This is a genomic window from Bradyrhizobium sp. I1.14.4 (assembly GCF_050435825.1).
GTDB lineage: Bacteria > Pseudomonadota > Alphaproteobacteria > Rhizobiales > Xanthobacteraceae > Bradyrhizobium.
Genome location: NZ_JBNDLA010000017.1, coordinates 1 through 55,140, shown reverse-complemented (window position 1 = coordinate 55,140; position 55,140 = coordinate 1). Strand labels below are relative to the sequence as shown.

General features: G+C 64.2%; 54 protein-coding genes, 1 tRNA gene and 1 pseudogene (1 of these 56 only partly in view). 24 read left to right on the top strand and 32 right to left on the bottom strand.

Features of this window, described 5'->3' with window-relative positions; translation table 11 throughout:
- The 7 genes from rlmH to ABIB78_RS27270 form a co-directional block, all read right to left on the bottom strand.
- Positions 1–158, bottom strand: the 5' portion of a protein-coding gene (gene rlmH / locus ABIB78_RS27300) for a 23S rRNA (pseudouridine(1915)-N(3))-methyltransferase RlmH (RefSeq protein ID WP_429029895.1). Its footprint begins 325 nt before the window's first position; 158 of the gene's 483 nt are visible here — the first part of the coding sequence; its start codon is at positions 156–158; its stop codon lies beyond the left edge, outside the window.
- A gap of 127 nt (positions 159–285) precedes the next feature.
- Positions 286–654 carry a ribosome silencing factor gene (gene rsfS / locus ABIB78_RS27295; protein WP_429029893.1) on the bottom strand — a complete coding sequence of 123 codons (369 nt, stop codon included), beginning with the start codon at positions 652–654 and terminating at the stop codon, positions 286–288.
- A 186-nt stretch (positions 655–840) separates the two neighbouring features.
- Entirely contained in the window at positions 841–1,464 is a 624-nt protein-coding gene (locus ABIB78_RS27290) for a nicotinate-nucleotide adenylyltransferase (RefSeq protein WP_429030066.1), read from the bottom strand.
- 45 nt (positions 1,465–1,509) lie between these two features.
- The gene (locus ABIB78_RS27285) at positions 1,510–2,802 is read right to left on the bottom strand and encodes a glutamate-5-semialdehyde dehydrogenase (RefSeq protein WP_429029890.1); all 1,293 of its coding nucleotides are present in this window, start codon (positions 2,800–2,802) and stop codon (positions 1,510–1,512) included.
- Between the two features lie 124 nt (positions 2,803–2,926).
- Positions 2,927–4,069: a glutamate 5-kinase gene (proB, locus tag ABIB78_RS27280; RefSeq protein WP_429029888.1), complete on the bottom strand. Its 1,143-nt coding sequence runs from the start codon at positions 4,067–4,069 to the stop codon at positions 2,927–2,929.
- A 68-nt stretch (positions 4,070–4,137) separates the two neighbouring features.
- Entirely contained in the window at positions 4,138–5,187 is a 1,050-nt protein-coding gene (obgE, locus tag ABIB78_RS27275; protein ID WP_429029885.1) for a GTPase ObgE, read from the bottom strand.
- 183 nt (positions 5,188–5,370) lie between these two features.
- Entirely contained in the window at positions 5,371–5,850 is a 480-nt protein-coding gene (locus ABIB78_RS27270) for a MaoC family dehydratase (RefSeq protein ID WP_429029883.1), read from the bottom strand.
- 154 nt (positions 5,851–6,004) lie between these two features.
- Between ABIB78_RS27270 and ABIB78_RS27265 the strand changes: the two genes are divergently transcribed.
- Positions 6,005–6,919 (top strand): DMT family transporter, encoded by a 915-nt coding sequence (locus tag ABIB78_RS27265; protein ID WP_429029881.1) that lies wholly within the window; start codon positions 6,005–6,007, stop codon positions 6,917–6,919.
- Between the two features lie 221 nt (positions 6,920–7,140).
- On the opposite strand, the gene ABIB78_RS27260 is transcribed toward ABIB78_RS27265, so the two are convergent.
- From ABIB78_RS27260 to rplU, 3 genes are all read right to left on the bottom strand, one after another.
- Positions 7,141–7,737 carry a GNAT family N-acetyltransferase gene (locus ABIB78_RS27260; protein ID WP_429029878.1) on the bottom strand — a complete coding sequence of 199 codons (597 nt, stop codon included), beginning with the start codon at positions 7,735–7,737 and terminating at the stop codon, positions 7,141–7,143.
- A gap of 169 nt (positions 7,738–7,906) precedes the next feature.
- Positions 7,907–8,176, bottom strand: a complete 270-nt coding sequence (gene rpmA / locus ABIB78_RS27255; RefSeq protein WP_024583287.1) for a 50S ribosomal protein L27 — start codon at positions 8,174–8,176, stop codon at positions 7,907–7,909.
- A gap of 92 nt (positions 8,177–8,268) precedes the next feature.
- A complete protein-coding gene (rplU, locus tag ABIB78_RS27250; protein WP_429029875.1) occupies positions 8,269–8,745 on the bottom strand; it encodes a 50S ribosomal protein L21 in 477 nt (158 codons plus the stop codon).
- Positions 8,746–9,040: 295 nt separating this feature from the next.
- Here rplU and ABIB78_RS27245 point away from each other — a divergent pair, with 295 nt between their 5' ends.
- Together ABIB78_RS27245 and ABIB78_RS27240 are read left to right on the top strand one after the other, a co-directional pair.
- Positions 9,041–9,193: a hypothetical protein gene (locus tag ABIB78_RS27245; RefSeq protein WP_429029873.1), complete on the top strand. Its 153-nt coding sequence runs from the start codon at positions 9,041–9,043 to the stop codon at positions 9,191–9,193.
- Positions 9,194–9,242: 49 nt separating this feature from the next.
- On the top strand, positions 9,243–10,400 hold the full coding sequence (locus ABIB78_RS27240; RefSeq protein WP_429029870.1) for an ROK family protein: 1,158 nt from the start codon (positions 9,243–9,245) through the stop codon (positions 10,398–10,400).
- Between the two features lie 215 nt (positions 10,401–10,615).
- On the opposite strand, the gene ABIB78_RS27235 is transcribed toward ABIB78_RS27240, so the two are convergent.
- Positions 10,616–11,479, bottom strand: a complete 864-nt coding sequence (locus tag ABIB78_RS27235; RefSeq protein WP_429029868.1) for an alpha/beta fold hydrolase — start codon at positions 11,477–11,479, stop codon at positions 10,616–10,618.
- A 214-nt stretch (positions 11,480–11,693) separates the two neighbouring features.
- On the opposite strand from ABIB78_RS27235, the gene ABIB78_RS27230 reads away from it, so the two are divergent.
- Positions 11,694–11,783: transfer RNA gene (locus tag ABIB78_RS27230), tRNA-Ser, on the top strand.
- A 535-nt stretch (positions 11,784–12,318) separates the two neighbouring features.
- On the opposite strand, the gene ABIB78_RS27225 is transcribed toward ABIB78_RS27230, so the two are convergent.
- On the bottom strand, positions 12,319–13,458 hold the full coding sequence (locus ABIB78_RS27225) for an MFS transporter (protein ID WP_429029865.1): 1,140 nt from the start codon (positions 13,456–13,458) through the stop codon (positions 12,319–12,321).
- 207 nt (positions 13,459–13,665) lie between these two features.
- Between ABIB78_RS27225 and ABIB78_RS27220 the strand changes: the two genes are divergently transcribed.
- Both ABIB78_RS27220 and ABIB78_RS27215 read left to right on the top strand, forming a co-directional pair.
- On the top strand, positions 13,666–14,295 hold the full coding sequence (locus tag ABIB78_RS27220) for a TetR/AcrR family transcriptional regulator (RefSeq protein ID WP_429029862.1): 630 nt from the start codon (positions 13,666–13,668) through the stop codon (positions 14,293–14,295).
- Between the two features lie 258 nt (positions 14,296–14,553).
- Positions 14,554–15,471, top strand: coding sequence for a LysR family transcriptional regulator (locus tag ABIB78_RS27215; protein ID WP_429029860.1), 918 nt, complete (start codon positions 14,554–14,556; stop codon positions 15,469–15,471).
- Here the strand turns inward: ABIB78_RS27215 and ABIB78_RS27210 are convergent.
- The 3 genes from ABIB78_RS27210 to ABIB78_RS27200 form a co-directional block, all read right to left on the bottom strand.
- On the bottom strand, positions 15,468–15,959 hold the full coding sequence (locus ABIB78_RS27210; protein WP_429029858.1) for a hypothetical protein: 492 nt from the start codon (positions 15,957–15,959) through the stop codon (positions 15,468–15,470). The two genes, ABIB78_RS27215 and ABIB78_RS27210, sit on opposite strands and share 4 nt — an antisense overlap.
- Before the next feature lie 42 nt (positions 15,960–16,001).
- Complete coding sequence (locus ABIB78_RS27205) at positions 16,002–16,328, bottom strand: hypothetical protein (protein ID WP_429029856.1); 327 nt, start codon at positions 16,326–16,328, stop codon at positions 16,002–16,004.
- A 90-nt stretch (positions 16,329–16,418) separates the two neighbouring features.
- Positions 16,419–16,574, bottom strand: a complete 156-nt coding sequence (locus ABIB78_RS27200) for a hypothetical protein (protein WP_429029854.1) — start codon at positions 16,572–16,574, stop codon at positions 16,419–16,421.
- Between the two features lie 169 nt (positions 16,575–16,743).
- Between ABIB78_RS27200 and ABIB78_RS27195 the strand changes: the two are divergent.
- From ABIB78_RS27195 to ABIB78_RS27185, 3 genes and pseudogenes are all read left to right on the top strand, one after another.
- Positions 16,744–16,854, top strand: a pseudogene (locus ABIB78_RS27195) (sulfite exporter TauE/SafE family protein); the annotation flags it as partial.
- Between the two features lie 202 nt (positions 16,855–17,056).
- A complete protein-coding gene (locus ABIB78_RS27190) occupies positions 17,057–17,482 on the top strand; it encodes a hypothetical protein (protein ID WP_429029851.1) in 426 nt (141 codons plus the stop codon).
- Positions 17,483–17,855: 373 nt separating this feature from the next.
- The gene (locus ABIB78_RS27185; RefSeq protein WP_429029848.1) at positions 17,856–18,263 is read left to right on the top strand and encodes a hypothetical protein; all 408 of its coding nucleotides are present in this window, start codon (positions 17,856–17,858) and stop codon (positions 18,261–18,263) included.
- Positions 18,264–18,879: 616 nt separating this feature from the next.
- Here the strand turns inward: ABIB78_RS27185 and ABIB78_RS27180 are convergent.
- From ABIB78_RS27180 to ABIB78_RS27160, 5 genes are all read right to left on the bottom strand, one after another.
- Entirely contained in the window at positions 18,880–20,472 is a 1,593-nt protein-coding gene (locus ABIB78_RS27180; RefSeq protein WP_429029846.1) for an ABC-F family ATP-binding cassette domain-containing protein, read from the bottom strand.
- Between the two features lie 138 nt (positions 20,473–20,610).
- Entirely contained in the window at positions 20,611–21,930 is a 1,320-nt protein-coding gene (locus ABIB78_RS27175) for an Hsp70 family protein (RefSeq protein ID WP_429029844.1), read from the bottom strand.
- A gap of 121 nt (positions 21,931–22,051) precedes the next feature.
- Positions 22,052–23,428, bottom strand: coding sequence for a carbohydrate porin (locus ABIB78_RS27170; RefSeq protein WP_429029842.1), 1,377 nt, complete (start codon positions 23,426–23,428; stop codon positions 22,052–22,054).
- Between the two features lie 16 nt (positions 23,429–23,444).
- Positions 23,445–25,820 carry a glucose/quinate/shikimate family membrane-bound PQQ-dependent dehydrogenase gene (locus ABIB78_RS27165; protein WP_429029839.1) on the bottom strand — a complete coding sequence of 792 codons (2,376 nt, stop codon included), beginning with the start codon at positions 25,818–25,820 and terminating at the stop codon, positions 23,445–23,447.
- A gap of 288 nt (positions 25,821–26,108) precedes the next feature.
- The gene (locus tag ABIB78_RS27160; RefSeq protein ID WP_429029837.1) at positions 26,109–27,008 is read right to left on the bottom strand and encodes a LysR family transcriptional regulator; all 900 of its coding nucleotides are present in this window, start codon (positions 27,006–27,008) and stop codon (positions 26,109–26,111) included.
- Positions 27,009–27,102: 94 nt separating this feature from the next.
- On the opposite strand from ABIB78_RS27160, the gene ABIB78_RS27155 reads away from it, so the two are divergent.
- Positions 27,103–27,972: an aldo/keto reductase family oxidoreductase gene (locus ABIB78_RS27155; protein ID WP_429029834.1), complete on the top strand. Its 870-nt coding sequence runs from the start codon at positions 27,103–27,105 to the stop codon at positions 27,970–27,972.
- Here the strand turns inward: ABIB78_RS27155 and ABIB78_RS27150 are convergent, their stop codons facing one another.
- Positions 27,973–28,929: a LysR family transcriptional regulator gene (locus ABIB78_RS27150; protein ID WP_429029832.1), complete on the bottom strand. Its 957-nt coding sequence runs from the start codon at positions 28,927–28,929 to the stop codon at positions 27,973–27,975.
- A gap of 100 nt (positions 28,930–29,029) precedes the next feature.
- Between ABIB78_RS27150 and ABIB78_RS27145 the strand changes: the two genes are divergently transcribed.
- Both ABIB78_RS27145 and ABIB78_RS27140 read left to right on the top strand, forming a co-directional pair.
- Positions 29,030–30,211: an MFS transporter gene (locus tag ABIB78_RS27145; RefSeq protein ID WP_429029829.1), complete on the top strand. Its 1,182-nt coding sequence runs from the start codon at positions 29,030–29,032 to the stop codon at positions 30,209–30,211.
- Between the two features lie 23 nt (positions 30,212–30,234).
- Positions 30,235–31,269, top strand: a complete 1,035-nt coding sequence (locus tag ABIB78_RS27140) for an aldo/keto reductase (protein WP_429029826.1) — start codon at positions 30,235–30,237, stop codon at positions 31,267–31,269.
- A gap of 30 nt (positions 31,270–31,299) precedes the next feature.
- On the opposite strand, the gene ABIB78_RS27135 is transcribed toward ABIB78_RS27140, so the two are convergent.
- A complete protein-coding gene (locus ABIB78_RS27135) occupies positions 31,300–32,202 on the bottom strand; it encodes a helix-turn-helix transcriptional regulator (protein WP_429029824.1) in 903 nt (300 codons plus the stop codon).
- Between the two features lie 299 nt (positions 32,203–32,501).
- On the opposite strand from ABIB78_RS27135, the gene ABIB78_RS27130 reads away from it, so the two are divergent.
- On the top strand, positions 32,502–34,142 hold the full coding sequence (locus ABIB78_RS27130) for a flavin-containing monooxygenase (RefSeq protein WP_429029821.1): 1,641 nt from the start codon (positions 32,502–32,504) through the stop codon (positions 34,140–34,142).
- A 91-nt stretch (positions 34,143–34,233) separates the two neighbouring features.
- Complete coding sequence (locus ABIB78_RS27125) at positions 34,234–35,427, top strand: serine hydrolase domain-containing protein (RefSeq protein WP_429029818.1); 1,194 nt, start codon at positions 34,234–34,236, stop codon at positions 35,425–35,427.
- Between the two features lie 58 nt (positions 35,428–35,485).
- On the opposite strand, the gene ABIB78_RS27120 is transcribed toward ABIB78_RS27125, so the two are convergent.
- Positions 35,486–36,919, bottom strand: coding sequence for a sensor histidine kinase (locus ABIB78_RS27120; RefSeq protein ID WP_429030064.1), 1,434 nt, complete (start codon positions 36,917–36,919; stop codon positions 35,486–35,488).
- A gap of 5 nt (positions 36,920–36,924) precedes the next feature.
- A complete protein-coding gene (locus ABIB78_RS27115; protein WP_429029816.1) occupies positions 36,925–37,599 on the bottom strand; it encodes a response regulator transcription factor in 675 nt (224 codons plus the stop codon).
- A gap of 334 nt (positions 37,600–37,933) precedes the next feature.
- Here ABIB78_RS27115 and ABIB78_RS27110 point away from each other — a divergent pair, with 334 nt between their 5' ends.
- From ABIB78_RS27110 to ABIB78_RS27095, 4 genes are all read left to right on the top strand, one after another.
- A complete protein-coding gene (locus ABIB78_RS27110) occupies positions 37,934–38,512 on the top strand; it encodes a class I SAM-dependent methyltransferase (RefSeq protein WP_429029813.1) in 579 nt (192 codons plus the stop codon).
- On the top strand, positions 38,509–39,183 hold the full coding sequence (locus ABIB78_RS27105; RefSeq protein WP_429029810.1) for a DedA family protein: 675 nt from the start codon (positions 38,509–38,511) through the stop codon (positions 39,181–39,183). Before ABIB78_RS27110 ends, ABIB78_RS27105 begins: the two co-directional genes overlap by 4 nt.
- A gap of 284 nt (positions 39,184–39,467) precedes the next feature.
- Positions 39,468–40,304 carry a UDP-2,3-diacylglucosamine diphosphatase gene (locus ABIB78_RS27100; protein WP_429030062.1) on the top strand — a complete coding sequence of 279 codons (837 nt, stop codon included), beginning with the start codon at positions 39,468–39,470 and terminating at the stop codon, positions 40,302–40,304.
- Positions 40,304–41,332 carry a glycosyltransferase family 4 protein gene (locus ABIB78_RS27095; protein WP_429029808.1) on the top strand — a complete coding sequence of 343 codons (1,029 nt, stop codon included), beginning with the start codon at positions 40,304–40,306 and terminating at the stop codon, positions 41,330–41,332. Before ABIB78_RS27100 ends, ABIB78_RS27095 begins: the two co-directional genes overlap by 1 nt.
- On the opposite strand, the gene ABIB78_RS27090 is transcribed toward ABIB78_RS27095, so the two are convergent.
- Genes ABIB78_RS27090 through ABIB78_RS27080 form a run of 3 tightly spaced genes read right to left on the bottom strand, consistent with a single transcriptional unit; the run spans position 41,333 to position 44,311 of the window.
- Positions 41,333–42,463, bottom strand: a complete 1,131-nt coding sequence (locus ABIB78_RS27090; protein WP_429029805.1) for a threonine synthase — start codon at positions 42,461–42,463, stop codon at positions 41,333–41,335.
- A gap of 13 nt (positions 42,464–42,476) precedes the next feature.
- Complete coding sequence (locus ABIB78_RS27085; protein ID WP_429029802.1) at positions 42,477–43,109, bottom strand: HAD-IA family hydrolase; 633 nt, start codon at positions 43,107–43,109, stop codon at positions 42,477–42,479.
- A 41-nt stretch (positions 43,110–43,150) separates the two neighbouring features.
- Positions 43,151–44,311, bottom strand: coding sequence for a DSD1 family PLP-dependent enzyme (locus tag ABIB78_RS27080; RefSeq protein WP_429029799.1), 1,161 nt, complete (start codon positions 44,309–44,311; stop codon positions 43,151–43,153).
- A 71-nt stretch (positions 44,312–44,382) separates the two neighbouring features.
- On the opposite strand from ABIB78_RS27080, the gene ABIB78_RS27075 reads away from it, so the two are divergent.
- On the top strand, positions 44,383–45,306 hold the full coding sequence (locus ABIB78_RS27075) for a LysR substrate-binding domain-containing protein (RefSeq protein ID WP_429029797.1): 924 nt from the start codon (positions 44,383–44,385) through the stop codon (positions 45,304–45,306).
- A 16-nt stretch (positions 45,307–45,322) separates the two neighbouring features.
- On the opposite strand, the gene ABIB78_RS27070 is transcribed toward ABIB78_RS27075, so the two are convergent.
- Positions 45,323–47,401: an acetoacetate--CoA ligase gene (locus ABIB78_RS27070; protein WP_429029795.1), complete on the bottom strand. Its 2,079-nt coding sequence runs from the start codon at positions 47,399–47,401 to the stop codon at positions 45,323–45,325.
- Positions 47,402–47,554: 153 nt separating this feature from the next.
- On the opposite strand from ABIB78_RS27070, the gene ABIB78_RS27065 reads away from it, so the two are divergent.
- Positions 47,555–48,556, top strand: a complete 1,002-nt coding sequence (locus ABIB78_RS27065; RefSeq protein WP_429029793.1) for a glycoside hydrolase family 3 N-terminal domain-containing protein — start codon at positions 47,555–47,557, stop codon at positions 48,554–48,556.
- A gap of 96 nt (positions 48,557–48,652) precedes the next feature.
- Positions 48,653–48,835 (top strand): hypothetical protein, encoded by a 183-nt coding sequence (locus ABIB78_RS27060; RefSeq protein WP_429029791.1) that lies wholly within the window; start codon positions 48,653–48,655, stop codon positions 48,833–48,835.
- A 95-nt stretch (positions 48,836–48,930) separates the two neighbouring features.
- Here ABIB78_RS27060 and ABIB78_RS27055 read toward each other — a convergent pair whose 3' ends face one another.
- Positions 48,931–49,353 (bottom strand): hypothetical protein, encoded by a 423-nt coding sequence (locus ABIB78_RS27055; RefSeq protein ID WP_429029788.1) that lies wholly within the window; start codon positions 49,351–49,353, stop codon positions 48,931–48,933.
- Positions 49,354–49,528: 175 nt separating this feature from the next.
- On the opposite strand from ABIB78_RS27055, the gene ABIB78_RS27050 reads away from it, so the two are divergent.
- Positions 49,529–49,666, top strand: a complete 138-nt coding sequence (locus ABIB78_RS27050; protein ID WP_429029785.1) for a hypothetical protein — start codon at positions 49,529–49,531, stop codon at positions 49,664–49,666.
- Positions 49,667–49,967: 301 nt separating this feature from the next.
- A complete protein-coding gene (locus ABIB78_RS27045; protein WP_429029783.1) occupies positions 49,968–50,531 on the top strand; it encodes a helix-turn-helix domain-containing protein in 564 nt (187 codons plus the stop codon).
- Positions 50,532–50,562: 31 nt separating this feature from the next.
- Here ABIB78_RS27045 and ABIB78_RS27040 read toward each other — a convergent pair whose 3' ends face one another.
- The 3 genes from ABIB78_RS27040 to ABIB78_RS27030 all read right to left on the bottom strand — a co-directional run bounded on the left by ABIB78_RS27040 (position 50,563) and on the right by ABIB78_RS27030 (position 52,589).
- Entirely contained in the window at positions 50,563–50,811 is a 249-nt protein-coding gene (locus ABIB78_RS27040) for a hypothetical protein (protein ID WP_429029780.1), read from the bottom strand.
- Between the two features lie 152 nt (positions 50,812–50,963).
- Complete coding sequence (locus ABIB78_RS27035) at positions 50,964–51,683, bottom strand: Crp/Fnr family transcriptional regulator (protein ID WP_429029778.1); 720 nt, start codon at positions 51,681–51,683, stop codon at positions 50,964–50,966.
- Between the two features lie 195 nt (positions 51,684–51,878).
- The gene (locus ABIB78_RS27030) at positions 51,879–52,589 is read right to left on the bottom strand and encodes a Crp/Fnr family transcriptional regulator (protein WP_429029775.1); all 711 of its coding nucleotides are present in this window, start codon (positions 52,587–52,589) and stop codon (positions 51,879–51,881) included.
- Positions 52,590–53,145: 556 nt separating this feature from the next.
- On the opposite strand from ABIB78_RS27030, the gene ABIB78_RS27025 reads away from it, so the two are divergent.
- Positions 53,146–54,666 (top strand): flagellin, encoded by a 1,521-nt coding sequence (locus ABIB78_RS27025; protein ID WP_429029772.1) that lies wholly within the window; start codon positions 53,146–53,148, stop codon positions 54,664–54,666.
- Positions 54,667–55,140: the final 474 nt, after the last annotated feature.

Sequence of the window (55,140 nt, the reverse complement as noted above, 5' to 3'; positions counted from 1 at the left end):
GGCGTGTCGCGCGCACGGCTTTCCGCGATCTCATGAACGTCGAGGCCGCGAAACCCGAGCTTGCGGCCGATATTCTCGAAGCGCTCGCGATAACGCTCGGCGAGCTCCCGTTCAGGGCCCTGTTTCAGTCGGCCGATGCAGATCACGGCGAGGCGCATGAAAGCGTTTTCCGGCAAAGTGGAGCCGGTTTGCCGCAGAAAGCGCGTCAAATCCACGGCTCGCGCGCTAGGAGCGCGCGTGCAAGCTACATGCGCTGCAGCCGATTCGCATCGGCTTCGATCCGCCTTAGACCGCCGCGACCGCCGGGTTCTGAGTCCACAAGCGCTCGAGATTGTAGAACTCGCGCACTTCGGGTCTGAACACGTGCACGATCACCTCGCCGGAATCGATCAGCACCCAGTCGCAATTGGGCAAGCCCTCGACGTGGATGTTCTTGACCCCGTTTTCCTTGAGGCTCTTCGTCACATTTTCCGCGATCGCGCCAACGTGCCGGTTGGCCCGGCCGGTGGTGACGATCATGTAGTCGGAATATGCGGATTTGCCGCGAAGGTCGATGGTGACCGTCTCTTCCGCCTTCATATCCTCGAGGCGGGAGAGGATCAGGCTCAGCGTCTTGTTGGCATCCGGTTTGTCGGCGTCCGGTTGCGCCTGCAAGGCCGCGGTTTTCGTCGATGTTTTACGCGCAGTCTTTGGAACCTTGGGTAAAACAGACTTGGACAATACAGATGTGGCCAGGGACCATTCCTTTCACTGTATCGCGGGTGCCGAATCCTCGGCCCCACGCACCATATTACGCATGTGGGGTTAATGGTTTCAATATTCCAGTAACCCTTTTGCGCTTCACACCGTCCTCCAGCTCCCGTCCGGGTTCCGCAGTCCGGTCGAAGACAGATTGGATTTCATTCCTGTCAGGAACACCCAGGCCGGGGCCTGCTGATCGGCCAGCCGTGTCGCCTGATTTTCGGGCAAGCGATAGCGCATGAGCGCCTGTGCCGCCGGTGCGGCAAGGGCGCGGAAACTCTGGGGCGGTCGGTCGATCACGGCAATCGGCACATCGGAGGCGATGCGCCGCCAATCTTTCCAGCGATGAAATTGCGCGAGATTGTCGGCGCCCATGATCCAGACGAAGTGCACGCCGGAGACACGGCGGCGCAAGTGAATGATCGTGTCAACAGTGTAGCGGACACCGATGACAGCTTCGAGACAGCTGATGTCGATGCGCGGATCGTCGGCAACGCGACGAGCGGCCGCCGCGCGCTCGGCGAGCGCATGCAGGCCGTCATGGTTCTTCAGCGGATTGCCCGGCGTCAGCAGCCACCACACGCGGTCGAGCTGCAGGCGCTTAAGCGCGAACTGGCTGATGGCGCGATGCGCGGCGTGCGGCGGATTGAACGAACCGCCAAGCAGCCCGATGCGCATGCCGTTGGTATAGAACGGAAGCACCTGGGCTGCGGATAACGGCACGGTGGAAGCTTGCTGCAAGGGTCTACCGTGCGCGTGCGAAAATGATCACGGCCGTGTCTGCCCGGTGCCGTGGACGCGGTACTTGAAGCTGGTCAGCTGCTCGGCGCCGACCGGTCCGCGGGCGTGGAATTTGCCGGTGGCAATTCCGATCTCCGCGCCGAAGCCGAACTCGCCGCCGTCGGCGAACTGGGTCGAGGCGTTGTGCAGCACGATCGCCGAATCGACTTCGCTCATGAATTTCTCGGCAGCCTTCGCGTCCCTGGCCACGATCGAATCGGTGTGATGCGAGCCGTGGTTCTGGATGTAGGCGATCGCTCCGTCGACGCCGTCGACGACGCGCGCCGCGATGACCGCATCGAGATATTCTGTGCCCCAGTCGTCATCGGTTGCAGGCTTCACGCGCGCATCGACCTTCTGCACGGTATCGTCGCCGCGTACCTCGCAGCCGGCATCGAGCAGCATCTCGACCAGCGGCTTCAGGCTGGTCGCTGCACCCGCCCGGTCGACCAGCAGTGCTTCCGCAGCGCCGCAGACGCCGGTGCGGCGCATCTTGGCGTTCAGCACGATCGATTTTGCCATGTCGAGATCGGCGCTGCCGTCGACATAGACGTGGTTGACGCCTTCGAGATGCGCAAATACAGGCACGCGCGCTTCCGCCTCGACGCGCGCAACCAGGCTCTTGCCGCCGCGCGGCACGATCACGTCGATGCCGCCATTGAGACCCGACAGCATCAGGCCGACGGCTGCGCGATCGCGCGTCGGCACCAGCGTGATGGCGGCTTCCGGCAGGCCGGCTTCGCGCAGGCCCTGCACGAGGCAGTCATGGATCGCGCGGCAGGAGCGGAAGCTGTCCGAGCCGCCGCGCAGCAGCACCGCGTTGCCGGCCTTCAGGCACAGCACGCCGGCATCGGCCGCGACGTTGGGGCGGCTCTCGAAGATCACGCCGATCACGCCGAGCGGCACGCGCACGCGTTCGATCGTCATGCCGTTCGGCCGCTGCCAGCTTTCGGTAACGGTGCCGACCGGATCGGCGATCTCGCGCACCGTCGCAACGCCGTCGGCCATGCCGTCGACGCGGACCTGGGTCAGCGTCAGACGATCGAGGAAGGCTGAGGTGGTGCCGCCCGCGCGGGCCTCGGCGACGTCCTCGGCATTGGCGGCGAGAATGGCCGGCGCGTTGGCGCGGATCGCGCGTTCGATCGCGGCGAGCGCCCGGTCCTTCTGCTCCGGCGGCGCCAGCGCCAGCACGCGCGCGGCAGCGCGCGCCTTTGCGGCGAGGTCGGTCATCAGGGCGGTGAGATCGGCGTTGCCGTCGATCGCCTTCAGGGGCGCGCTCATGGAAGTCCCAGCTTTGGATTAAGACCATGTTCTAGCATGGCAATTGAGGGGTGGCGAGGCGCGGAACCGGCATGGCAGGTGGGCGGCCGCACCCAGGGCCGTCGGCCCGGTAGGCTATTTGGGCCTACTTGGCCGGGATCGTCCCGGCCGGGCCGATCACGAGGTCGTCGCGATGGATCATCTCGGACCGGCCGCTGATGCCCAGAATCGTCATCACGTCCGGAGAGGAACGGCCCATGATCTTCTCGGCATTCTCGGCGTCGTAGGCGACCAGACCGCGGCCGATCTCATGGGTGTCCGGGCCGCGCACCACCACAGCGTCGCCGCGGGCGAATTGGCCGTCGACCCGGATCACGCCCGCCGGCAGCAGGCTTTTGCCGGCCCGCAGCGCTGCCACGGCGCCAGCATCGATGGTCAGCGTGCCCTTCGGCTCGAGCGAGCCCGCAATCCAGCGCTTTCGCGCGGTGACGGGATTGGCCGGGGTCAGGAACCAGGTGCAACGGCCGCCATCGGCGATTGCCTGCAACGGATGCTCGATCTTGCCGGAGGCGATCAGCATATGGGTGCCTGATGTGGTCGCGATCTTCGCGGCCTCGATCTTGGTGGTCATGCCGCCGCGCGACAGCTCGGACCCAGCTGAGCCGGCCATCCCCTCGATCTCCGAGGTGATGCTCTCGACCACCGGGATCAGCTTGGCGTTGGGATCGACCGCGGGCGGCGCGGTGTAGAGGCCGTCGATGTCGGACAGCAGGATCAACAGATCCGCGCTCGTCATGGTAGCGACGCGGGCGGCGAGACGATCATTGTCGCCGTAGCGGATTTCGGTGGTCGCGACCGTGTCGTTCTCGTTGATCACGGGCACCGCGCGCCATTCGAGCAGCTTTGCGATGGTCGAGCGCGCATTGAGGTAGCGGCGGCGCTCTTCGGTGTCCTGCAGCGTCACGAGGATCTGCCCGGCGCCGATGCCATGATGGCCGAGCACCTCCGACCAGGTCCGCGCCAGCGCGATCTGGCCGACCGCGGCCGCAGCCTGGCTCTCTTCGAGCTTCAGCGGGCCGCGCGGCAGCTTCAGGCGGCTGCGGCCGAGCGCGATCGAGCCCGACGACACCACCATGACCTCGCAGCCTCGCTTGTGGAGCTTCGCGATATCGTCGACCAGCGCGGCGAGCCAGGACGCGCGGACTTCGCCGGCCTGCGAGTCGACCAGCAGCGACGAGCCGACCTTGACGACGATGCGGCGAAAGTTCTTGAGCGCGGGGCGTTTCATGGGTTCGGTCTGGCAGGAAGGTGGAAGCAATACGCGCCACGATGTGGCTTGGGAGATCGATGTGCCGTTCAACCCTGCGGCAGCGGCGTCGCCCACGGCTCCGCCTGAGCCTTGGCCTTGTTGGACACCGGTGCTTCGCCGATCACCTCGACCAGCGCGCGCAATGCATCCGGCACGCCTTCGCCGGTCGCGCCTGAGAGCAGCAGCGGCGTCTTTTTCGCCGCCCGCCTGAGGCGGTCCTTCTGCTTCTTCAGCTCGTCGGATGTGACCGCGTCGATCTTGTTGAGCGCGACGATCTCGATCTTGTCGGCGAGTTGGCCTTCATAGGCTTCGAGCTCGGTGCGCACCGTTTTGTAGGCCTTGCCGGCATGTTCGCAGGTCGCATCGACCAGATGCAACAGCACGCGGCAGCGCTCGACATGGCCGAGGAAGCGGTCGCCGAGGCCGGCGCCTTCATGTGCGCCTTCGATCAGACCGGGGATGTCGGCGAGCACGAACTCACGGCCGCCGAAATTCACCACGCCGAGCTGCGGGTGCAGCGTGGTGAAAGGATAGTCGGCGATCTTCGGCCGTGCCGCGCTGACCACCGACAGGAAGGTCGACTTGCCGGCGTTGGGCAACCCGACCAGGCCGGCATCGGCGATCAGCTTCAGCCGCAGCCAGATCCAGCGCTCCTCACCCGGCGCGCCGGGATTGGCGTTGCGCGGCGCGCGGTTGGTGGAGGATTTGAAATGCGCGTTGCCGAAGCCGCCATTGCCGCCCTTGGCCAGCACGAAGGTCTCGCCGAGTTGGGTGAAATCGTGCAGCAGCGTCTCGCGGTCCTCGTCGAACACCTGGGTGCCGACGGGCACCTTCAGCACGATCGGCTTGCCGTTGGCGCCATGGCGGTCCTTGCCCATGCCATTGGTGCCCTTCTGCGCCTTGAAGTGCTGTTGGTAGCGGTAGTCGATCAGCGTGTTCAGTCCGTCGACGGACTCGATGATGACGTCGCCGCCGCGGCCGCCATTGCCGCCGGACGGACCGCCGAACTCGATGAACTTCTCGCGCCGGAACGCGACGCAGCCGTTGCCGCCGTCGCCCGAGCGAATATAAACCTTGGCTTCATCGAGGAATTTCATGATCCGTACTAGTTAGGGCAGGGTGGCCGCGGCGGCAACCCGGAAAGGCCCTGACTTCGGCGAAAAGCCTTAATTTTCGGGCCTTTTTGCGGCCCTGGCGGTCAAAGCGCGGTTATCGCGCTTTGACCTGTTGTTTGAGCATGACCGTTCGGAAAACCGCGTCACAGTTTTCCGGACCATGCTTCAGGCCGGCCGGCGCCGCACCAGGAATTTCTGCATCCCCTCCAGCACCAGCTCGCGGCGCTGGTTGTGCACGGTCGAGCGCAGCGTCACGACGCCAGTGGTCCGGCCGGGTGACAGCTCGATCACTTCCAGCGCGGGGTAGACCGTGTCGCCGGCATAAACCGGCTTCAGGAACTTGCTCGACTGTTCCAGGAAGCCGATCAGCGACTCCTCGACAACATAAGGAAACAGCCCTGCCCCGGGCGCGGTGTGCACCAGGGTCTGGAAGCCGTGGGCGAGCAGGTCCGGCATGCCGCGCGTGCGGCAATACTCGACATCGTAATGGATCGGATGGGTGTCGCCGCTCGCGGTCTGGAATGCGGCGAACACGGCCGAGGTCTGGGTCCGGCTCGGAATCACGAAGCGCTCGCCGAGTACGAAATCCTCGAACCAGCGCTGCGCGGGGACCATGCGATGCTGGGTGGGGTCGAATTCGCTCATGCGGCGTTTCCTGCTCTTTTTGTTGCCGGGATGAGCTACCGGTATCGCAGCGACGCAGGTGCGGCAATCCGTTCAATTCGTCATGCCCGGGCTTGTCCCGGGCATCCACGTCTTTAAAACCGGACGACTCGGGAACAAAAGCGCAAGTCGATTCATGAGCCTGTTCGCAAAACTGTCCTCCTACGACGATCGATCGGCGCGGCTCGCCGGCATCGGCTTGATGCTGCTGTCGATCTTCATGTTCTCGTTCGGCGATGCGATGGGCAAATTCATCGTCGCCACCTATTCGGTCGGGCAATTGCTGTGGCTGCGCGCCTGCGCGGCGCTGCTCGTGCTGCTGCCGATCGTGTGGAAGCAGCGCGCGGATTTCCTGCATCTGGAGCGCCCGTGGCTGCAATTGCTGCGCGTCACGCTGTCGACGCTGGAGGTCGCGGCGTTCTTCCTGGCGACCGTCTATCTGCCGCTCGCCGACGTCATCACCTACTATCTGGCCGGACCGATCTTCGTCACCGCGATGTCGGGTCTCGTGCTCGGCGAGCACATCGGCTGGCGGCGCTGGACCGCGATCCTGATCGGCTTCTGCGGGGTGTTGATTGCGCTTCGGCCGTCGGCGCAGACCATTAGCTGGCCGGCGATGATCGCGCTTGGCGGCAGCCTGTCGTTTGCGGTGCTGATGCTGATCACGCGATCGCTGCGCGCAACGCCCGATATCGTGCTGGCGACATCGCAATTCGGCGGCACCTTCATTCTGGGCCTCGTGCTCTCGCCGATCGGCTGGGTGACGCCATCAGCCGGCAGCCTTGTGCTGTTCTTCACCGCCGGCATCATCTCGGTTGCGGCGCTGCTCTGCGTGAATCGGTCGCTGAAGCTCGCGCCGGCGAGCGTGGTGGTGCCGTACCAGTATTCGATGATCGTCTGGGCGGTGATCTTCGGCTTCGTGGTGTTCGGCGACGTGCCGTCCTGGGCCACGATCGTCGGCGCCGCGATCATCATCGCGGCCGGCCTCTATATCTTCGTGCGCGAGCAGCAGCTCGGACGCGCGGACTCGTCGGTCAATCCGCCGGCGTAGGGCTCACCCTCCCCTGGTGGGGTAGGGCAATCGCATATGGCAGTTTGAGGCGATCGGAGTTCCCACAAACTCGTCATGCCCGGGCTTGTCCCGGGCATCCACGTCTTAGTTTCCACGCGAAGAAAAGACGTGGATGACCGGGACAAGCCCGGCCATGACGGCGCGGAAGAATCGGTTCATTCCAAATGCCATTGCCCTGCCAGGTGGGAGAGGGTGAGGACTCAGCTCTCCCGCCGGGTCGAGTTGTTCCAGCTCTTCAGCGACGCCCAGACGCCGCGCGACAGGCGGAAGCAGTCGACCGGGCTCGATGAGCCCAGCGCTTCGAAGCGGTGCAGCTCGACGCCGCCCCACTGGAAGCCGCACTTCTCGAGGATGTTGCGCGACGACGGGTTGACGACGCGGGCGCCCGCAATCAGCTGGTCGAGACTGAATTCCTCGAAGAAGTAATCGATCACCGCGCGCGCGGCCTCGGTGCCGAAGCCCTGGCCCCAATGGTCGACGCCGAGCCAGTAGCCGAGTTCGGCTGATGTCTCCTCGCGCCAGTCAATGCCGACCATGCCGATCGGCGTGTGATTGTTCTCGATCAGGAAAACCGTTTCGCGGCCGCCTGCGCCGAGTGCGCGCACGAAGTCGATGGCGTCGTCCTGGGTATAGGGATGCGGCAGGCGGCGGGTGTTCTCCGCGATGCGGCGGTCATTGGCGAGGCGTGCGATTGCTTTTACGTCCGCGAGCGTCGGCTTGCGCAATGTCAGCCGTTCGGTCTCGAGGACGCAAGCTCTTGCCTCGCGCAAGGTCGGCGTCGGGATGTCCTGCAACATGTCGAGCTCCTGTGATGCGAAAATCGGTACGCAACGCTTGGAACGTCACGCGCGGTCGAACCGGATCGCGCGCAACAAAAAGGGGAGGCCGGTCATCCCGCCTCCCCTTGGAGCCCTTTGCGACTCCGCCGGTTCAACAGGACCCAGCGGACTCATGTGTGTCCACCGTCTACTCGGCCGCCTCTGCCATCGGAATAACCGATATGAATGTGCGGCCATTGGCTTTGGCACGGAACTCGACATGACCCTCGACCTTGGCGAAGAGAGTATGATCAGTGCCCATGCCGACATTAAGGCCAGGATGCCAGGTGGTGCCGCGCTGGCGCGCGATGATGTTTCCGGGGATTACGCGCTCGCCACCGAACGCCTTGATGCCAAGGCGCTTGCCCTTGGAATCACGTCCGTTGCGCGATGAACCGCCTGCTTTTTTGTGAGCCATAGCTCGTCTCCGACTTCGCTTTGATCTCTAGATCAATTCCTTGACGGAATCATTTCACGTTTTGTCACGCTTCACATCTCGAAGCGCGACGATCACTTCTTCTCGCTCTTCGCTGCGGCCTTCTTGGCCGGAGCCTTTTTCGCGGCCGGCGCCTTTGCGGGCGCCTTCTTCTTGGCCGCCTTCGGCGCTGCGTCCTCGCCATCGGCGGGCGCTGCGACCTTTTCCCGCTTCGGCCGCGGGCCGACGGTCGGCTTGGCGTTATCGGCGAGGATCTCGGTGATGCGAAGCACCGTGAGCTCGTCGCGATAGCCGCGCTTGCGGCGTGAATTCTTGCGGCGACGCTTCTTGAACGCGATCACCTTGGCGCCGCGCTTGTGCTGCAGCACTTCGGCCGCAACGGTGGCGCCTGCCACGGTGGGCGTTCCCAGCACCGGCGTGTCACCGCCGAGCACCAGAACTTCGCCTAGCTGCACGATCGTGCCGACATCGCCGGCGATCTTGCCTATCTCGAGTACATCATTCGGAACGACACGGTATTGCCGGCCGCCGGTTTTGATGACTGCGAACATCGTTTGATTCCTTCGTGTTCGATCCCGGCCTCGGACGGATCGCCCGGGTCGGCTTTTTGTTCAGTCGCTATGGGTTATGTGTTTCGCGCGAAGGGAATGAATTCCCAAATGGTCCGCGCGAAAACAATCGGCGCGAGAAATCCCCGCGCCGGATGGAGCGGACTTATAGCCGCTACCCGCGGAGAGTCAAGGTAAAGCAGGGTAAAAACCGGCCAAAAATGAACGGTTTGGCGGCGTTTTGGCCCGGATCGGCAGCTCAAGCCTGCGCTTGGGCCGCGGTCTGGCGCCCCGGCCGATGGCCAAGGGGCGGCTGGCCCGGCACCCGCAAGAACGCCCGCCGCGTGCGATCGCGGTCGCCAAAGCCGGCTTCACCGGCAATTTCGTCCGTCGCAATTTCGTCCATCGAATGACGGCCCAAGCGCCGCCGGTGCGGGACGCAACCATTTGAGTTTCCCGCCGTTGGTGGTGGGAACCTCGAGCGGGCAGGGTAACAGCGAATGGCTGACGACGCTGGATTGACCACGGGCATCGCGCACCATGGTGCCGCGCGGCTGCCATCCGTCGACATCGACAGCTTCAACATCGAGCTGAAGGACGACGAGGGCTTTGTCGGCGATCGCGCCTCCAAGGGCGCCTTCCGCAAGATCCTTGACCGCTGGCGCAAGCCGCTGCGCAAGTCGGACGAGGATCCGTTCGGCGACGGGCCGTCGGACAAGATCAGCAAGAAGAAGCTTGATGAGTTGCTGGTCGGCGACGACACCGAGGCCTCCGCGGTCGTGCATAGCGCGATCGAGGAGTATGCCCAGGAGCTCGCCTATGTGACGCGGCGCTTCCTCAAGACCAAGGCCTGGGCCAAGACCGAGCGCATCGTGGTCGGCGGCGGCTTTCGCGAAAGCCGGCTCGGCGAACTCGCGATCGCGCGCACCGAGATCATCCTGAAATCAGAGGACTTCAAGGTCGATCTGGTGCCGATACGCTTTCATCCCGATGATGCCGGCCTGATCGGCACCCTGCATCTGGCGCCGTCGTGGATCTTCGAGGCCCATGACGGCGTCCTCGCAGTCGATATCGGCGGCACCAATATCCGCTGCGGCATCGTCGAGACGCGCTGGAAGAAGGCGCCTGACCTTTCCAAGGCGACCGTCTGGAAATCGGAGCTGTGGCGCCACGCCGATGACGAGCCGACGCGCGAAGGCGCGGTGAAGCGGTTGGTGAAGATGCTGAAGGATCTGATTGGCGAGGCCGAGAAGGAGAATCTCAAGCTCGCGCCGTTCATCGGCATCGCTTGCCCGGGCGTCGTGAAGGAGGACGGCTCGATCGAAAAGGGTGCGCAGAACCTGCCCGGCAATTGGGAGAGCAGCAAGTTCAACCTGCCGGCGAGCCTGGTCGAGGCGATCCCGCAGATTGGCGACCATGACACCGCGATCGTGATGCACAATGACGGCGTGGTGCAGGGGCTGGCCGAGGTCCCGTTCATGCAGGATGTCGCGCGCTGGGGCGTGCTGACGATCGGAACCGGGCTTGGCAACGCCCGCTACACCAATCGGAAGAAGGACAACGGCAAGGACGAGAAGAAGGCCGAGAAAAACGACAAGGACGACGAAGGCGACAAGGACGAGAAAAAGGCCAAAAAAGCCAGGAAGGCCGACGCCTGAACCTCGCCCGCTTCGACGATCGCGCGGTAAGGACGATCGCGCGGTAAGGTTGATCGGTTAGGTTAAAATCTGGTTCGCGTTGCCGTTTCGGCGCCGCTCGCTACCGTGAAGGCGTCGCTCCCGCCGACCGGCGAAGCCGCACTTCCCGGCCTGCAATATTGAGAAGCGGCACGGGACCGCCAGTTTTTGTCGCGTCCTGGCGGTCCCACCACTTTCTACCTCCAATTGATCCGCGCGAAGAAGCCGGCGATCTCGGCGGCCGCGCGGTCGGGGTCCTCGCGGTGCGGGAAATGCCCGACATCGGGAAACATCTTGAGGTCCAGATTGGAGAAGGTCTCGCCCAACCGGTCGGTCCAGGCATAGGGGAACAGCGGGTCGTGCTCGGCCCAGCGGATGCAGGTCGGCACGACGATCGGCGGCAGTGCCGGCGCCTCGCCTTGCATCATCTTCACCCGCGCCGCATGCGCGGCGCGATAATGCGCAAAGCCGCCGGCGAGGTTGCCGGGCTTGAAGAAGGCGTCCGCGAAGTCCTCGATCACGTCGTCGAACGCAGCCTTGCGATGGGTCCAGTTGTGCAGGAAATGGCCGATGTAAGTGCGGCAGGTCTCGCGGCTGGCGCCGACCAGCGCGGGCGCCATCTCCATCTGGTGGAACGACTGGTACCAGATGTGGTTCAGCCGGTCGGGCGCGGCCATCCGCGCCCCGATGCCGGGATAGACGAAATCGAAGAAGAACAGCCCGGCGATGCGCTCGGGCGCATTGCGGGCGAGCGGCTGCATCACGGCGCCGCCGACGTCATGGCCGACCACGCCGGCCTTGTCGATGCCGAGCGCGTCCAGCAGCGCCAGCATGTCGTCGGTATGCTGATCGGGGCCAAATGAGCCTTGCGGCTTGTCGCTGTCGCCGAAGCCGCGCAGGTCAGGGGCGATCAGGGTGTAGCGGTCGGCCAGCCGTGTCATCACCGGCTGCCAGGTCAGCCAGAACTCCGGCCAGCCGTGCAACAGCAGCAGCGGCCTGCCGGTCCCGGTCCGCGCGACGTGGAACGCCGCGCCGTTGGCCCGAATCGTCACATGCTCCATGGTCCGCTCCTGCTTTGGCTGGTTCGCTCGCGCGCCGATCGAACCAGCACCGCCCCGCTAGCGCTTTGTTTCCGCGCACTTTCTTGCGTCACGCCGGTGCTTCGATGGGACCGAGGCGCCGGTGGCGGAAATATTATTGCAGCGCCTTGTCTGGCCCGCCATCCTCGCCTAGAACACGCCCCGACCGCGGGTGGCGCAAACCACCCGGACCACTGGAGAGGTGGCAGAGTGGTTGAATGCACCGCACTCGAAATGCGGCATAGGTGCAAGCCTATCGGGGGTTCGAATCCCTCCCTCTCCGCCATTTAATTCGTCCATCCGCCACTTTTTGGACCTGCCAAAAACCTCGGAAAACTGCCCGAGTGGTGCAAGTGTCGAAGCGTGTAGCGGCGCAGTTTCTCGCGGCGTCGCGTTGGTACTAGAAGAGTCGCTGATGTGCGCCCGCGAAATCCGCAGGCGGAAGTGTCGAGCGCCTTGTTCCTGCCCGCGCTGGCACTGCGTCTGCCGGTAAAGGACGCGGGGGGCCGCGAAGACACGCGATCGGTCGCCGCGCAGATCCTGACGGCGTCGGCACAGGTTCCGTCCTGGAGGAGGATCTCTGCGCAGTGGGAACGCGCGCCATTGCCGCGCTCCTCACCATCAGGGTTTAGGAAGACCTGATCCTGAGAATCTGACTGAGAATGCAGCCTTTAAAATAGCGCATTCTGGCGAAGCTCGTCATGCCCGGCGTTGTGCCGGGCATCCACGTCTTTGCTGCACTTAAGCAAGAAAGACGTGGATGGCCGGGACGAGCCCGGCCATGACGACTGAGCATTCGATCTAAGTGAGGCGCCGCCGCCTCAGCGATCGGTAAAGAGCGAAGCCACCATTGATATGATTGCAAGCACGATGACGACGGCGCCGTAAAGATAAGCGGCGGTGGAAAGCCCGATCAGCGGAACCGACAATCCAGCCGCGACCGCCGGCAGGCTGAAGGCCAAATAGGACTGCACGTAGAATGCAGAAAGCAGCCCGGCCCGCTGGTGTGGCTCCGCCGTCGGCAGCAACGTACGCAGCGTTCCCGAGAAGGTTGATCCAAACCCCACTCCGGCGATCACGGTCCCCGCCAGCAATGCAAAGATTTGCTGCTCGTGGATTCCGAACATCGAGACGGCCACCCCCAGCGACAGCGTACTGGTGCCTGTCAAAATCAGACGCCGGGCCGGCCAGTCCCTGAAAGTCGTCACCGCGACGGCCGCCGTCAACATCAGTGCCGACACCACGACGCCACCGACCCAGGGCGAGTGGACAGCCATCGCAGTCGCCACCACGGTCGGCATCAGCGAGAGGTAGAGGCCGCCGAGCGCCCAAGCCGCCACGTTCGCTGGTGTGAGCCTGGCAAGAACAGACCTCGACTGAGTGGGCACGCTGACATGCGGCCGCAGCGAGGCCAGGGCCCCGGTCTTTCGCGAAATGCTTTCGGGCATCACCCAGAGCAGCGCGATCATCACCGCCGTGAGCCCAAGCAGAACGTCGTAGACCCTGTGCAGGGGGTCAGGCGCGAAGGTAATCAACGTTGCCGCCCCTAGCGAACCAGCCGTCATGCCCAAAAATGGGGTGACGCTGTTGAGCAGAGGACCGCGCGCGCGGTTGGTATCAAGGATCGCGGCGCCCAACGCTGTTGTGCCGACACCGACGCAAAGTCCCTGGACTACCCGCGCCAGAATCAATTGCGCGACGTCCCCCGCCTCCGCGAAAAGGATCATCGCCGCGGCGTTCAGAAGCAGCGCCGCCAGGATCACCGGCCGGCGTCCCACGTAATCGGACAGTCCGCCAACCATGAGCAAGGCGGCAAGCAGGCTCGCGACGTAACTCGCAAATACGATCGTGATCCAGAACGGCGTAAGATGCAGCGACTCCTGATAGAGCCGATAAAGCGGCGTGACCGCGGCGCTGCTTCCGGCGATCAGCATTGCCGCTGCAAAACTGAACAACGTCATGGCGCCAGGAGCCAGGGAGCGGGTCCAGCCCTGGGATTGGCTGGGGAGCGCTTTGGCGGATGCGTCACACTGGGAAGTTGCGGGGCAGGCTTGCATGGAGGCTCCTAAAGCTAATATATAGCCTTAGCTATATAAGACAGACCTGAGCCTTAAAGCAGATTATTTGCGTTAACGTTTTGGCATGGCAAGGTTGCATGGAGCAGGAGTGTGGCCGTTAAAGAACGCATTCGTGTCGGAGGACGAAGCGCTCGGATCCAAAGCGCGGTGCATGAGGCGGTGAGGCGTCTCAGCGCCGCCACCAATCGCGATGAACTCACGGTGCCACAAATAGCCGCGGAAGCCGGCGTGACACCGTCGACGATCTACCGGCGGTGGGGTGATCTCTCAGCGCTGCTGGCGGACGTCGCCGTTCAGCGGTTGCGGCCGATCGCCGATCCTGAAGACACCGGCGCGGTGGCGTCGGACCTGAGAGTATTCATCGAACAATTCATGGAGGAGATGTCGTCCCCGGTGGGCCGGGCGCTGGTCAGGGATGTGTTTTCTTCCTCGGGGGAATCTTACCCGGTCCAGTGCGGAGGCTTTACCCGCGAACATCTGACGACCATCGTTTCGCGCGCGAAAGTGCGCGGCGAAGCGGCTTTCGATATCGATGAGGTGATCGACCACGTCGTAGCGCCGATCATTTATCATATCTTGTATGGCGATCGGGAATTGACCCTGGACTACTGCCATTCTCTGTTGGACCGGGTTCGATCGTTGCCTGCCGAGACAGCGCGCCCGGTACGGGCACCGTCGTTGCGAGCCCAACGGGTCGCGCGAACGCGCGCCCGACGATAAACTCCGCGAAGCAATCCATAGAGCCGCGAAGCAAGAGGGCTAGATAGCCGCCGCTTCTAGCGGGTTTCGGACGCGAATCAAATCCGCCGGGTCTCGTTGCTGGCCCACCAAAGGCGGCTTGCTCACTCCCGTCAACCACGGCGCCCTCGCGGCCTTGGCGATCAATTCAACGAGGTGTCTTGCAACCTATATCTTCCGAAATTTGCAGCTGCGTGGCAAAGTCGAGAGCTGTCCTTCCGGATTTTGGAAGAGGATTCGATGGATCGGTTGGAAGCGATGTCAACCTTCCTCGCTGTGGTCGAGGCCGGCAGCCTGTCGGCTGCGGCGCGTCGATTGAAGGCGCCGCTCGCAACGGTCAGCCGTAAGGTCTCCGAGCTTGAGTCACATTTGCGGACCAAGCTGTTCAGTCGGTCGAGCCGCCAACTGGTGCTCACCGATGCGGGCAGCTCCTATCTGGCCGCATGCAAGCGCATTCTTGCGGACGTGATCGAAGCCGAGCGTTCAGCGTCGGGTGAATATATCGCGCCGACAGGCGAGCTATCTGTGACAACGCCGCTCGGTCTTGGGCGAACCATCCTCATTCCGATCATGGCCGATTTCCTCAAGGAGTATCCGGATATCAAGGTCAGAATGATCCCCACGGATCGCGTGCTGAGTTTGGTCCAGGAGCAAATCGATGTTGGGGTGCGCATTGGCGCGTTGCCGGATAGCAGCCTGATGGCGATACGGGTCGGCGAAACACGTCGCCTGGCCTGCGCCGGTCCCGCCTATCTTGCGGTTCGCGGAACACCGCGTACGCCGGAAGAATTGGCAGGGCATGATTGCATAATTTATGCCGGCTTTGCGTCGGGCAATGTCTGGACCTTCGTCAGAGACAAGGCGATCGTTGCAGTCCCGGTACAGACGCGGCTCGTTGTCGGAAACGCTGAGGCTGCCTGTGCCGCAGCCCGTGCCGGCATCGGAATTACGGCCGCTTTTTCCTACCAGCTTCAGGAAGCCCTAACGGATGGCGGAGCTTTGACGACCGTGCTCGATGAATTCCAGCCGACACCGATGCCGGTGTCTCTTGTATATGCCGCCAACCGATTCCTGCCGATCAAAATACGCGCCTTCCTGGATTTCGCGGCGCCGCGGTTGAAAAGAGCGCTCGCCCAGTTAGAACCGCCGGGCCGCTAGGCGGCTTTGGTCGGCCGCAGTCCGACAACGACGTCGCTCTTCAAAGAGAGGCTTCGGACCTCGATAGCATCGACTGAATTTTCAAAGGCTCTTTTTAAAACGCGCTTGCCGATGGTCTTGAGCACCAGACCGAGGACCCACCCCTTGAAATTCTTGCCATCGCGCACGACAGCGACGTCAATGTCGGTAGTACCGTCAGGACGGCGCGTGAAAGAGTACGTGTGACCTGATGCGCCTCCCCACACGTTGGAGTCGGTGGTCGTGAGCACCACGCGGTGGGGATCGGACCAGTCGTAGGTCAGGCGTTCCCAGATGCCGGATGAGCCCTCTGTGACGTCGGCGTGCGAATGACCTTTGTGATGCACTTTGAGGTACTCGTCGGCGCTATTGCCGAAGAGGTTGGCGCGGCCGAGCCCGAAGTCGGTGAGCCCGGCGATATACTGTTCGGGGGTCAACGTGGTCGTTCGATGGAGATGGATCGTCGACATGCTTGGCATCCTTATTCCATAGCTAAATTGGTTGACCAAGATTCAGTCCACGGCTGTGTTCGCCTTGCGGACGAGGACGCTGTCGCCTTGCCGGCTGATTTCCAGCCTGCTTGGCTGATTTGCTGTCGAGAGAACCACACGCTGGCCCGGCGCAAGAACAGACACGACGCGGATCGGCGTTCCTGCCTCGCCTTGCGCGAGGGTTGTGACGACATGAAACCCATCACGCTCGACCGTGTAGTAAGCGACGCCCGAAACCTCTCCGAGGTCGATGCTCTTGGCCTCGACCGGACGCAGACCATCGGCACGGGCGGCCCCTAAGGAGGCCAAGGCGAATGCAGTAGCGAAAAGAATGTTGCGGATTGACATGGCGATCTCCTTTGACATGCAACGGAAAGCCTAGATGTTGGAACGTGCGGCGATGCTCTTGATTACGGAAGGACCTCGCCACGCCGAGCGTCAGCTTAAGTTACCCGTGGGTTGCTCGTCTCTCGTCGAGTTCCTCGCGATCGCTTCAGACGACGGGAAAATGCCGTCGTAGATCGCACGAGCCTCTCGAATCAGGCGCAGCCGCTCGCGTTCGGCCTTTGAAATGAACTGGATAACTTCACCCATCTTCGCCTCCAATTGCCAGCTGCCGCGCTCTGCGGCGTCTCGGTGGAGATAGCGCAAATGGCGTGCATCAACAGGCGCAAAGATCGGGAGGAACCCTTCCAAAATGTGGAAAGCTCGAACCGGGTTTCGGTGCCGGTCAGGCTGAAGTGTCGACGTAAAGAACCGGCTGAGAGGACACGGTTTGCTCGACCAAGGCCAGATTTATCGCGTCTGTTACGGATTGCTTGTCGTGACGGCACTGAAGTTACATTGGGACGGCGTGTCCGGCTATCTCGCCTGAGTGAGCAGGACCTCAGATGCCAGAACGCATCGATCTGAGATCCGAGGCGGTCCGGCCCTTCCAGACTTCGGAAGGGATACTTCCAAAATTCATGGGTGTCGAAGAGGAGTCTCTTCTCCATCTCATTCGATAAAGCTGACTTGCAAAGTCAGTAGAGGCGGCTCGCCCGTGAATGACCAAATTAAGCCAAAGGAGAAAGACCATGAGTGCAATATCTGCCGCTATTGGGAACGGCACGTCCACCGAACGCCATGAATTACCGAGGACGCGGCTCAGTTTGTATTACCTCGTCGGCTACACGCTTCCCGTTGGCGTGGCGCTGATGTTCGTTCCGCAGATGACGATGAATCTGTTACTCACCAACCATGTCTACGATGACCTCGGCCTTCGCATGTTCGGGGTACTTCTTTTTTCGCTGGGAATAATCGCCTCTGGGATGATCGTCAATAAAGCGTCTCGTGTTTATACGGTGACTCTGCTTGTGCGCGGCTTCATCATCGCGGCGTTGTTCGTGCTTTACTCCCAGTACGGCGATCCTGCGTTGCTTGCGATTAATCTGGTTGTAACAGTGGGCTGGGCACTGACCTTCCTGAGCTGGCGCAAAGATAAGGCTGAGGAGCGTGGCTAGAGTGACGCCCTTGATTAGGCGGGTGGTGCGCCTATCGCGCGCGTCATCCGCCATCATTGGCGCCGCGAATTGGTTGGCAGCACTCTAGCCTTATCGGGTGCAACGCGCCCTTTCAGGTGAATTTTTACAAGGCGAACGGAATTTGGCGTACGGGTCGTTCGCTAACAGGCATTGTTGCGTTGAGCCGTCTTGTTGCTCGGAGCGCGGCTGTGCAGGATCGCATTACCGGTGTCAAGAACGGTCGCGCAGACCGTCATAATCCTCTGCATCGACGTCATAGCCTTTTTTTGTCATCGCGTACGTCTACCGTGTTAACCGCACGTCGGGGCGTCGACGCCGCCCTTCTCGCCTTCACACAACGGAAGGAATCACGATGCATCCCTTACGCAAACTACGGGAATCTGGAAAGGCTACACCCGCCCAGGTGAGCGCGCTCCTTGCCGAAAACATCGTATTCAATAGCCCCTTCCTGGTACGGCCGATTGAGGGGCGCGAAGTCATCGCAGAAATATTCGCCCAGTCGACCTCAACGCGAGGTTCCGGTGCCTATACAGCCGAGTTCAAGCTTGATGGGCGTACCACCTTCTTGCGATGGGAGGGAACCATAGACGGCCGCAAGATCGAGAGCTTGGAGATCATCGTAGATAACGAGCAGGGGCTGATACTGGAGCGCACGATTGCGCTTCGACCTTATCCAGCGGTGAAACTATTCCGCGACGCCATGTATGCATCGCTCAAGGATAAGCTGCCGCCTGATGTTTGGGACTACGCAACGCCGTAGTATGAACACCACGGACATTGCGCGGAAGCGTGCAAAGCGTCGCGGCGAGGAGATCGCAGCGCCGGCGCGCCCCACATGGGGAGGCGAGCGGCCCTCGGCTTGCGCAACTGCTCGCACTTACTGAATGGAGAAGGAACCCATGAACGAGTCGCTGGCTAAAATTCTCGACGCGCATGGTGGCTTGAGCGGTGGAGCACCTACACCAGGGTTGAGGCTACTTTGGCCGCGGTTTGTTCCGGCGGTAGCTCAAACGGTGGGTTTTGGTCTAGGAGGGCCGAAAATGCTTTGGCTTTCAATGGGGATTGACTGACTCCCTCTCCGCCATCCAATCAGATGTCCAGCCCGGAGACATGGGTGACAGATCGTACCTAGGACATGGGTGACAGCCTCGTGCCGAACGGGTTGTCCAGGGGTTGCAAGGTTTCAATCTCGGTACTGACCACGCTGATCGAGGAGCTCGCGCGCTGGGACAGCGAAGCGCGCCGGCCCAAGACCGTCGGTCGCGGCAGCCGCTGGCTACTTTGCATGGGGTTGTTTTCGATATTTTGGTGGGAGCCGCGGCCACCGGGCGCGATCGACCCTTGCCAAAAGATGACCCCGACAATCCCATCTATCGTCATCGGGTATCGGCACCGAGCTCGAACCTGCGCGTGATCGCGATCGCCTCGAGGAAGGCTTCATCGTGGCTCACGACCAGCAGGGCACCGTCATAGGCGCGTAGTCCGGCTTCGACCGCTTCCATCGAGTCGATGTCGAGATGGTTGGTCGGTTCGTCGAGGATCAGGAGCGGCGGTGGCGTTGGGCCACCCAGAACACAGGCCAGACCGGCGCGGAGCAGTTGGCCGCCGCTCAGGCTCGCGACGATCTGCAGGGCGGCATCGGCGCGAAACATGAATCGCGCCAGCGCCGCCCGACAGGCGTTCTCGTCGGCATCCGGATTGATGCGCCGGAAATTGTCCAGGATGGAGGCTGACGCATCGAGCAAGCTGACCGCCTGATCGAACATCGCAAAGCGGGTCATCACCTCGACGGTGCCGCGCGCCGCGGGCAGGTCGCCGCTGACGAGCTTGAGCAGCGTCGTCTTGCCGGCGCCGTTGGGGCCAGTGATCGCGACGCGTTCCGGGCCAGACATGAAGAAGGTGAGATCACGCAGGATCGGCGCTTCCGCTGCGTAGCCGGCGTCAACAGCCTCGATCCGCAGCACTATCCTGCTCGGCGGCAGAAGCGTCGACGGCAGCTGTACCGAGAACGGCTGCATCACCTCGATGCGCTGGCGCGCCGCGGTGGCCAGTTCGAGTGCCTGCGTTCGCCGACGCTCGGCGAGGCGGGCATTCTCGCCGCCGGTATCTTCGCTGCGATCCTTGCGCAGTCCGGCGGCGATGCGCGGCAGATCGCCCTTGGCGCGCTTCTTTGCACCGGCACCGTCCTTGCGCGCCTTCCGTTCAGTCGTTTCCCTTGCCTTGTGGTCGAGCTCGGCGACACGCTTCTCGGCATCCGCCAGATCGTGGCGTGCTGCGGAAAGCTCGATGGTCTTGCGCGCACGGTACTGGCTCCAATTGCCGCCATAGCGTCTGGCTTCGAGCGAGGTCAGTTCGACGATCGCATCCATGGTCTCCAGCAGCTCACGGTCGTGGCTGACGATGATGGCGCCATGCCGCCAGTCGGCGAGCAGGTCGATCACTGCCATGCGTCCGGCGCGGTCGAGATTGTTGGTGGGTTCATCGAGCAGCAGAAAGTCGGGCTCTGCAAAAGTCAGCGCGGCGAGGCGCGCCCTGGTGGCCTGTCCGCCGGACAGCATCGCCAGCGGGGCGTCGAGCACATCGTTCAGCCCGACGCGCGCGAGCGCCGACGCGATGCGGGTATCCAGCGTCCAGTCGAGATCCGCAAGCTCCTCAGTGGTCGCAAGGCCCTGCTCGGCGCGGCGCAACGCGGCCAGTGTGCGGCGCGCGCCGAACAGATCGACGACGCATTCGTCCGGCTTCACCTGAACCGTCTGATGCAGCATCCCGACACGTCCCTGAACCGAGACCGTGCCGGACTGCGCGGCGCGCCGGCCTGCGATCAGGCCGAGCAGCGTGGTCTTGCCGACGCCGTTGCGGCCGACAAGGCCGGTCCGTTCGGGTCCGAAACTGAGATCGATACTGGAAAGGAGAACCCGGCCGTCAGGCGCGGACAGGGTCAGATGGGAAAGCGTGATCGATGCAAGCATGGCGATGGATATCCCCGTGGGCAAGGCTGATGGGCTTTGCTGTCCGGATCAAATCCATGGCTGTCGGCATCCTCTCGAATTGACGATTGCAGTGGTGTAGTCGCGTATTGGGCCGGGATCAAGGCGCGAAACCGTTGGTCACGCCGCTTCGGCGAAGGTCCAGCGGTCGGGATCCGGGGTGTGGCCGATCAAGGCGAGACCATAGGCGATCGATTCGAACTGGTCCGCCGAGGTCAGCCGCGCTTCGCCAAAGCGCTCCGCGAACAGGCGCTGCACGGCCGGCACGAACGAAGTGCCGCCGGTCAGGAACACCTTCTCGACGTCGCGCGCGGTGATGCCGGCTTTCGCCAGCGCCTCGTCGACCGTCGCGCCCAGCCGTTCGATGTCGTCGGCGATCCAGGATTCGAAATCGTCGCGCGTCACGGTCGCGCCGATATCGATGCCTTCGCGGGCAAAGCGGAACTCGACGCGGTCGCGGCTCGACAGTGCGACCTTGGTGTCGGACACCGCGCGGTATAGCGCAAAGCCGAGATCGTGGTCGACGATGGTGATGAAATCGTGCAGCGGCGCCGGATCGAGCGCGGTACGCGCGAGCTGCTGCAATTCGCGCAGGTCACCATTGCCCCTCATCATCGCGAGCTGATGCCAACGGGCGAGGCTCGAATAATAGTGATTGGGGATCGGCAGCACCTTGTCGAACGAGCGGTAGTTGCTGCCCTTGCCGAGCCGCGGCGACACGATATGGTCGACGATGCGGTAGTCGAAGGTGTCGCCGGCGATGCCGATGCCGGCATGTCCGAGCGGCTCGGCGCGCAGAATGCCGCCCTTGCGCGAGAACCGCATCACGGAGAAGTCGCTGGTGCCGCCGCCGAAATCGGCGACCAGCACCGTTGCGTCATGGTCGAGGCTGCGAGCAAAGGAGAACGCCGCGCCGACCGGCTCGTAGACATAGCGTGCATGGCCGGCGCCGAGCCGCTCGAACGCGGCCCGGTAGCGCTGCATCGCGAGCTCATCATTGGGATTGCCGCCGGCAAACTTCACCGGGCGGCCGACCATGATGGTCGGCGCGCCGAGATCGAAGCCGTCGCCGGCATGGCGCGTCAGCGTGCGCAGGAACGCCGCGAGCAGGTCCTCGAACTTGTAGCGCTGCCGGAAAATCTGGGTGGTGTTGAATGCCGAGCTTGCCGCAAACGTCTTGAACGACTGGATGAAGCGATGGATCGTCCGCCCCTCGAGGAACTGCTCGATTGCCCATGGGCCGCCCTCGGCGTGCGGATGCAGGCCGGCACCGGGCCGCTCCTCCCAGAAGCACAGCGCGGATACATAGACGTTATGCGTGCGGCCGCCATGGTCGAAGCGGATCGCCTCGACGCGGCCGTCGCCGTCGGACAGTGCGACCACGGTGTTGCTGGTGCCAAAATCGACGCCAATCGAGACGGCGGGCGGGGCGCTCGACATGTCATGCTCGGATTGTCTGTGAAAGGGGGCGGACCTTTAGCGGCTTTGGCCGGATTTGCCAACCCGTCTGGACGTCGCCGAGTTCACGATCCAGGGAATGACAACGGGGGCATGCGCGGTGTCAGAAATTCGCAACCGTCTTCAGACCGAACACCAATGCGTTTGCGTTCCTGCTGGTCCCGCCGGGGTCGACGACATACTGGATGTTCGGCCGCACCTGCAGGCCGGCGAGCGGCCGGTAGGTGTAGTAGAGTTCCATGACGTATTCGTTGCCCTGGACGGCGATCGGACCGAGGCCGGCCAGATTCTGCAGCTCCTCCGACCAGGCGATGCGGTCGTTGACGTGGGTGGTGCCGACGGCAAATCCGATGTCGTCCTCCGGCCGCGACGAGAGTGGGCCGGTATAGGTGAGACCGCCAGCGATTTGATAATCGGTGGTCGCCGTGCGGCGATCGGCCATCGTCGCGTTGAAAAACAGGCTGAGCGCGCCCGCGGAATTGACTTGCGATGCGCGGATCACCTGCTGAACGAAGCTGACATAGGCGCCGTAGCGCCCGCGGCTCTGCAGCAGCGGCTGCCCGGTCAGGACGGCCGGATTGCCGTTGACGTCGGTGATCACATCGGGGGCGGTCGATGTGTCGTACCAGCCGCCGAACTTGTAGCTGCCCTGCAGACTGCCGAACTTCGGCAGCCAGGCGAGCTCAGCCGGGATGAGCAGGCCCGTGGATCCCGAGTAGAACACCGGAAGCGCCGACTGCGAGACCTTCAGGTAATTGGGGTTGGCGTCATACACGCCGAACTGAAAATAGCCGAAGCCCGGCAGATTGAACTTAAGCCGGGTGGCCCATTGGCTGACCGGCCAATTGTAGATGTAGTTGCCGACGAGGTTGCCGGGCTGCGCGCCGCAGAAGGTCAGGTTCTGGAAATCGCAGGCGAACGATGCGAAGTCCTCGCCGAAGGTGATCCGGCCGATCTTCCAGTCGACCAAGCCGTCGATGAACTTCTGGTCGTACCAGAACTGCGTGAGCCGCAATGTCTGGCCGCGTCCAAACAGCTCCTGCACCTGCTGCAGCGTGCCGAGGCGTGCGTCATCGCTCAAATTGCTGCCGTTGCGATCGGTCCACGTGACCTGGATCGTGCCGCCGGGCACGACGCCCAGTTTGGCAAGATCGAACGTGGTGCCGAAGGTCCATTGATCGGTGTAGGCAACCTGCTGCCGCTGACCGCCCGTTGCATTGCCGGCGAGTTCGCTGGTGTAGCCGAACTGGAAATCGATGCCGGCATTCAACAGCCAGGTTCGCGCGCCGTCCCAATCGCCGAGCAGCCAGGGAATCGGTGCTGGCACTGGCGCGGGCGTCGGATTGGTCGCGGCGCCGGGAACTGTCAGATCGGCAGCATCGGCGGCGTGGCCGCCGGCACAGACCGACATCGCCGAGAGACCCAGCCATAGATAGAACGCCGTCGGATGCCTCGCTCGATCACCGGATGACGCAAGCATGACGACGCCCCCGGGTTCAGTCCTTCAATGCGTAGGCGATGACGTAGTCGCCGCGTTTGGTGCCGAACGAGCCGTGGCCGCCGGCCGCGGTGACGACGTATTGCTTGCCGTCGACCTCGTAGCTCATCGGCGTCGATTGGGCGCCGGCGGGCAGGCGATCTTCCCAGAGCACCTTGCCGTCACGTACGTCGTAGGCCCGGATCGTGTACTCATAGGTGCCTGTGTAGAACGCGACGCCGCCGGCAGTCGTGATCGGCCCGCCTAGCATCGGCACACCCATCTTGAACGGAAGCGGCAGCGGCGTGGTGTCCCTGATCGTGCCGTTGGGATGCTGCCAGACGATCTTCATCGTCCTGAGGTCGATGGCGGCCATCGAGCCCCATGGCGGCCGGTAGCACGGCACGGAGAGTGGCGAGAGGAAGCTCGAGATATCCACCCCGAACGGCGTGCCATACATCGGCTGCACCCCGACCTCGCTGCCGACCGGCTTCTCGGCCGTCGGCGCCGGAGGATTCTGCGGACCGCGTGGAATGAGCTTTGAGGCGAAGGGCAACGACATCGGATTGGCGATGGCGATCTGACGCACCGGATCGATCGCGATGCCGCCCCATTCGAACATGCCGAGATTGCCGGGGAAGACGAGCGTGCCCTGCAAGGACGGCGGCGTGAACGTGCCTTCGTAGCGCAAGCGGTGGAACATGATCCGGCACAGCAGCTGGTCGAAGATCGTGCCGCCCCACATGTCGGCACCGGTCAGCTTCGCTTCCGGGCGGAAGGTCAGTTCGGAAAACGGCTGTGTCGGCGCGGTGCGGTCGCCGGGCGCGGCGCCCTGCGGCACCGGGCGTTCCGGTGCCGGCACGATCAACTCGCCGGTCCTGCGGTCGAGCACGAAGATGTTGCCCACCTTGGTCGGCTGGATGATCGCGGGAACGACGCCCTTGGCCGTCGTCACATCGACCAGGCTCGGCTGCGAAGGAATGTCCATGTCCCAGAGATCGTGATGCACGGTCTGGTACGACCAGGCGCGCTTGCCGGTATTCACATCCAGCGCGACGATCGAGCTCGAATAGCGCTCGACCAGCGCGTCGCGATTGCCGCCCCAGATGTCGGGCCCGTTGTTGCCGGTCGGGATGTAAACCAGATTCAATTTCGGATCGAACGAGGCCGTGATCCAGGAATTCGGTGAGCCGTTGGTGTAATGGCGTGTCGGCGACGGCAGCGCGTTCTCGTCGGCTGCTGCGGAGTCCCAGGCCCAGACCAGTTTGCCGGTGTAGACATCGAAGCCGCGGATCACGCCCGACGGCACCTCGACCGCGTAATTGTCGATCACCGCGGCGGCAACGACCAGGATCCTGTCACTGACGACCGGTGGCGACGTCGGCTCGAAGAAGCCGGCGGTCTTGATCCCCATCCCTTGCTGCAGGTCGAGGATGCCGTGATCGGCAAAACCATCGCAGAGCTTGCCGCTGTCGGCATCGAGCGCGATCATCCGGCCGTCATTGACGGGCAGGAAGATCCGCCGGGGGCATTCGGCCGGCGCCGGACTGTTGCTGCTATCGACGGCACCTGCCGCAGTCTCGTGATAGGAGACCCCGCGGCAGGTCATGTGCTGGAGCGTCTTGTTGTGCACTAGCTTGGGGTCGTATCGCCAGCGCTCCGTCCCGGTCTTGGCGTCGAGCGCAAACAGCACCTGGTGCTGCGAGCAGAGATAGAGCGTGTCGCGCACCTTGATCGGGGTGACCTCGAAGGTCGTTTCGCCGGAATCCTCTGGCGTCGCCACGTCGCCGGTGCGGAAGGTCCAGGCGACCGTTAGCTTGCCGACATTGTCCGGCGTGATCTGCTTCAGCGGCGAATAGCGTTGTCCGAATTGCGTGCGTCCATAAGCGCGCCAATCGCCATCCGGTTGCGGGTCGGCTTCGCTTTGCTGCACGGCAGGCCCGGAGGAGGCAATCGTGCCATTGATGTCGTGATAGCTCGACAGCAGCCCGGCTACGAGTACGGCCGCAGCCGCCATCACGCCGACCCAGAGCGGCGCCGTCGCGCGCGTGTAAGATATCGGCTCGCTTCGCGCCAGCCCGCGAACGATTATCGGCGTGAGCAGCCAGAGCGCCATCGGGAAGACGACGTCGCCGCGCGCTGCGAGCGGCCACCAGTCGAATCGCACCTCGTAGACGGCCCACGCCAGCGTGCCGACCAGCACGATCGCAAACAGCCATAGCGCCTGATGGCGCTGCGTCAGCAACAACGCAGCCGTGGCGAGAATGCCGATGCCGAGGAGGATGTAGAAGATGGATCCGCCCAATGCCGCGAGCCAAATCCCGCCGCCGGCGAGGACCAGGCCGATCAAGGCGTAGACAATGCCGGTGATGAAGACTGCCCTGGATCGCTGCATGGTCGCTCCGGTGCTGAAGAGGGGCCGGGCTTGTCCCGCGCAAGCGCAACAGACCGCGTCCGCCTTTACGAACTCTCGTTCAGTCAACCATAACTTGCAACCTGGAACTGCGACGTTGATGCTACACAAGCGCGCAAAGTTGCTATGCGAAACCCGCTGAAGCAAAACCGTTCAAAATGCGCGTGCGATGTTCGCGACAAGCAACGCAGACCTGGTGCGCCAAAGTCGTTCGGCGTCAAGAAGGCGTGCGGCGTTGCGCATGTCATGATCGGGCAGTCGCGCGGACATTCATCCAGCCTTGATAAAATCGATGAATGCCCGCAGTGGTGCGGGGACGAGACGGCGGCCCGGATAGTAGAGGAACGGCCCCGGGAAGCTTTGCCACCACGGCTCGAGCACGGGTTCGAGCGCGCCGCTGTCGAGATGCGGGCGCAGCCAGTCTTCGAACAGCTTGATGACGCCGGTCCCGGCGAGCGCCGCGGCAACGGCAAGATCGGTCGCCCCGGCGACGCTGACCAGCAACGGCCCTGCCGGATCGACGCGAACGACCTCGCCATCGCGTTCGAACTCCCATGGAGCAATCATCGCACCTGAGGAGAAACGGCCGCGAAGGCAGATGTGGCGGAGCAGGTCGCGCGGGTGCTGGGGCCGGCCGTGTCGGTCGAGATAGGCAGGAGCAGCGGCGGTCGCGAAGCGCTGGACGCGCGGCCCGATCGGCACCGCGATCATGTCCTGCTCGAGGCGTTCGTCATAGCGGATCCCGGCATCGAACCCGGCTGCCAGAACGTCGATGAAGCTGTCCTCAGCGGTCACCTCGAGCTGGATGTCGGGATAGGTGGCTAGAAAACGCGGCACGATCGCGGGCAACACCAGCCGTGCGGCGCTGACCGGCACATTGAGCCGGAGCGTGCCCGCCGGTCTGTCGCGAAAGCTGTTGACCACGTCGAGGGCCGATTCCACCTCGCTCAGTGCCGGGCCGAGCCGTTCGAGCAGGCGCTGGCCTGCCTCGGTCGGCACAACGCTCCGCGTGGTGCGATTGAGCAACCTGACACCGAGTTGTGTCTCCAGCCGGCTGACGGCCTCACTAAGCCCCGATGCGCTGCCGCCGCTCGCGCGGGCGCCGTCGCGAAAGCCTTTGGCGCGGGCTACCGCGACGAAGGCGTTCAAATCACCCAATTCGACTTTCATTGTTCGCTTCTCCGAACGGCTCGTACGGATTGTGCCCGATTATCGCGCAGACAGACAACGGCTAGCTGTGTGGCGTCTTTAGAGGAGATCGATGATGTCCAGCACAAGCCAGTCCGGCAGGTTCACCCTCGGCGATCGCAATGTGCGCCGGCTTGGCTATGGCGCGATGCAGCTCGCAGGACCCGGCGTGTTCGGCTCGCCGAGGGATCGCGGCGCAGCATTGGCCGTGTTGCGCGAGGCCGTTGCATCCGGCGTGGATCATATCGACACCAGCGATTTCTACGGCCCGCACATCACCAACCGGTTGATCCGCGAGGCGCTGCATCCCTATCCGGACAATCTCGTCATCGTCACCAAAGTCGGTGCCAGGCGCGGCGCCGACAAGTCCTGGATCCCGGCCTTCTCGCCCGCAGAGCTCACCCAGGCGGTGCACGACAATTTGCGCAATCTCGGCATCGACGTGCTCGATGCCGTCAATCTCCGCGCCATGTTTGACCCGCATGGACCGGCCGAGGGCTCGATCGAGGCGCCGCTGTCCGTGTTGGCCGATCTTCAGCGGCAGGGCCTGGTGCGTCATATCGGGCTGAGCAACGTGACACCCGCGCAGATCGCGGAAGGACGACGGATTTGCCAGATCGTCTGCGTGCAGAATCACTACAATCTAGCGCATCGGTCCGACGACGCCTTGGTCGACGACCTTGCCCGCGACGGCATCGCCTATGTGCCCTACTTCCCGCTCGGCGGGTTCACTCCGCTGCAGTCGTCCGCCCTGTCCGATGTCGCAACGCGCCTCGGTGCGACGCCGATGCAGGTCGCGCTCGCCTGGCTGCTGCGTCGCGCCCCGAACATCCTGCTGATCCCCGGCACGTCTTCCGCCGCGCATCTGCGCGAGAATCTGGCCGCAGAAAAGCTGGTTCTTCCGGAGGATGCGATCAGCGAGCTGAATCGCATTGCGGCAGGGTAACTACGGTCCCGGCACGACTTTCCATTTTCCATCCGCGCCACGCCGCAGCGCCGGATCGCCGATGCGGATGTGTTGTGCGAGAAAATCGATGAAGGCGCGTACCCGTGCCGGCAGCGGGCCGGCATGGCCGACATAGACCGCGTGGATGTCCTCGCGATCGCCGGGATTGAGATTTTGCAGCACGGGCACCAGCCGTCCGGCCTCGATGTCGGGACCGATGTGAAACAGCGCCAGCCGTCCGAGCCCGATGCCGCCGAGCGTGAGTTGCCGCGCGGTTTCGCCGTCGCTGGCGCGCGCGACCGGCGGCGGCAACGCCTCCTCGATCTTTTCGGCCCGGCGGAATGGCCAGCCGCGGATGCTGCGTGGAAAGGTCCAGCCGATGCCACGATGGGCGGCGAGGTCAGCCGGGGTCTTCGGCGTGCCGAAGCGGGCGAGATAGGAGGGCGCGGCGACCACCGCCATGCGGCTGGTGCCGAGCTTGCGCGCGATCAGCCGCGAGGCGCCGAGCGGGCCGGCACGGATCGCGACGTCGGCGCGCTCCTGCATCAGATCGACCAGCGTGTCGGTCAGCACGATGTCGAGCGTGATGTCGGGATGCTCGCGCATGAAGCGCGGCAGCAGCGGCATCACGTGGAGCATGCCGAACGGGATGTTGCTGTTCACAGTGAGATGGCCGCGCGGCACGCAGGAGGCGGCTTCGCGCTCGGCCTCCTCGATATCGGCGAGGATGCGCTGGGCGCGCTGGTAGAAGGCCAGGCCTTCCTCGGTGAGCTGGAGCTTGCGCGTGGTGCGGTTGACCAGCCGCGTGCCGAGCCGCGTCTCGAGCCGGGAGACCAGCTTGCTGACGCCCGACGGGGTCAGCCGCAGGCTGTTCGCGGCAGCCGTGAAGCCGCCGAGATCGACGACGCGGACGAACACGTCCATCTCGCCGGAGCGGTTGGTGTCTGTTCGGGACATCTTGAATTCAAGTCACAAATGATTGGATTGCCGCCATTCTAATCCTTCCTCGCCCGGACCGCTATCTCGCATTGCGGAATCCTTCCGTCCGGAGCGACACATGCCTGCTGCAGTCCTTGCCTTGACCGCCGGTGCCTTTGGCATCGGCACCACCGAATTCCTCATCATGGGACTGTTGCTGCAGGTCGCCGCCGACATGCAGGTCTCGGTCTCCGCGGCGGGCCTGTTGATCTCCGGCTACGCGCTCGGCGTGTTCGTCGGCGCGCCGATCCTGACGCTGGGGACGCGGCGGATGCCGCGCAAGGCGGTGCTGCTGGCGCTTATGGCTATCTTCACGCTCGGCAATGCCGCGTGCGCGGTGGCGCCGAACTACGAGCTGCTGATGGCGGCGCGCATCTTGACCTCGCTGGCGCACGGCACCTTCTTCGGCGTCGGCTCGGTGGTGGCGACCAGCCTGGTCCCGGAAGACAAGCGCGCATCGGCGATCGCCACGATGTTCATCGGGCTGACGGTCGCGACCTTGCTCGGCGTTCCCTTCGGCGCATGGTTCGGCCTGATGCTCGGCTGGCGCGCGGCGTTCTGGGCGGTGGCCGTGATCGGCGTGGTCGCGTTCATCGTACTGGCGGTGCTGGTCCCCGGCCATGTCGGAGCCAAGGACAAGCCCGCGCCGCTGCGCGAAGAGCTCGCCGTGCTTGGCCGCCCGCAGGTCCTGCTTGGGCTCGCCATGACGGTGTTCGGCTTCGGCGGGCTGTTCGCGGTCTTCACCTATGTGCAGCCGATCCTGACGCAGCTCACCGGATTTTCCGACGCCGCGGTATCGCCGATCCTGCTGGTGTTCGGCGCCGGCCTTGCGATCGGCAACGTCGCGGGCGGGCGGCTCGCCGACAAGGGACTCGCGCGTGCACTGCTGGTGTCGCTCGGCGGCCTCGCCGTCGTCCTGGTCGCGCTCGCGGCGGTGGTCTCGATCAAGGTCTTGGCGGTCGCGCTGTTGTTCGTGCTCGGCATCGCAGCGTTCGCGACCGTGGCACCGCTGCAGCTTCGCGTGCTCGAAGCCGCCGGTGTGGAAGGGCGGACGCTGGCCTCCAGCCTGAACATCGCGGCCTTCAATCTCGGCAACGCGCTCGGCGCCTGGGCCGGCGGCGTGACCATCGATCGCGGCCTCGGCTTCGGCGCGCTGCCGCTGGTCGCCGCTGTCATCACTGCGGTCGGGCTGTTGCTCGCGCTGTGGAGCCTGCGCCTCGATCGGCCGGTCGCGCTCGCAGCGCAGTGCCCGGCCGAGTGAACGGCATCGGAAGGAGTTTCGTCATGCAATATCGCAATCTCGGCGCGTCCGGCCTGAAGGTCTCCGTGCTCAGCTTCGGCACCGGCACCTTCGGCGGCCAGGGACCTTTGTTTTCGGCCTGGGGCCGCAGCGGTGTCGACGAGGCGCGGCGGCTGATCGACATCTGCCTCGAGGCCGGCGTTAATTTGTTCGACACCGCCGATGTCTATTCGAACGGCGCATCGGAGGAGATCCTCGGCGCCGCGATCAAGGGTCGCCGCGACAAGGTCTTGATCTCGACCAAGACCGGTTTGCCGACGGGCGACGGCCCGCTCGATGCCGGCACGTCGCGATACCGGCTGGTCGCAACCGTCGACGCCGCACTGCGCCGGCTCAACACCGACTATATCGACCTCCTGCAGCTTCATGCCTTCGACGCCTTCACGCCGGTCGACGAAGTGTTGTCGACGCTCGATGCGCTGGTGCGCGCCGGCAAGCTGCGTTATGTCGGCGCCTCGAATTTCTCCGGCTGGCATCTGATGAAATCGCTCGATATCGCCGAGCGGCACGGCTGGCCGCGCTATGTGGCGCACCAGGTCTATTATTCGCTGGTCGGCCGCGACTATGAATCCGAGCTGATGCCGCTCGCGCTCGACCAGAGTGTCGGCGCGATGGTCTGGAGTCCGCTCGGCTGGGGCCGGCTCACCGGCAAGGTCAGGCGGGGCCAGCCGCTGCCGAAGAACAGCCGATTGCATGAGACCGCGCAGTTCGGGCCGCCGGTCGACGACGAGAAGCTCTACACGATCGTCGACGCGCTAGACGGCGTGGCTGCCGAGACCGGGCGCAGCGTGCCGCAGATAGCCATCGCCTGGCTGCTGACGCGGCCGAGCGTGTCATCCGTGATCATCGGCGCACGTGATGAGGCGCAACTGCGCGACAATCTCGGCGCGGTCGGATGGTCGCTGACATCGGACCAGGTCGCGCGTCTCGACAAGGCGAGCGCGGTGATGCCCGCTTATCCCTATTATCCCTACCGCATCCAGGAAGGCTTTGCGCGTCTGAACCCGCCGCCGGTGTGAGTCCGTCGCAGGCCAGCCGGCGTCGCGATCTCACGCTTGCGCGGTGTGCTCGCAGACCTGCCGGCGATATTCCGCCGGCGTGACGTTCATGTGCTGCCGGAACACGCGATTGAGGTGGCTTTGATCGGCAAAGCCGCTCAGCAGCGCGATCTCCTTCAGCGCAACGCGGTCCTTGCGCAGGTGCTGGCATGCGTGCTCCACCTTGCGCCGCAGGACGTAGGCATGGGGACGCGTGCCGTAATGCACGCGGAATTTGCGGGCGAACTGCACCGGCGTGCAATTGCAGATGTTCGCAAGCTCCTCGAGCGTGATGTTCCGGAAGATGTTCTGCTCGATATAGTCCTCGATCAGCCGGGCATGCGCCGGCCTGAAACGTCCCTGCGCGCACGGCATCTTGAATTCGATCGCCGCATATTTCCGCAGGATGTGCACGCTGGCCTGCAGCGCCAGCGCGTCATAGCAGAGGCGTCCGCCCGGACCGCCTGCGGCGACCTCCTGAACCATCTGGTCGTTGATCCAGGTCAGCATCGGGTCTTCGGCCTTGAGCAGGTCGTGAAGCTCGATCGTCTCGGCGTCGCGGTCGAAGGCATCGCTCGCGGTCTTCATCATGAGGGCAGGGGCGATATAGAAATGGGTGACCTCGATGTCATTCTTCCAGTGCCAGCTGGATGGCTCGGCGCGGGTCAGCAATGACGTGACGCCGCGACCGACGTGATCCTGCTTCCACGCGCCGGTGACGCGGCGGTTCATCGACGTCACGCCGTCGCGATAGAGCACGAGCAGGAAGTTTGCCGACGGGGGCACCCAGATATCGGATGGTCCATATCGGAAGATCCGCAGCCGGAAATCGTTCCTCCCGACTGAGGCGCTGTCCAGCTTCAACTCACCGGGCGCGTAGCGCGGCAGCTCCTCGACCGTGATCAACTGGCCCATCGCGCAACCCTCCTCCCTGGAATCCGTGGCGCGGTTGAGCGCTTCTCGTTGGCCGGACGGCGGAGCGCAGAATAGGCCGCTTTCGCCGTTTGCCAAGCCGACCAACGGCCGATGGCTCGATTGCACGGCCACGTTCCAGAGATTGTCGGTTTCATCCAAGCCATCAGGTCGCACGACCCGTAGCCTCCTCTGCGTCTCGGCGACAGCGCCAGCGGCCGGGATCCAATTGACGCAACGCACCATCACCCGGCGACACGGCGGGTATGAGCGGGTGCGAAGCAAGACAACAGGAGGAAACGATGACCGAGACCGTCACAAGGTCGAATGGAAGCAATGGTGCGCGTGCAACGATCAAGTTCGACGCAGTGGTCGTCGGCGCCGGTGTCGCCGGTCTCTACCAACTGTTCCGCCTGCGTGAGCAGGGACTGAGCGTGAAGGCGATCGATGCCGGGTCGAGCGTCGGCGGCACTTGGTACTGGAACCGTTATCCCGGCGCGCGCTTCGATTCTGAGGGCCACACCTATCAGTATTTGTTCTCCGAGGAGCTCTACAAAGGCTGGAGCTGGAGCGAGCGGTTCCCGGGTCAGCCGGAAATCGAGCGCTGGCTGAACTATGTCGCCGACCGCCTCGACCTCAGGAAGGACATCCAGTTCGGCACCACGGTGAAGAGCGCGCACTTCAACGAGGCGACGCAGCGCTGGCTGGTGACGACGGACCAGGGCGATGTGATCGACGCACAGTTCCTGGTCACCTGCTGCGGCATGCTCTCGGCGCCGCACGTGTCCTTCCCGGGACAGGAGACATTCAAGGGCAAGCTGTTCCACACCGCGCGCTGGCCCAAGGGAGCGATCGAGCTTGCCGGCAAACGCGTCGGCGTGGTCGGCAACGGCGCGACCGGGATCCAGGTGATCCAGTCGATCGCCGGGGAGGTCGGTCATCTCAAGGTGTTCATCCGCACCCCGCAATACATCATCCCGATGAAGAACCCGAAATGGGATGCTTCGGACGCCGAGGCCTACAAGTCGAAGTTCAAGTTCCTCACCGAACGGCTGCCGAAGACGTTCACCGGATTCGAGTTTGACTTCGAACACGTCTGGGCCGATCTGACGCCGCAGCAGCGCCGCCAGGTGATCGAGGACTGCTGGAATGACGGATCGCTCAAATTGTGGGTTTCGTCCTTCGCCGAGTTGTTCTTCGACGAAGCGATCAACGCCGAGATCACCGAATTCGTGCGCGAAAAGATGCGCGAGCGGATCAAGGACCCCAAGCTGTGCGAACAGCTGATTCCGTCCGATTACGGTTTCGGCACGCACCGGGTGCCGCTGGAGAGCAATTTCCTCGAGGCCTTCCACCGGCGCAATGTCGAGATCGTCAGCGTCAAGAACAATCCGATCGTCCGTATCACGCCGGAGGGCATCCAGACCGCCGACGGCACGGTGCACGCGTTCGACGTCATCATCCTGGCGACCGGCTTCGACGCCGGAACGGGGGCGTTGACGCGCATCGACATTCGCGGCCGCGACGGGCGATCGCTGAAGGACGATTGGGGCAGGGACATCCGCACCACGATGGGCTTGCAGGTCCACGGCTATCCGAACCTGTTCACGACAGCGGTGCCGCTCGCACCCTCGGCCGCGCTTTGCAACATGACCACCTGCCTGCAGCAGCAGGTCGAGTGGATCGCCGATTGCATCAGATATTTGCGCGGCAAGAACCTCAGCGTCATCGAGCCGACCAGGGACGCCGAGGATCAGTGGGTGGCGCATCACGACGAGACCGCCAACGCGACACTGATCGCGAAGACCAACTCCTGGTACCTCGGCTCGAATGTCGAGGGCAAGCCGCGCCGGGTGCTGTCCTATTGCGGCGGCGTCGGCACCTATCGCCAGAAATGCGACGAGGTCGCCGCGAGCGGCTATCGCGGCTTCGCCGTGCAGTAGCGTCCGATCGCGACTTGGCGCCGCGGTCTTCGATGACCACGCCGCCGCTCACGATTGATCACATCACAAAGCAGATTATCGGAGGACGACAATGAGCACGAATTTCAGTGCGACGGCAGATGCGATTCTCGACGGCGTGGTGACCTCAAACCCGCGCGTTCCCGGCGTCGTAGCCATGGTGACCGACCGCCATCGCAACATCTATGAAGGTGCCGCCGGCAAGCGCCGCCTCGATCAGGCAGCGGACATGACGACCGACAGCGTGTTCGCCATCTTCTCGACCACCAAGGCGATCACCGGGACGGCCGTCCTGCAACTCGTCGAGGAGGGCAAGCTCGATCTCGACGCGCCTGCCAAGACCTACGCGCCCGACATCGGCAAGCTCCAGGTGATTGAAGGCTTCGACGAAGAAGGCGAGCCGCGGCTCCGTGCGCCGAAGCGCGACATCACCACCCGCATGCTGATGGTCCACAGCGCGGGTCTGAGCTACGACTTCATCAATCACACCTACAACCGGCTCGCGCAGGAGAAGGGGCAGCCCAGCGTCATCACGGCGTCCAAGGCTTCGCTGATGACGCCGCTGCTGTTCGACCCCGGCGAGCGATGGGAATACGGCACCAACATGGATTGGTGCGGCCAGATCGTCGAAGCGATCGCCGGCCGCCGGCTCGGCGAAGTCTTCAGGATGCGGATCTTCGAGCCGCTCGGCATCAGGGATACGACGTTCGAGCTCACCGACGCGATGCGCCGCCGCCTCGCCGGCATTCACGCCCGCAACGCCGACGGCTCGCTCACGCCGATGGATTTCGAATTGCCGGCCAATCCGGAAATCCACATGGGGGGCCACGGGCTCTACGGCACCATCGGCGACTACATGCGCTTCATCCGGATGTGGCTGAACGACGGCGCCGGCGAGCATGGCCGTGTCCTGAAGGCGGAGACCGTGCGGATGGCGGAGAAGAACCATCTCGGAAGCAACAAGGTCACCGCCATCACCGGCGTGATCACCTCGCTTGCCAACGACGCCGAGTTCTTCCCCGGCCAGTCGAAATCCTGGGCGCTCAGCTTCATGATCAATGACGAGCAGGCTCCGACCGGCCGCCCGGCCGGCGCGCTCGGCTGGGCCGGCCTTGCCAACCTGTTCTACTGGATCGACCGGCAGAATGGCTTCGGCGGATTCTGGGCGACGCAGATCCTGCCGTTTGGTGACCCGACCTCCTTCATCGGCTACATCAATTTCGAGACCGCGTTCTACGAGGCCCAGAAACTGCGCAAGGCGGGGTAGGGCGTTTTCGAGCGAGGTGGATACCGGTTCGCGTAAAGACGACGCGTCATGGCGAGAATCAAGAGTCCGTTCCGATTTCGTCGGAACGGCTCTGGTCGCGGCGCGCTGCGGTTACCGCCGCTCGATCGGCCGACGGCTGGACCTTCGGGAACACCATGCGCATGCAGGCGCCGCCGGACGGCGTCTGATCGACCTCGATCCGGCCGCCGTGAAGGTGCATGATGGTCTGCACCAGGTCGAGACCAAGGCCGGCACCACGTCCGCCCGGATGCAGCCGACGGAACGGCTCGAAGATCTGCTCGCGCTCGTCGGGCGGAATGCCGTCGCCGTCGTCGCAGACCTCGATCCGGCCGGCTGCTGTCACCCGAACCAGGATCGTGCCGCGCCGCTGGCCGTGGTCGATGGCGTTCTGCACGAGGTTGGTGAGGGCACGTTCGAGCGCGGTCTGGTCGCCGCTCACCACAATCGTCTCGTCGTTCTGCTCGAACGACATCTCATATCCCGCCGCGAAGGCCAGCGGCGCGAGATCGAGGACGACCTGCCGCGCGACGCCGACGAGGTTGACGGAGCCGAACGTGTCAGTTCGCTGATCGAGCCGTTGCAGGTCAAGGAGCTGGCCGGCCATGACGCTGAGGCGGGTAGCGTCTTCGAGCAGATAGGTCTTCTCCGGCCCGGCCTGCAGTGAGGCAACTCGTGTTGAAAGAATCGCGATCGGAGTCCGGAGCTCGTGTGCGGCATCGGCGAGGAAACGCCGGTGGCGCTCGTAACCCTTGTCGAGGCGTTCGAGCGCGGCGTTGATGGCCTTGACCAGCGGGGCAATCTCGATCGGCACCTCATCGAGCGGCAACTGCGCGCCGCGCCGGTCGATGTCGATGCGTTCGGCCTGCGCGGCGACTTGGCCAAGTCCCTTCATGGCCCGGCGCACCACGAATGGGGTCGCGACCAACGTCGCCAGCGTCATCAGCACGACGATCGGCAGGATCATGTTGAGGAACAGCTGCGGTGTGATCTCCAGCGCTCGCCACATCGAGAGCTCGCCGTATGTTCCGGTCAGGATCTGGATCCGTCCAGCCGGCGTGTCGACCGATTTGACGAGCCCAGCGGGACGCGGGGCCTCGGCGGCGTTCCACTTGAGCACCGCCTCGCTTACATGTTCGAGGGCCGATGCGATCGGTGCGAATTGCGAGGGCACGGTCCCTTCGGAGATTTGGTGACCGTCAGCGTCGCGGATGATGAACCAGAGATCGGCGTGCTCGGCGCGCAGGGCGGCCAATTCCGGCGTCTGGCGCAGCGTCAGTCCGCCCGCTTCATCGCGTGTGACGGCGTCCCGCAGCGTATCGAGGGTACTGCCTTGGTATTCGCCGATCAGCAGCCCTGCCCATAGCAGCCCGATCGCGGCAGCTCCGATCAACAGAATCAGGAGGGTCAACGCAATGGCCTGCAGGCCCGCGAGGCGTCCGACCAGGCGCCAGGTGAGGGATCGCGGTCGCAGCACGCTCACGGTGTCTCCCGCAGCACATAGCCGAGGCCACGAACGCCGTTGATCGTGACACCGGCGTCGGCCTCGGTGAGCCTGCGGCGCAAACGCGACACATGGCTGTCCAGCGCGTTGGGCTGCACGTCGTCGTCGAGGCCGTAGACCGCCTCCATCAGCGCGGAGCGCTGCACCATGCGTCCCATCCGGTGCAGCAGCGTCTCGAGCACCAGCCGTTCGCGACGCGGCATCTCCAGGGGGCGTCCGTCGACGCTGGCCTCGCGATGGGTGAAGTCGAACGCCAGGCGGCCGATCCGCGCGACGTGCTGCTGCACGTTGGCGGGCCGCCGCAACAGCGCCCGCAACCGCGCCAGCAACTCCTCGAACGCAAACGGCTTGCCGAGATAATCGTCGGCGCCGCTGTCGAGGCCCGAGACCCGTTCTGCCAGCTCGCCGCGGGCGGTCAGCACCAGCACCGGCACGGTGTTGCCGCTCGCGCGCAATTTCGGAATCAGCGACAGTCCGTCGCCGTCAGGCAATTGCCGGTCGAGCACGATCGCGTCGTAACTTCCCGCAGCGGCAATCGCCTCGGCTTCCAGAAGATCCGGCGCGTGATCGACCAGCATGTCGTGGCGCGCGAGTGCCGCACGCAGCGCCGCGACCATGTCCGGCTGGTCCTCCACCAACAGCACCCGCATTCGTCGTCTTTATCCCCGTATCGGTTCGTCATCCGATCTGCCGGCTTTATGCCCGATTCATTGCGGCAACCTTGCGGTTTTCTCCGCGCGAATGCGTCGCGGAGCGAAATTTCGGACCCGCGCGCATTCGCGACAGGCTTGCGCAAGCTTCGCATGAGACAGAGGCGTCGGTCGGAGCGGGTCGAATCGTCCCATCTCCGGCCGACACTGTTCAACCGGCGGGAGCCTACCACACACGATGGAGGGCACCCGCAATGCGAAAGACACGCGATGGCCTTGTTATCGAATCCGTGGCGCCAGACCGGCTGTGCGCTCACCGTGCGGGAGCTCCAGCATGTCAGCCGCTGACATCCTGCCGTTCTTCCGCGCCTGGGTGCGTAATCCGCTGCAGGTTGCAGCGGTCGCGCCGTCCGGGCTCGCTGTCTCGTCGCTCATGGCGCAGGAGATCACGGCGGACACTGGGCTGGTGCTCGAGCTTGGCCCCGGCACCGGCGTCTTCACCCGCGCATTGCTGAAGCGCGGCGTGAGGCAGCGGGATCTGACGTTGGTGGAGTACGGCTCCGAGTTCATCCCGCTGCTGCAGCGGCGCTTCCCCGGCGCGCGGGTGCTCTGGATGGATGCCGCCTGGCTACGGAGGGAGAGGCTGTTCGACGGGGCGCCGGTCGGTGCGGTCGTGAGCGGCCTCGGGCTTCTCATGATGCCGCCGGAGAAAGTCACGACCATTCTCCACGGCGCCTTTGGCTATCTCCGCGCCGACGGGGCGTTCTACCAGATCACCTATGGTCCGCGCTGTCCGGTCGCGGACGCGATCCTCGATCGCCTCGGTCTGCAGGCGAGCTGCATTGGGCAGACGTTCCGCAACCTGCCGCCGGCTTCCGTGTACCGGATCAGCCGCCGCCACCCTCACGCTTGATCGAGGCCGCCATGGATACGTCGAGCACGATCGCAATGTTTCTGCACTTCGGCCTGGTCGGAGTTGGCTGCCTCGCCATTGCGGAGAAGTTCATTCCGCTGCTGCCCTCCTATGTGCTGCTGATGCTGCTCGGTCTGACGGTCTCCGACGGCGCGACGCTCGCGATGACCATCCTTGCGACCAGCGCGGGGTCGGTTGTCGGCGCCATCGGCTGGTACGGGCTAGGCCGCGCGCTCGGCTCGCGGCGCGTCGAGGGGCTGGTGACGCGCTTCGGCAGGTTCGTGTTACTGCGGCCTTCGCTCTACCAACAGCTCACCGACGCCTATCGTGGCAATCATTTCTGGGTGACGCTGATTGGCCAGACCCTGCCCACGGTGCGGATCTATCTGGCCCTCCCCGCCGGTGTGCTGCGGCTGGAGCCGCGTGCCTTCGTGATGGCGACGGCGATCGGCACCGTGATTTGGAACATGCCGTTCCTCACTCTCGGCTATGCCCTGCGCGGCAGCGGCCATGATCCGGTCAGCCTCGGCTTCTGGGTGGTGGTCGTCCTGATCGCCGTAGAGGTCGCGCTCTTGCTGGGATTTCGTTTCTACAAACGCTCGCGCGCGCCGCGCCCTCTTGGGAAGCCGCGCGCACTAGCCGCACGCTTGCCGGTGGAGGAAGGCATATGAGAGCCCTGTTGTCCCGCCTGTGGCCCGGTCCGGATGCGATCGAGCGTGCTGCCGCGACACTGCTGGTCCTGGCCGCGAGCTATCAGTTCGGTCACGCTGCTTCCGGCGGGCGATATCGCGCGGCAGAGTTCGCGCTGCTGGTCCTTATTGCAGGCATTTATTGGCATCGCTCGATCTTCAGGCGATGCGCCAGCCGGGATGTCACGAAAGTTCTCGCGGGATTGGCCGAGGCCATCGCGGCGGCGTTTCGGCCGGACGGCGGCAAAATTGACACCCAACCTGCGATGCATGGGGCTGGCGATCGCACGGATGGGAAGCGGGTCGCACCGCGGGATGTCGCCAAGGTCAGGAGCCTCTTCATCTCCGACGTCCATCTCGGAACCCGAGGATGCCAGGCCGAGCGATTGATCGACTTCCTTCGTCACCATGATGCCGAAACCGTGTTCCTGGTCGGCGACATCGTCGATGGCTGGTATCTGCGGTCGAGCTGGTACTGGCCCAGGGCGCACAATGCGGTTGTGCGGGAGCTGATCGAGCTTGCGCAACGGGGCCGGCGCCTGGTCTACATTCCCGGCAATCACGACGAGTTTCTACGCGACTATGCCGGTGCGGCATTCGGCGGCGTCGAGATTGTCGAACGGGCGATCCATCGTGGCCTCGACGGTCGCGATTACCTCGTCGTTCACGGCGATCATTTTGATCTCGTGGTGCGGCATGCGCGCTGGCTCGCACTGATCGGCGATGTCGGCTATCGGGCCGCGCTGGCCTGCAACGTCTGGCTCAACTGGATCAGGCGCCGATTTGGGTTCGGCTATTGGTCGTTCTCGTCCTGGGCAAAATTGCGGGTCAAGAATGCGGTCAACCACATCGGCCGGTTCGAGGAGGTGCTGTCGTCGGAGGCCAGGCGCAGCAACGTTCAAGGCGTGATCTGCGGTCACATCCACCACGCGGCACTGCATGACGATTTCGGCGTCCGCTACATCAACACCGGGGATTGGGTGGAGTCGTGCACGGGCGTGGTCGAGCGCTACGACGGGCAGTTCGAAATCGTCCGATGGACGGATGCGCAGGGCGCGTTGGATAGGGCAGACCTCGCGCCGCTCACGCAGGCGGCCGCCTGATGCGCGTGCTGGTGGCAACCGACGCCTGGCGGCCGCAGATCAATGGTGTGGTCCGCTCGCTCGAATACCTTGCCAGTGAAGCGCCGTCGCTCGGCGCCGAAATCACTTTTCTGACGCCGGCCGATTTCTGCACCGTGCCGTTGCCCGGCTACCCGGAGATTCGGCTCGCACTGCCGTCGGTCGGGCGTATCGCGCGCGCGATCGCGGCGTCGCGCCCGGACTCGGTGCACATCGCGACCGAAGGCCCGATCGGCTGGATCAGCCGGCATGTCTGCCGGACACACGGCTTTCCGTTCACGACTAGCTATCACACCCGCTTTCCAGAATATCTCGCCGCCCGGCTGCCGGTGCCGCTGAGGTGGAGCTATGCGGCGTTACGCCGCTTCCACAATGGTGGCGACGGCATCATGGTCGGCTCGCCGTCGCTCGAGCGGGCGCTGCAAGCGCATGGCTTCCGCAAGTTGATGCCGTGGTCGCGCGGCGTCGATGCCGAGCTGTTTTGCCCCCGCGCGGCGCGGCCGCTCGCGTTCCCGGCGCCGGTGTTCCTCTATGTCGGCCGCGTCGCGGTCGAGAAGAACCTTGAAGCCTTTCTCGGTCTCGACCTGCCCGGCTCGAAAATCGTGGTCGGGGACGGGCCGCTGCGCGGCAGTTTGCAGGCGCGATTTCCGCAAGCGCATTTTCTCGGCACGCGGACCGGCCGGGCGCTCGCCGATGTCTATGCGTCAGCCGACGTCATGGTGTTTCCAAGTCTGACCGACACGTTCGGGATGGTGATCCTCGAGGCGCTGGCCAGCGGCCTGCCGGTTGCGGCCTTTCCGGTGATGGGACCGCTCGACGTGATCGGCAAGTCGGGCTGCGGTTGTCTCGATCACGATCTGCGGCGCGCGGCGCTCGGCGCGCTGCGTGTGCCGGGCGAGAAATGCCGTGCCCACGCCTTGACATTCACCTGGCAGGAAAGTGTGCGGCAGTTTCTCGACAATATCGGACGGGCGCACGCCACGCCGGTGCGCGCAGCGGCCGCGGGCTGACTAGTTGCCGAGCAGTTCCGTGATCAGCGAGGCCGCCTTGATCCCGGTGCCGCTGATGATGACGACGGTGCGCTCCGCCGGCCGGATCGCGCCGCGCGCCTTCAGGACGTCGAGTGCGGCGGCGGCGGAGGCCGAGGTCGGCTCGACGAACAGGCCGGTGCGCGCCAGCCGTTGCAATGCGGCGACGATGCCTTCTTCGGGAATTGCGACCGTGCCGCCGCCGCTCTCCCTCAGCGCCGCGATCATCTGTTTCAGCCGCAGCGGATGCTTGATCGCGGTGCCCTCGGCGATGGTCTTGCGAACCTCGCGATCGACTGGCGTGTCGAGGCCGGCGGCAAAGCTGGCGTCGACCGGCGAGCAGTTGAGCGGTTGTGCCGCGAACAGGCGCGGCAGACGCATGATCTGTCCTGCCTCCAGCAACTCCGTGAAGCCGATGTAACAGCCGAGCAGGCTGCTGCCGGCACCGACCGGCATGATGACGTTGTCGGGCGCGGTGAAGCCAAAATCTTCCCAGATCTCGTAGGCCAGCGACTTGGTGCCTTGAAGGAAGAACGGCTGCCAGTTGTGGCTGGAATAGAAGATCTGCTTCGATTGGCGGATCGCTTCCGCCTCGGATTCCTCGCGCGGACCTTCGACCAGCTGCACCTCGGCGCCGAAGGCGTGCATCTGTGCCACCTTCATCGGCGACGTCGTGGCCGGCGCGAGGATCCTGACCCGCATGCCGCCCGCCGCGCCATAGGCCGAGACGGACGCGCCGCCATTGCCGGAGCTGTCTTCCAGCACCGCGTCGACGCCGAGCTGGCGCAGCAACGACAGCATCACCGTGGTGCCGCGATCCTTGAAGCTTGCGGTCGGGTTGAACCATTCGAGCTTGAAATGCGGCCGCAGATCATCCCACGCCTTCTCGACCGCAGGCGTGCAGCCTTCGCCCATCGTGATCGGCTGTCTGATCTCGACCGGCAGCGCCGCGCGATAGCGCCACAGCGACCGCGTCCCGCGATCGATGTCGTCGCGGGAGATGCCGGGTAGCGGTGTTACGAGCAGCGGCTTGCCCTCGTCGGAGCACCAGCGCGGGACATCCAGCGGATAAAGATTTCCGTTGAGCGGGTCGATGTAGCTCGGTGAAGGCATCTCAGTTCGATCCTCAGGGGGCGCGCCGGCCGGACAAGTTGCGACCAAGCACGAAGGCCGGCAAGGTCGCAAGGTTGTCACGAACCATGATTGGGGCGGGCGCCCCTTCCGGCAGGTTCATTGCGGCCCGATTATGCCACCAAGTCGGCAAGCGCACACGTGCTGTGCCGAACAGATCATAGGCCGATCCCGCGACGAACAGGCATCGATTGGCGGGCACTGGCAGCTCGTCGAGCGCGAGCTGATAGGGTTGCGGCTGCGGCTTGTAATAGCCGGCCCGCTCGGCCGTGACCAGGACGGCGAGAGGAACGCCAATGCGGTCGGCCGCGATGCGGCCGAGCTGCTCCGAGCAGTTCGTCACGATGCCGAGCACGACGCCGGCGTCGTGCAGCGTTCGCAGAACACCGTGGACCTCGGGCCAGGGATCGAGCTCCGCGTAGCGTGCGCCAAGCTCCGCAGCCCGTTCGAACGGCAGTCCCACATTGCGTGCGGCCTCGCCCACCAGATCCTCATAGGGACGGTAGCGTCCGGTGGCATAGGTGTTCCTGAGGTATTCGGCCCGCCAGCGGTATCCGGCTTCATCGGAGCCCGCGACCTTGTTCCAGAGCGTCCAGCTGTCGAGCAGCGCGGTCAGCAGGTCGAACATAACGGCGTCATAGGCTCGCGTCATGGACTGTGCTTCGTCTCCTACCATCCGCAAAACCGCTCCCATTGCCTGACGGTGTCGGAGCGGGCAGCGACGACATGGTAGCGGTCGTGCTGGGCTCCGGTCGCACAGGCGTGGTTCGGCAGTATCCGCACCCTTGCGCCAACCGGCAGCGTAGCCTGCGGCGCGGTGCTGCCGGGACGGCAGGCGATGATGCCGTGCTCCTGATTGGTTTCAGTCACGATCAGGTCGGGATAGGGCCGTCCATCGATGTCGCAGACGATGCCGTAGCCCTGATCGATCGGCTGCTTCGCGGTGCCGCGATCGCGCGACAGCGCCATCCAGCCTGCGTCGATGAAGGTCCAGCCGCGATCGGCGCGATGGCCGATCACCGTCGCGAGCACCGACAGCGCAATGTCCTCGACCGCGCAGACCCCGATCCCGGCCATGACCAGATCGAACATCACGAAAACGCCGGCGCGCACCTCGGTGACGCCATCGAGGCGTCGCGCAAAATGGGCTGTCGGCGTCGAGCCAACGCTGACCACGGGGCACGGCAGTCCGGCCGAGCGCAACACCTCGGCGCAAGCGACCGCGGCGGTGCGCTCCTGCTCGGCCGCCTGCTCGAGCGCCGCCACACTGCGGCAGGAATAGGATTCTCCGGCATGGGCCATGACGCCGCGCAATTCGGCGCCACCGGCATGGATCGCGCGACCGATCTCGACGAGCTGCGGGTCGCCCGCGCCGACGCCGGCGCGATGGCCATCGCAATCGATCTCGATCAGCACGGGAATACGGTCGTTCGTCATGCGCGCCATCGTGGTGACGGCGGCCGCCTGCTCCAGGCTGTCGAGCACCACGGACAAGTTCACGCCCTGCCGCCGCAGCGCGGCGACGCGATCGAGCTTTTGCGGCGCGATGCCGACGGCATAGAGGATGTCTTTCACGCCTGCCGCGGCAAAGACCTCCGCCTCCTGCAGGGTCGAGACCGCGGCCGGGCCGGCCGGACCATCCATCACGGCTCGCGCCGCCGGAATTGATTTCGCGGTCTTCAGATGCGGGCGCAGCGGCACGCCAAGCGGCGCCAGCCTCGTCTTCAGGCGCGCGATGTTGTGCAGCATCCGGTCTTCGTCGAGGACGAGGCAGGGCGTGTCGAGATCGGCAAGCGGATGCGGTGCGTTCAAAACGGGGGCTGATGACATGCGGCGAGACTAGCCGTTTCCATGCTAAGTGCAATTTACCGAATGTCATTCTTAGATTAAGTCTGGACTTAATGATTTCGACCGACGACATCCGCTTCTTTGCGGCAATCGCCACGGCCCGGTCGCTTGCGGCCGCGGCGCGGGCGCTCGACGTGACGCCATCAGCGGTCTCGCAGCGGCTGCAGAGCCTCGAGCAGCGGTTGGGTGTTCAACTGATCAGCCGTTCCGCCCGGCGGCTGACGCTGACCGACGAGGGCGAGCTTCTGGTGGTGCGCGGCGGCGCATTGCTCGACGATGCAACGGAGCTCACGGAAGCGCTGCAGGCGCGTCGCGGAACCATCTCGGGCCATCTGAAGGTTCTCGCGCCGCTCGGCTTCGGACGTCACCACATCGCCCCGGTCGTTGCGGCCTTCCGATCCCGACACCCCGACGTGTCCGTCGAGCTCGAGCTATCCGATCGGCCGGGGCGTGCCGCCGCGGGCGCCTGGGACGTCTTGATTCACATCGGCGCCTTGACTGATTCCACGCTTCGCCTGCTGCGGCTTGCTCCGAACGAGCGCTATCTATGCGCCTCGCCGGCCTATCTGAAGCGCCGCGGAACGCCGGTAAGCCCGCAGGATCTGCGCGGTCATGATTGCATCGCACTGCGGGAGAACGAGGAGCACGTGACGCTCTGGCGGTTCTCCCGCAGGCGCGCGGCGTCGGCGCCTGATGTCATCAGGATCGAGCCAATACTGTCGAGCAATGACGGTGAGGTCGTGAAGGCCTGGGCGCTGGCGGATCACGGCCTGATCGTGAGGTCGGAGTGGGATGTCGCCGGGGATCTCGCCTGTGGCCGACTTGTGCGTGTCCTGCCGAACTTCCGCCTGCCGCCGGCCGACATCGTTGCGCTGCTCAATCCGGGCCGCGGCGGCCGGGCCAGACGCACGCAGGCTTTCGTGGAGCACCTGCGCGCCGGCCTCTCGCCGCCGCCATGGCGCAGCAGGCCGCGATGACAGACAGCGCGATCGCTTACGCCGCGCCGCCCTGCTTGCTCAGATAGCTCCTTGCAAAGTCGAGATACCAGTCGAGGCACGCGGGATTGGCCATCGCATCGCGGTTGATGACCTTTTCGATCGCATGGCCGAGCAACAGCTTCTTGACCGGCAGCTCCTGCTTCTTGCCGGACAGCGTGCGCGGAATTTCCGTCACCACGAAGATGTCGTTGGGCAGGAAGCGGCGCGACAGCCCGGCCTCGACCGCCTTGTTGATCTTCGCCTTCATCTCGGCATCGAGGGCGATGCCCTCGCGCAACACCACGAACAGCGGCATGTAGCTGTCGCGGCCGAGATATTCGAGGTCCACGACCATCGAATCCAGCACCTCGGGCAGCGCCTCGATCGCTGAATAAAGCTCGCTGGTGCCCATCCGCAAGCCATGGCGGTTGATGGTGGCGTCGCTGCGGCCGTAGATCACGCAGGAGCCGTCGGGATTGATCTTGAGCCAGTCGCCATGCCGCCACACCGGGCCGCGGCCGGACCCGTCGAAATTGTCGGGGTAGGTCTCGAAATAGCTGGCCAGGTAGCGCGCATTGCCGGGATCGTTCCAGAAGCGCAGCGGCATCGAGGGCAGCGGCTCGGTGCAGACGAGCTCACCGACCTCGTCAATCACGGCACGGCCCTGCTCGTCGAACGCTTCCACCGCGCAGCCGAGCAGGCGGCATTGCATGATGCCCGGCGTCTGCGGCAGTTCGCGATTGCCGCCGATGAAGGCGCCGGCGAAATCGGTGCCGCCGGAAATATTCGCCCACCACACGTCGGCCTGCGCGGCGTTGCCGTTGCGTTTCGAAAGTGCGGCGAAGCGCTCATTGAACCAGGCTTGCGTATCGGCGCTGAGCGGCGAGCCGGTCGAGCCGAGCGTGCGCAGCGCTGTCAGATCGCCGACGGCAGCGAGATCGATCTCCGCCTTGGTGCAGTTGGCGAAGAACGCCGCGCCCGCGCCGAAGAAGGTTGCCTTTGCATCGGCGACGAAGCGCCACAGCGTGGTCCAGTCCGGCTTGTCCTTGCTGCCGCCGGGACTGCCGTCGAAGAGGCAGCAGGTCGTGCCGTTGAGCAGGCCATTGGCCTGGCAATTCCACATGATCCAGCCGGTCGAAGAGTACCAGTGAAAGCGTTCGCCGAACGAGTTCGGCTGATAGCTGCAGCCGATGTCGTTGTGCAGCGTCGAGAGCGGCAGCGCCACGACGATCACGCCGCCATGGCTGTGCAGGATCGGCTTCGGCAATCCCGTCGTGCCCGAGGAATAGACGATCCAGAGCGGGTGATCGAACGGTAGCCATTCCGGCTCGAAGGCGTCGATCTCCAAGCTCCGGCCCGCGAGGATGGATGACAGCTGCGTTTCGGACGGCGCGGTATCGCTGTGCAGGATGACATGCTGCACGGTCGGCAGCGCGCGCCGCAGCTCCTCGATCACGGCCTGCCGGTCATGGCGGCGGCCGGCATAGGTCACGGCGTCGCAGGCGATCAATACCTTTGGCTCGATCTGCCTGAAGCGGTCGATCACTGCGGGTGCCGCCATGTCGGGCGCGCAGACGCTCCAGATCGCACCCAAGCTCGCGGTCGCCAGAAACGCGATGATCGTCTCCGGGATGTTCGGCAGATAGGCCGCGACACGATCACCGGCGCGGACGCCGTTGGCCCTCAGATGCAGCGCAAGCGCCGCCGATTTGCGCTGCAGCTCCGGCCAGCTCGTCTCCGAAAGTTTGCCGTCCTCGCCGCTCGAGATCAGGGCCGGCAGGCCGGCGGCATGCGCCGGCGCGACATGACGGAAGACCTGGCGCGCATAGTTCACCGAAGCGCCGGGAAACCACACCGCGCCCGGCATCTTGCGCTCGGCCAGCACCGCCGAATGCGGCGTCGGCGAGCGCAGGTCAAAATAATCCCAGACGCTCTGCCAGAACGCGTCGATATCGCTGACCGACCAGCGCCGCATCGCCTCGAAATCCGCAAACTCAAGGCCGCGGGTCTCGTTCAGCCATTCGCGGTAAAGGGCCATTTGCGGGACGTAAGGTGCTGTCATGGGCGGTTTCCGAAGTTTCTTGTGTTGTGGCATGCGCGATAGGGGCGTGCCGGCGTGTCTTAACATAGTGATGCGAGCACGGGGAACGCGGTCGAGCCGCGGCTTGCGTCATATTCTTACCGCCGCCGCAGCGTGCTATCCGTTGGGTACGGACCGATTCCATGCGTATCCGATAGGTGAGCAACCATGTCCGTCGGCGAACTGTTCATCCTTGGCTTCTACGGCAAAGTCATTCCGCCCTGGCTGACGGAGTTTGCCGCGCAATTCGGGCTCGGCGGGGTGATCCTGTTCGATTACTCCTGCCAGACCCGGCAATACGACAACAACATCGCTTCGCCCGCGCAGGTGCAGTTGCTCTGCGCCGAGATCGCGGCGCTGCCATCACAGCCCCTGGTCTTCATCGACCAAGAGGGTGGTCTGGTGCGCCGGCTCAAGGAGACCAGCGGTTTTCAGCCGCTGCCGAGCGCGAAGGATTTCAATCTGCTCGCAACAGCGGAAAAGCGGACGATCCTGGCCGCAAGCTACGGCGAGTTGCGCCGGCTCGGCATCCGCTACAATGCCGCGCCCGTCATCGACGTCGACTACAATTCCGACAATCCCAATATCGGCAGGATCAAGCGGTCTTACTCGTCCGATATCGGTGAGGTCGAGGCCAATGCCCGCCTGGTCGATGCCGCGGCGCGGCAGGCGGGCGTGGGTCTTTGCCTGAAGCACTATCCGGGCATCGGCGGCGCGCGCGTCGATTCACATCTGGAGTTCATGGACATCTCCGATGCGCTGCGGCCGGAGCAGGAAGACCTGTTCTACACACTGGCTCCGCACATCCATGGCGATGCGGTGCTGGTCAGCCACGCCATCGTCGGGAAGTGGGACGCACAGCATCCGATGACACTGTCATCGGCCGGGATTGGCCGGCTTCGCCGTTGCCTGCCCGAGACGCTGCTGATTACCGACGACATGCAGATGCAGGGCCTGCAGAAGGCGCTCGGCACCTGCGCTGCCAGTCTGCAGGCGATCGCCGCCGGCATGGATATGATCTGTATCGGCAACAATATGTTCGGTCAGGAGCGGGAGATGGCCGGCATCGCCGCGGCGATCGCGGGTGCGGTGCAGGACGGAGCGCTCGATCAAGCTGCGGTGCAGCGGTCCATTGCACGGGTGCGAAAGCGCAAGGCGCTGCTCGCGTAACGGCATTGAACCAATTTTTGCGCCGGGCGACCACAAGGAGCGGAACCAAATTTCATTGCCGCGATTTAACAAAGACGCTCATCGGGGCTAACAACCATGAAGATGCTCAAGCGTCTCTTCCGATTGACCTGGCTACGCCGCGCCGCGCGCAACCCAGCCGATTTTCCGCCTGCCTCCATCGATCCCGACGAATTCAGCCGCCTGCTTTGCAGCGGGCGCGCCGAGGATTTGCGGATATTGGCAAAGCGGCTGAGCCAGCGCTCGCGGGCGCACGCCTAGGCGGTCGATCGGGTCCAGTCGCGAGCCGGTTCTCACCAGAACCGGCAAGTCCAGCGCGCGGCCGCAACTCCAGCTCTACCTCTCGACGCGATCGGCTACTGCTTTGCCTTTTCGTGATTGCCGATCCCGACCGCCTTGTAGTCGTAAGTCGGGTAGAACTCGGTGCGATAGGCACCCCAGGCACTGTTCTCGATGACACGGTTGACCTCGCGCAGCCGCGATGCCGGCAGCCGCAGGGTCACCACCTGGCCGACCCCCATCATCACGTACCAGCTGACGACCTCGACGCCTTCGGGCGGAAACGCCTTGTAGAAGCCCTGCCGCTCAAGCTGCGCGTTCAGCTCGCTGAGCGGGCGCGACTGATCATGCTTGAAGAAGATCGTGATCATGACCGCGTTGTCCGGTGTCGGCGTTGCATCGCTGGTCGGCGCGGTCTGAGCCTGCGCGCCGGCGCCGAACAGCAGCGTTGCGGCGAGCGCCGCGATCGTCAGCCAATATCCATTCCGCCCTCGCTTCATTGTCGCGCCCTTTTGTTGTTGGTCGGGAGGTGGCGATCATCGCGGCGCGTGCCGGGGCTGTAAATTGACGTTCGCCTGACCGATGTCCGCTCGATGCTCTCGGCCGATGTGAACCGGCTCATAGGTGTGGGCACCAGCGCGCGGTATGCCGATGGCCATCCCGATGCCCAGAGCGATGATCGATGACGACCCGGCGAATGGCGTATTGGTGGTTCAGGTTCGTTTTTTCGGGGCGGTTCCTGCAGAAGTTCCTTCGCCTCCGGCGCCGTTGATGGCCAAGGCGCGGCGCGAATCCGTGCCATTTTCGACCTGAAAATCAGGACGACGGGCTGCGCCCAGGAGAGCAATGCTCGGTAGATTTCTACCTGCGGAACCATCGGGATGAAGCAATCTCGCCCGTCCCGTAAGAATACTGTAATTCGATTCAAATATGCGAGATTCGTTGCCAAATCAGCGGCCATCTGTGCCTGCTTGGCAGGTCGGGGCCTGAGGTCACAGTTGCGTCACCCGTAGTTTTACGGGGTCCCGTGTTAACGCGGCCACAAGTTCACCTTTGGTAAACCATACTTATGACGCAACATGACAATCGAGCCGAGGCGCGCCTTCCGACATGGATGGGTGGAACCGCGACGCTCGAGACGCAGCCGCTTGAGCTTCAGGGAGCCGCTGCGCCGCGACCGCAGGTGACCGCGGATGCCGGCGCCGCGATCGTCCGCCAGTTCAATGGGCCGGTGACCGCGCTGCTGCTCTACATGAACGAGCTCAAACAGCACAGTCAGCAGTTCGCGCACGCCCCCGGCAACGGGGTTTATCTGCGGCAGGTGATCGAGAACGCGCTCGAGCAGACCGAGCGGGTGTCCGCGATGCTCAAGCAGATTTCCGATCTCTATCCGAATGCCGTGCCGGCCACCGATCTCAAGCCGCCGGGCAACGACAAGGCGGCGGGCTCCCGATCGCCTGAAATCATGTTCGCGCCGGAAGCCGGCCGCAAACCGTTGACCAAGCGTGAACGTGAAGTGCTCAGCCTGATCAGCGACGGCTATTCCAACAAGCAGGGCGCGCTACGGATGAACATCAGCCCGCGCACATTCGAGAGTCATCGCGCCGAGGCCATGCGCAAGCTTGGTGCGCGCAACACCGCCGATCTCGTCCGCAAGGCCTTGCTGCATTCCGCTTGAGCGGTGAACCCGGTTCGTTAGAATCCAGCTCTCAGATATCGTCTTCCGTGGCGAAGCACAGGCGCGGCGCGAGCCGCGCGGCCGGGGCGGCCACCTTCGGTTCATCCGGAACGATCGTGACTACCCACGCCGCCGCCGCGCCTGACCTGCTTTCGACGATCGCGCGCACGCGTCCCGTGACTGTCGTGCCGGCCGACCGGACCGTGGCAGGCCGGCCGTTGAACTGGGCCATGCGAAAGCGCCGGGCTTCCTTCCGATCAGTCGTCTGGTACGTGAACATCGGCTCCCCCGTGCGTCGACGCGATTGTGGGGGATGCAGCGTTATCCGACGGTGAAAATCGCACGCCGTAGAAGTACGGCTTGGAGCATGATCCGGAACAGTGGAGGCCGGCTTTCCGGCGAGATCATAGTCCAAGAAGATCGAGCAGACCGTCAGCCGCCGACTTCCTGGCAACTCAATAGCCCCGCATACTGCGCCTTGACCGCAGCGTAGCATTCGCACGCGGTCTTGATCAGTCCATCGCCGTTGGTGATCTCGATGTGCCCGCGGCTGTAATGGATGAAATTGGCCTGTTGCAAGGTGTGCGCGACCAGCGACACGCTGTTGCGGCGTGCGCCGATCATCTGCGCCATCGCCTCCTGCGTCAGGACGATCTTGTTGCTGCCGGAGAGATCGCGCGTGTGCAGCAGGCACCGCGCCAGCCGCGACTCCACGGTGTGCGCGGCGTTGCAGCCGGCCGTCTGCTGGATTTGGGCATAGACGGCGAGCCCGTGCCGGATCAGTCTCGCGCGAAGTGTCGGGCTCTGGCCGGCCGCCGCGCGCAACGGCTCGAGTTCGACCGTCGAGGCGACGCCGGGCACCAGCACCATGGCGTTGTTCAGGACGGGGCCTTCGACGAGCGGGGCGAACGCGCCGAAGATGCTGTCGCGGCCAACCATCGCGACCTGCACGCGCTCGCCTCTTGCGAGCTTGACCACCAGCGAAATCACGCCCTTGTGCGGCATGTATGTCCGGTTGAGCATCTCGTCGGTCTCGATCAGCACAGAATCGGCGGCGAGGTCGACCGTCCGCAGATGCGGCCGGATCAATTCGAAATCACTCGCCGAGAGCGAAGACAGGAATCCGTTGGGTGATCGCGGAACCGTATCCAAAGCAACCTCCTGCCTGCCGGCAAAGCTTGTCTCTGGGCATCAGGGCTGACGCGTGCAGCTGGACGTCCTTGCAACTTATTCTGGCATGTCCGGGTTCCAAATGGAAACACGTCTTGGTTCCAATAGGAATAGACTTATCGCCGCATCATCGTTTGCATTGTCTGGCCGGTCAGTTGGACGAGCGCGGCACGCCGGTCAATCTTCCGGCCCGATCAATTGTTCGGCGTGCGCCTTGACCGTCGCATAGCATTCACACGCCGCCTTCCGCAGACCGTCGATATCGGTGATTTCGATATGACCGCGGCTGTAACGCAGGATGCCGGCCTGCTGAAACCCATGCGCGACGATCGAGACCGCGTTGCGCCGGACGCCGATCATCTGTGCCAGCATCTCCTGCGTCAGCGGCAATGCCTCGCTGCCGCACAGGTCGCGGGCGCGCAGCAACCATCTTGACAGCCGTGCCTCCACCGGATGGGAAACGTTGCAGGCAACGGATTGTTGCGTCTGCGCCATCAGCGCCTGCTCATAGAGTGCAACCAGGGTCCGGAAATCTGCGCTGCGATTTGCTGCTTCGCGGAAATCCTCCGCCCGCACGGTCGAAGCCGTGCCCGGAACCACGACGATCGCGTCGGCAAGCAGCGGTCGCTCATGCAGGGCGGCGGACGCGCCCACAATGCCGTCGCGACCGATGGTTGCAATCTCGACAGATTGCCCGTCTGACAGACTGACCATCATCGAGACCACGCCGCTGTGCGGGAAATAGACCCGCTGCACCGGCACGCCGGCATCGGCGAGCACCGTTTCCTTGGTCAGGTCGACGGTTTCAATAACGGGATGAAGTTGCGCGTATTCCGTGGAGGGAAGTGCTTGCAACAGACGATTGGGCGGACGCGATACCGCGGACATTGGAGCTCCTGCCGAGGGCGGGAGCACTACGGTCTCGCATCACCTACTCTTGGCGTGTGGACAGCGAACATAGCTTGCCTGTCCAATTGCACAAGGGTTGTAGTGCGAACCTTATACCCTCTAGGGGGCAGACGGTCGGCATCACATCAGCCCGCGCGCGATCGGGGTCGATTCGAGCGGCAAGCATCGCGGGCGATACGGTTGCGGCATTGTCGCGCATTTATTGATTTCCATTAACTCTAATGCGCACCTAACCGTTCGTCGTCGTGATGGTCATTCCGGCTTTTCGAGGCCCACGATCGGCAGCGTCAGCATGGGGCAAGTTCCGCAAATGCGAGGACAAATTCGCCGCCGCGACTTTGATGCGGCGGCGGACACGCGCCGCTCGGCCGCGCGTCTGCACCGGCGGCCGTAGAATTACCGACAGAGCCGTTCTGGGTATTTGTACGGAGCAGCCCTTTAACCAACGGGTAGCGCGGACAGACCAGTGTGGCGGGGGTCGCCGTGTGAAAGTTACGGCGTCGCGTCAATCGTGTTCATCCAGAAGGGTATCAGTATGTCCGGCATCGTTCTTTCGGCATCGGTCCGTCAAAATCTGCTTTCGCTGCAGTCGACGGCCGACCTGCTCGCCACCACGCAGAACCGCTTGTCCACCGGCAAGAAGGTCAACACCGCTCTCGACAATCCGACCAACTTCTTCACGGCGCAGTCGCTCGACAACCGCGCCAGCGACATCAACAACCTGCTGGACGGCATCGGCAACGGCGTGCAGGTGCTGCAGGCTGCCAACACCGGCATCACCTCGCTGCAGAAGCTCGTCGACAGCGCCAAGTCGGTCGCCAACCAGGCCCTGCAGGCCGCGGTCGGCTATTCCGCGAAGTCGTCGTTCTCGACCGCCGCGATCCCCGGCGCGACGACCGACAACATCCTCGGCAATGCCGCTGCGACCAACGCCGTCGTCACCGGCACGTCTGCGCTCCCCACGATCGACTTGACGGCTGCCGCAGCTGACCTGACCTTCAAGGTCAACAGCCAGACGGTCACTCTGACGAAGGGCTCGTCCTACACGGCGGCCCAGATCACGAGCGCAATCAACACCCAGGTCGGCACCAGTGCCAAGGTCAACGCCACGCTCAACGGCGGCGGAGATCTGGTTCTGACCAGCACCAACACCGCGGGCGCCTCGGATAGCGTCACCGTCGACACCTTCAGCTCCGGCGATGCGACCCAACTCGGCTTCGCGGCTGCTACCGCGACCGCCAGCGGCGCCGCCGCCGGCAGCCCGCTGAGCGGCCTCACGCTGACCATTGGCGCGACCGGCAACGGCACTGCCACCAGCATCACCTTCGGCACCAGTGCAGGCCAGGTGAAGTCGCTCAACGACCTGAACAACGCACTGTCGGCCAACAACCTGCAGGCCTCGCTCAGCGCGAGCGGCGCACTCACCATCAGCACCACCAACGATGCCGCTTCGGCGACCATCGGCGCGGTCGGCGGCACGGCTGCCGGCGCCGGCAAGCTGTTCAACGGCCTGACGGGAGGTGCGCCGGTGCAGGATCCGACGGCACTGGCGAACCGTTCCAACCTGGTCAGCCAGTACAACAACATCCTGGATCAGATCACCACGACGGCCCAGGACGCTTCCTACAACGGCATCAACCTGCTCAATGGCGATCAGCTCAAGCTGACCTTCAACGAGACGGGCACCTCGACGCTGAAGATCCAGGGCGTGACTTTCGATGCCTCCGGTCTCAACCTCACCAAGCTGACCGCTGGCACGGACTTCATCGACAACGCTTCGGCCAACGCCACGCTGAAGACGCTCAACAGCGCGAGCGGCCTGCTGCGCACCCAGGCTTCGACCCTCGGTTCGAACCTGTCGATCGTGCAGATCCGCCAGGACTTCTCGAAGAACCTGATCAACGTGCTGCAGACCGGCTCGTCCAACCTGACGCTGGCCGATACCAACGAGGAAGCGGCCAACAGCCAGGCGCTGTCGACCCGCCAGTCGATCGCGGTGTCCGCGCTGGCGCTGGCCAACCAGTCGCAGCAGAGCGTTCTGCAGCTGCTCCGCTAAGCGTAGCCGCGACAGACAACGAATAGCGAGGCGGCGGAGGAAACTCCGCCGCCTTTGCTTATGCGTGAACAACCATCCCGCCGGCTTCAACCAATGGGCGATCGGTTCTGATGCAGGCGGACGTCATCGCCGCGAATGTTTCAACGGGCTTAACGGCCTCTCGATCTCATTTGGTTCAAATTGCGATAACCGGTGGAACGGCCTCTTTCCCGTCCGGGTGGTAAGGGCCTGTCCTTGTGAGACGGGGCCGTGATGCGTCGTCCTTGAAGAGCTTCATCGTCCGTATTTGCACGGACGGCAAAATTAACGTCGCCGTGAAGTCGGCCAAGTTATCGGTGCGAGGCGACCGTTCCGCAGCACTTTGAGGGAGCTTTTTCCGATGGACGATCTGTTGCGCGAGTTCCTGACGGAGAGCAGCGAGAGCCTGGATACGGTCGACAACCAGCTGGTGCAGTTCGAGCAGGATCCGAACAA

Bases quoted from the DNA above. Each gene is read 5' to 3' on its own strand.
- obgE (WP_429029885.1), bottom strand. From the start codon at position 5,187: ATGAAATTCCTCGATGAAGCCAAGGTTTATATTCGCTCGGGCGACGGC.
- proB (WP_429029888.1), bottom strand. From the start codon at position 4,069: ATGAAACGCCCCGCGCTCAAGAACTTTCGCCGCATCGTCGTCAAGGTC.
- ABIB78_RS27265 (WP_429029881.1), top strand. From the start codon at position 6,005: ATGAGCCTGTTCGCAAAACTGTCCTCCTACGACGATCGATCGGCGCGG.
- ABIB78_RS27080 (WP_429029799.1), bottom strand. From the start codon at position 44,311: ATGTCATCAGCCCCCGTTTTGAACGCACCGCATCCGCTTGCCGATCTC.
- ABIB78_RS27155 (WP_429029834.1), top strand. From the start codon at position 27,103: ATGTCCAGCACAAGCCAGTCCGGCAGGTTCACCCTCGGCGATCGCAAT.
- ABIB78_RS27225 (WP_429029865.1), bottom strand. From the start codon at position 13,458: ATGACGTTGTTCAGTTTTGCAGCGGCAATGCTGATCGCCGGAAGCAGC.
- rplU (WP_429029875.1), bottom strand. From the start codon at position 8,745: ATGTTCGCAGTCATCAAAACCGGCGGCCGGCAATACCGTGTCGTTCCG.
- ABIB78_RS27125 (WP_429029818.1), top strand. From the start codon at position 34,234: ATGAGCACGAATTTCAGTGCGACGGCAGATGCGATTCTCGACGGCGTG.
- ABIB78_RS27170 (WP_429029842.1), bottom strand. From the start codon at position 23,428: ATGCTTGCGTCATCCGGTGATCGAGCGAGGCATCCGACGGCGTTCTAT.
- ABIB78_RS27285 (WP_429029890.1), bottom strand. From the start codon at position 2,802: ATGAGCGCGCCCCTGAAGGCGATCGACGGCAACGCCGATCTCACCGCC.
- ABIB78_RS27110 (WP_429029813.1), top strand. From the start codon at position 37,934: ATGTCAGCCGCTGACATCCTGCCGTTCTTCCGCGCCTGGGTGCGTAAT.
- ABIB78_RS27200 (WP_429029854.1), bottom strand. From the start codon at position 16,574: ATGGGTGAAGTTATCCAGTTCATTTCAAAGGCCGAACGCGAGCGGCTG.
- ABIB78_RS27165 (WP_429029839.1), bottom strand. From the start codon at position 25,820: ATGCAGCGATCCAGGGCAGTCTTCATCACCGGCATTGTCTACGCCTTG.
- ABIB78_RS27130 (WP_429029821.1), top strand. From the start codon at position 32,502: ATGACCGAGACCGTCACAAGGTCGAATGGAAGCAATGGTGCGCGTGCA.
- ABIB78_RS27090 (WP_429029805.1), bottom strand. From the start codon at position 42,463: ATGCCTTCACCGAGCTACATCGACCCGCTCAACGGAAATCTTTATCCG.
- ABIB78_RS27180 (WP_429029846.1), bottom strand. From the start codon at position 20,472: ATGCTTGCATCGATCACGCTTTCCCATCTGACCCTGTCCGCGCCTGAC.
- ABIB78_RS27190 (WP_429029851.1), top strand. From the start codon at position 17,057: ATGAGTGCAATATCTGCCGCTATTGGGAACGGCACGTCCACCGAACGC.
- ABIB78_RS27185 (WP_429029848.1), top strand. From the start codon at position 17,856: ATGCATCCCTTACGCAAACTACGGGAATCTGGAAAGGCTACACCCGCC.
- ABIB78_RS27260 (WP_429029878.1), bottom strand. From the start codon at position 7,737: ATGTTGCAGGACATCCCGACGCCGACCTTGCGCGAGGCAAGAGCTTGC.
- ABIB78_RS27045 (WP_429029783.1), top strand. From the start codon at position 49,968: ATGGGTGGAACCGCGACGCTCGAGACGCAGCCGCTTGAGCTTCAGGGA.
- ABIB78_RS27235 (WP_429029868.1), bottom strand. From the start codon at position 11,479: ATGGAGCATGTGACGATTCGGGCCAACGGCGCGGCGTTCCACGTCGCG.
- ABIB78_RS27175 (WP_429029844.1), bottom strand. From the start codon at position 21,930: ATGTCGAGCGCCCCGCCCGCCGTCTCGATTGGCGTCGATTTTGGCACC.
- ABIB78_RS27060 (WP_429029791.1), top strand. From the start codon at position 48,653: ATGAAGATGCTCAAGCGTCTCTTCCGATTGACCTGGCTACGCCGCGCC.
- ABIB78_RS27040 (WP_429029780.1), bottom strand. From the start codon at position 50,811: ATGTTCACGTACCAGACGACTGATCGGAAGGAAGCCCGGCGCTTTCGC.
- ABIB78_RS27240 (WP_429029870.1), top strand. From the start codon at position 9,243: ATGGCTGACGACGCTGGATTGACCACGGGCATCGCGCACCATGGTGCC.
- ABIB78_RS27085 (WP_429029802.1), bottom strand. From the start codon at position 43,109: ATGTTCGACCTGCTGACCGCGCTGCTCGACAGCTGGACGCTCTGGAAC.
- ABIB78_RS27215 (WP_429029860.1), top strand. From the start codon at position 14,554: ATGGATCGGTTGGAAGCGATGTCAACCTTCCTCGCTGTGGTCGAGGCC.
- ABIB78_RS27245 (WP_429029873.1), top strand. From the start codon at position 9,041: ATGGCCAAGGGGCGGCTGGCCCGGCACCCGCAAGAACGCCCGCCGCGT.
- ABIB78_RS27270 (WP_429029883.1), bottom strand. From the start codon at position 5,850: ATGAGCGAATTCGACCCCACCCAGCATCGCATGGTCCCCGCGCAGCGC.
- ABIB78_RS27095 (WP_429029808.1), top strand. From the start codon at position 40,304: ATGCGCGTGCTGGTGGCAACCGACGCCTGGCGGCCGCAGATCAATGGT.
- ABIB78_RS27210 (WP_429029858.1), bottom strand. From the start codon at position 15,959: ATGTCGACGATCCATCTCCATCGAACGACCACGTTGACCCCCGAACAG.
- ABIB78_RS27070 (WP_429029795.1), bottom strand. From the start codon at position 47,401: ATGCCACAACACAAGAAACTTCGGAAACCGCCCATGACAGCACCTTAC.
- ABIB78_RS27145 (WP_429029829.1), top strand. From the start codon at position 29,030: ATGCCTGCTGCAGTCCTTGCCTTGACCGCCGGTGCCTTTGGCATCGGC.
- ABIB78_RS27075 (WP_429029797.1), top strand. From the start codon at position 44,383: ATGATTTCGACCGACGACATCCGCTTCTTTGCGGCAATCGCCACGGCC.
- ABIB78_RS27160 (WP_429029837.1), bottom strand. From the start codon at position 27,008: ATGAAAGTCGAATTGGGTGATTTGAACGCCTTCGTCGCGGTAGCCCGC.
- ABIB78_RS27100 (WP_429030062.1), top strand. From the start codon at position 39,468: ATGCATGGGGCTGGCGATCGCACGGATGGGAAGCGGGTCGCACCGCGG.
- ABIB78_RS27030 (WP_429029775.1), bottom strand. From the start codon at position 52,589: ATGTCCGCGGTATCGCGTCCGCCCAATCGTCTGTTGCAAGCACTTCCC.
- ABIB78_RS27150 (WP_429029832.1), bottom strand. From the start codon at position 28,929: ATGTCCCGAACAGACACCAACCGCTCCGGCGAGATGGACGTGTTCGTC.
- ABIB78_RS27025 (WP_429029772.1), top strand. From the start codon at position 53,146: ATGTCCGGCATCGTTCTTTCGGCATCGGTCCGTCAAAATCTGCTTTCG.
- ABIB78_RS27135 (WP_429029824.1), bottom strand. From the start codon at position 32,202: ATGGGCCAGTTGATCACGGTCGAGGAGCTGCCGCGCTACGCGCCCGGT.
- ABIB78_RS27140 (WP_429029826.1), top strand. From the start codon at position 30,235: ATGCAATATCGCAATCTCGGCGCGTCCGGCCTGAAGGTCTCCGTGCTC.
- ABIB78_RS27055 (WP_429029788.1), bottom strand. From the start codon at position 49,353: ATGAAGCGAGGGCGGAATGGATATTGGCTGACGATCGCGGCGCTCGCC.
- ABIB78_RS27050 (WP_429029785.1), top strand. From the start codon at position 49,529: ATGATCGATGACGACCCGGCGAATGGCGTATTGGTGGTTCAGGTTCGT.
- ABIB78_RS27205 (WP_429029856.1), bottom strand. From the start codon at position 16,328: ATGTCAATCCGCAACATTCTTTTCGCTACTGCATTCGCCTTGGCCTCC.
- ABIB78_RS27065 (WP_429029793.1), top strand. From the start codon at position 47,555: ATGTCCGTCGGCGAACTGTTCATCCTTGGCTTCTACGGCAAAGTCATT.
- rpmA (WP_024583287.1), bottom strand. From the start codon at position 8,176: ATGGCTCACAAAAAAGCAGGCGGTTCATCGCGCAACGGACGTGATTCC.
- ABIB78_RS27115 (WP_429029816.1), bottom strand. From the start codon at position 37,599: ATGCGGGTGCTGTTGGTGGAGGACCAGCCGGACATGGTCGCGGCGCTG.